The sequence below is a fragment of the Lentilactobacillus parabuchneri DSM 5707 = NBRC 107865 genome (assembly GCF_001435315.1).
Classification (GTDB): domain Bacteria; phylum Bacillota; class Bacilli; order Lactobacillales; family Lactobacillaceae; genus Lentilactobacillus; species Lentilactobacillus parabuchneri.
Genome location: NZ_AZGK01000009.1, coordinates 1 through 57,671, shown reverse-complemented (window position 1 = coordinate 57,671; position 57,671 = coordinate 1). Strand labels below are relative to the sequence as shown.

The following is a 57,671-nucleotide window of genomic DNA, read 5'->3' as shown; positions in this document are numbered from 1 at the left end:
TTTTTGATACTCCGCTGATTAGAAACATCAAAGGTTCGCATCGAATCAACATCGGTATCAAAGAAATCAATTCGAACGGGATCTTGATGGTTCAACGGAAAAATATCCAAAATTGAGCCCCGAATTGAAAAATCTCCGGGAGCCGCCACCATTTTTTGAAAGCTGTACCCCATTTGATGTAACTGAAGTTTTAAATTTTCCAGATCGTAAGTGCCGTCCATCTTGAGTGTGAGTCGAGCTTGTTTGAACTGTTCCTTGGCCGGTAACAACCGACGCACGCCGGAAACCGACGTCACGATCACTGCCGGCTCACCACTGACTAATTTATCAAGCGCCAGCACTCGTTGTGCCTTATATTCTGGTGAACTGGTCGCAAGTTCGGCTGCGCCCATCTCCTCGACAGGAAATTCAAACAACTGGTCATCTGGCAGCAAATTTGATAAATCGTTCACCAGCTGGTCAGCATGAAACAGCGAATCAACTACGACAACGGTTGGCCGATCAGTTGACTGGATCAGGTTATCAATCAGCAAGGTCCGAGCCGACCCACCAATTCCCGTGACCAACTGGCGGCTGCCTGGTTTTAACCCTGAAATAAGGTCCGAATACTGTGGAATTGTTGTTAGTAGTTGATCTAATTGCAAATTAATCGTCCTTTCACTAATTATAACGATTTTCCAAGTCTGGAATTGAGGTGCCGTCAATCCAGTCATCTAAGGCGTTAACCGCATGGTCAGCGGCCTGCTTAAAGACGGGCAGCTGATCTTTGCCGAAACGTCCCAAAACGTAATTGACGACGGTATTGCCGTGATCAGGATGGTCAATGCCAACCCGAATCCGATCGAAATTTTCAGTCCCGACGCTGGCAATGATGCTCTTAATTCCGTTGTGGCCGCCGGCAGACCCCTTATCCTTAATCCGAATCTTGCCAACTGGCAAATCCATATCATCATGCACGATGATAATATCTTTAACTGCAATATCAAAGTAATCCATCAGGGGCCGGACTGCTAATCCGGAATCATTCATAAACGTCGTGGGTTCGACCACCATCACTTTTTCACCGTTAACAAAGCCGGATCCGTATTTGGCATTCATCTTCCGAGTTTTAATCACAATGTCGTGGCTCTTGGCAAATTGTTCAACGACTATAAATCCTGTGTTGTGCCTCGTACCTTCGTATTGGGGGCCAATATTTCCTAAACCGACAATCATTTTCATTCGTCGTTCATCCTCACGTTTCTTCCAACACAAAATGGCTGAACATAAGCTGTTCAGCTGTTGGAAATTTAATTTAACATACAAATTATATCATACTGTGCGGCAATCAGCCTTTTAGCTAGGTAGTAAAAATAAAAGTGGATTTTATGTGAAGTAGGTCTCGTGATCATGCTATAATGATACCGGTTCCAAAAGGAATACATTCTAATTTGGAGATGATAGTTTTGACTTTAGACCGTCAAAAAGTTGCTTTAATCGGTGACGGTGCTGTTGGTTCATCGTATGCGTTTGCAATGATGCAACAAGGGCTCGCCGAAGAATTTGTGATCGTTGATGTTGTTAAAGAACAGACCGTGGGTGACGCATTAGACCTCGAGGATGCTCAAGTATTTACTTCACCAAAGCACGTTTACTCCGGTGACTACAAAGACTGTTCAGATGCTGACCTGGCAATTATTACCGCCGGTGCACCTCAAAAGCCTGGTGAGACTCGTTTGGATCTTGTTAACAAGAACCTAAAGATCATGCAGTCAATTATCACACCCCTCGTCGATTCCGGCTTCAAGGGAGTCATCGTTGTTGCTGCCAACCCTGTTGATATTTTGACTTATGCAGCTCAAAAGTTCTCAGGATTCCCGAAGAATCGTGTATTTGGAAGTGGTACTTCTTTGGATACATCACGACTTCAAGTTGCGTTAGGTAAGAAACTTAACGTTAGTTCACAGTCAGTTAGCGCCTACATTTTGGGTGAACACGGTGATTCAGAATTTGCCGCATATTCAGCTGCCCAAATCGGTGGCCGCCCACTCTTGGATGTTGCCAAGGAAGCTGGCCTGTCAACTGATGATTTAGCAACAATCGAAGACCAAGTTCGTCACAAAGCATACGAAATTATCAATCGTAAGGGCGCAACCTTCTATGGTGTTGCCACTTGTTTGATGAGAATTTCACGTGCGATCTTACGTGATGAAAATGCTGTTCTGCCAGTTGGCGCACCAATGGACGGCGAATATGGGTTGCATGATGTTTACATTGGCTCTCCTGCCATTATCAATGCATCCGGTATTCAACAAGTCATTGAAGTGCCACTGAGCGCAGATGAAGCAGCACAAATGAAATCCTCAGCTGAAACATTGCAGAAGACAACTGCTGATGGTATGGCTCAACTTTAATCATCTATTGATCAATTGGAAACCGTGGTGAATGCTGCCCCGGTTTTCTTTTTGGCAATTATTCTAATTTTTTTATAAAATAATGAGAATAATCAATTATTGCAGTTCTTTTATAAATTTTGCTATGGTATCATAGATGTATAGAGCTTAAGTTGGAGGAATTAAACATGCTATTAAAAACATTGGTGAAGCCTAAAGAACGATTAGTGACCGTCAAAGAAGACGCTACTTTAGAAGAGGCTTTACAAACACTTGAAGATTCTGGTTATCGTTGTGTCCCAATTCTTGACGAAACTGGCAAGATATTCCGCGGAAACATTTATAAAATGCATATTTATCGCCACAAATCACGGGGTGGCGACATGTCATTACCCGTTACGACCTTATTGAAAAACGCCACCAAGTTTATCAACGTCAACTCCGCGTTTTTCCAAGTATTTTTCTCAATCAAAGATTTACCCTACATTGCCGTTTTAGACGAACGGAATAACTTTTACGGGATTCTGACCCATACCCGGTTGCTGGATATGCTATCTCAATCGTGGAATGTTAATATCGGCAGTTATGTATTAACCGTGGTTTCCAGCGGTGAACGTGGTGATTTGGAAGAAATTGCCAAAATTATTACCAAGTATACAAGCATTGCCAGTGTCATTTCGTTAGACGCGCAAGAAGGCGAACTGGTTCACCGAATTATGTTTACCCTCCCAGCTGAAGTTGATCAAGATCGATTGAATCGAATTATTGCCGCACTGGAACGGAAAGAATTCAGAGTTCCAGAAGTTGAGAATTTAAAAGAAGAAAACAAGTAGTGAGAACCGACACCCTGTGCCGCCAAAAAAGTCCAGTTATGCGCAAATGCGCACGGCTGGACTTTTTAATTGTTGCTAATTTAATTATCTTCAAATACTGAGTTCGCTATTAAGAAAAAAGGCAGGCTCCAGACGTCCCCGCCTGAAACCAACCTGTCACATATTACTTATTGAACCCCCAAAACCACGGGCTTTTATCGCATGTTGCACTATTTATGTATTGTGATCAGTCACTAGCCTTTGGTTAATCCCAAGCTTATCTTGATTGCCTTGTCCACCTTGCTCATCGTTGACGGATCAAGGTGGGTCACTTTATCCTTCAAACGTTGTTTATCAATCGTCCTAATTTGCTCAAGGAGGATAACCGAATCTCGCTCAATGCCATTTCCCGCGGTAATCCCAACGTGGGTCGGCATCTTAGGCTTTGAAATTCGGGCAGTGATTGCAGCAACAATGACGGTCGGACTGTAATGATTGCCAATGTCATTTTGGACAATCAAGACAGGCCGCATGCCGCCCTGCTCAGAACCTACGACTGGTGATAGATCAGCATAAAAAATGTCTCCACGTTTAAAAATAACGTCAGTCACTCTCATACCTCCCATCATCGCAACTTACATTTACTGTAAATTTCGTAATCTTTGACGATACTGAGTTAAATGAATGTCAGCGTCCTCTTCACAACAGGAAAAATCCTTACTAATTTCTTGATTCAAGCTCCCCATTTCGCGATAACCCTTCATTAAGCCATCGATAACTTTTGGATCATCAAAAAAATAGTTGATTGCAATCTCAACTGCCGCACTTTCGGATATTCCCACTGTCGAGCTGAATTGTGCCAAGCGATCCGCAATTCGGTCGTTGATCATAACTGAAAAATGCTTCGAATTAGCTGCTTTTTCCATTTGTATTTTCCCCTATATGCTCCAGATTACTGTACTGTCTAATATAACATGAAATCAGTAAAAAATCATACATATTTTCGCCGTAATCGCGAACTGAACCCACAAATGACCTCATAACTAATGGTGTTGAGGTAATCAGCCACATCGTCAGCCGAAATTGATGCTGACCCGGACTTGCCAATAATCGTCACCTGAGTGCCATACTCATATTGCTTGGGGAGGCGAATCATGAGTTGGTCCATACAAACGCGGCCAACAATTGGACAAAAGTTGCCATCGACCAACACAGAAAAGCCCTGCATCGCACGGGGGATTCCGTCAGCATAGCCAACCGGAATCGTCCCAATCCATTGATCGGAGTCTGCGGTATACGTCGCACCGTAACCAATTGAGCGACCCTTTTTGACTAATTTTGAAAAGGTGAGTTCTGTCGTTAACGACAACGCCGGTTGAAGTGCATATGGCAGCTTCGTAATTTCTCGACCCGAGGGGTTCAGGCCGTATGCAGAGATGCCGTAACGAATCATATTACCGTCACACACTTGATGCCATAAACTCGTTGCAGAATTAGCCACATGAACGTACCGGGGCCGCTTGTCGACAACTGACATGAAGTCTTTGAAATTTTGATACTGGAACTTGAAATAGTCGTCATCCGGACTATCAGCGGTTGCAAAATGGGTGAAGATTCCCTCAAACAATAAGACATCCGAATTGGCCTTAAGTAGTGAAAGTGCTTCTTTAAGCTCGTCAGGTGTCTGAAATCCGATCCGACCCATTCCGGTATCCAAAGCCAAATGAATCTTCAAAACGGACTGATGATCGGCAGCTTTTAAAAGATGGGCGGCCTTTTCAATCCAATCCGTTGAACCGACCGTCAGTGAGATGTTATTTTGAGCGGCAATTACGGCTACTTCAGGGTCGGTAATCCCCAACACTAAGATCGGCTGAGTCAGCCCCGCATGTCGCAGTTCCAAAGCTTCATCCAAAATGGCCACACAAAATCCGGTCGCACCGGCTTTTTCAGCAGTTCGGGCAACTTGAACAGCCCCATGACCATACCCGTCGGCTTTAACCACCTGAAATAATTCGGTTCCGTTCTCCAAACGGTCTTTGGCATTTTTGATATTTGAATACAGTGCGTTTAAATCAATCACCAATTGTGCATTTCGTAAATTTCCGACTGTCATGAACTAACCCCGATTCTCTAGAATAACTTGGGTAACAACAATGTCATCGGTATGTGAAATCGATACAAATGCGTTGCCGTCAAATGGCTGTTTGGAAAAATATGGTTTGCCATTTTCGTTGTTAACAATACATAAATCATGAAATCTAACCTGTGACCCCAAACCTGAACCATAGGCTTTGGAATATGCTTCCTTTGCCGAAAAGCGCCCGGAAATGTATTCAAAACGACGTTTATCAGACAACTGGGCAAGCTGGGTCATTTCATCATCAGTCAGGATACGTTTGGTAAAGTGTTCGTTGCGCTCAACTGCAGCAACAACTCTTCTGATATCCGTTACATCAATCCCAATTCCTGCAATCATTTATAATCCCTCGCAAACCAAAAAGATAGGACAATCGTACCACAAAATAAAAAGGATTGTCTCAACGAGAGACAATCCTAAATAATTATTAACTATTTTTGATGGTAAAACGTCGCTTCTTGTTATTGCTGCCTGAGCGCTTATCACTATGCTTACGATCATTTGATCCTTCATAATGACCACGGTTATGGCTTGAATTCCGATCGCCATTACGACGATTCTTAGAACCCTTGTAATGACCACCATGACCGCCACCGCGACGATCGTTTCGATGGCCACCACCATGATGACGTGATAATGGGCGTTCTGGCGTAATCTTAACCTTCACATTGTCACGGGTAATATCGTTCAACAATGCGGCAACCAAATCGGTTGCTTCGTACTCTTCAAGCAGCTTGTCAGCCATCTTTTCGTACTTATCAGTATTTGTCTTCTTAATTAAGTCGGCAATATCTGATTCAGCTGAATTCAATTGACCCACAAAGGCTTCTTGAATCGTTGGTGGCTTCAAAGGCAGCATCCGCACCTTGGTTAATTTTTCGATTTCTCGAAGGTAATCCATTTCGTTTGGCGTTGCAAAGGTGATTGAAACACCATGCTTACCGGCACGGCCGGTACGACCTACACGATGGACATAACCATCAGGATCTTGAGGAATATCGTAGTTGTAAACATGGGTCACACCGGAAATATCAATTCCACGGGCAGCCACATCGGTTGCAACCAAGATATCAATCTTGCCAGCTTTGAATTCCTGCATGATTTGAGTTCGACGAGCTTGCGTCAAATCGCCGTGAAGCCCAGCTGCTTTGTAGCCACGTGCTTCCAGACCCTTGGAAACTTCATCAACCCGGCGCTTAGTCCGACAGAAGACGATTGTGACTTCAGGATCTTGAACATCGAAGAACCGAGTCATCGTATCGAACTTCTCGTATTCTTTGACACGAACGTAGTACTGATCGATTAAATCAGTGGTCAGTTCCTTAGCTTTAATGGTGACTTGTTGAGGATCGTTCATAAACTGAACCCCAACCCGCTTGATTTGAGCAGGCATGGTAGCTGAGAACAGCAAAGTCTGACGTTCTTTAGGCGTTTGCTTAATGATATCTTCAATATCATCAAGGAAGCCCATGTTTAACATTTCATCTGCTTCATCTAAAACTAATGTCTTAACGTGCTCTAACTTTAAAGTATGACGTCTAATATGATCAAGAATTCGGCCGGGAGTTCCAACCACAATCTGTGGGTGGCCCTTCAAAGCGTTGATTTGACGGCGAATATCTGCACCACCATAAACAACTTGGACTTTAGCCTTTTCATCTTTTCCTAATCGATAGATTTCTTCTTGTGTCTGGATGGCCAGCTCTCTGGTTGGTGAAATAATCAGAGCTTGAACATTTGGGTTGTCAAAATCAATCTTCTGTAAGATTGGTAAACCAAATGCGGCGGTCTTTCCAGTTCCGGTTTGAGCTTGACCGATAACATCCTGACCCTTAAGGACCATTGGGATGGTTTCAGCCTGGATTGGCGTTGCTTCTTCAAAACCACTGTTGGAAATAGCTGTTAGTAAGTGGTCTGATAATCCTAATTCACTAAACTTCAAATATGTTTCCTCCTAAATTTGAAACAATCAAGGTTCCGCGACCAACTGGGGAAAAATCCGTTTCCCGGAATGCGTTGGCCACTTGACCTACAATCATTTATTACAAAATAACCTTTTTAGTTTACACCGTCATTTAACATTAAGCAAGTCAAACGGGCAAACTTGTCACTTCGTCGGTTTAGCAACCAACTTGGCGACAACATTTTCAAGATGCAAGCCATGACTTGCCTTGAGCATCACTTCATCGTCCGGCGTTAAGTCGGACTCGAGGTCTTGGCTCAGCTGATCCAGCTGATCCGCACGGTAATAATGCAGATTCTCTGGGGCAAAAACCGGCTTTAACTTAGTATACAACGCACGCATATCGTCGCCAATCAAATAAATCACCGAAATCAGTGCCGGATCGATACTATCCGCCAAAGAGGCGTGCATTTCCTCCGAGTGGTCGCCAAGCTCCAGCATGTCGCCCAACACAGCAATTCGCCGACCATTTGTCTCAGTGGCCTTGAACGCCCTTAAAACCTCTTTAGCAGCCGTTGGATTGGAATTATAGACGTCGCTTAAAATCCGTTCGCCCTTTTTGCCTGTCAGCCACTCCGTTCGATTCTTAGTCAAATCAAATTTCGCTAGCTTTTGCTGCATAATGGTTGGATGAATTTGAAAGATTCGGCCAACCGAAATCGCTGCCAAGGCATTATTCACGTTATAATCCCCCATCATTGGGATCGTAAAGGAAATCTCCGGCCACAGATTGACATGAAACTCGGTCGCGTATTGCCCGTCCTGTGAATCAAGTGCATAAACATCATTTTGGGGATTTCTGCCAAAGGTTGATTGTGCAACATCGACCGTCTCCGCACGTTGCCGTAGCAGCGGCTCATCGCCATCGTACACAAAATACCCATCGGCCTTTAATCCATGGGTGATTTCCATTTTAGCATCGGCAATTTTATCGCGCGTCCCAAAAAACTCAATGTGCGCTTCGCCAATCATGGTGATGATCGCAACGTCGGGCTGCGCTAATTTGGATAAGAAATCAAGTTGTCCGGGACGATCCATCCCCATCTCAACAACCAAAAATTCCGTATTGGATTCCATTTGCAGAATTGTATACGGGACGCCAATTTCATTATTAAAATTATCATGGGTTTTCGTGACGTGAAATGTACTTGAAAGAATGGCAGCCACCATATCTTTAGTGGTTGTTTTTCCGTTGCTGCCGGTCACGGCAATCACTCGCGGATTAATTTTATCCAGATAATACTGGCTGAGTTCTTGAAAGGCCGCTAAGGGGTCATCAACCACCAAGGCCGGAATTTTCAGCGGTAGCCGGTCAACGTGTTCCTTTGACCAAAGCGTGGCGACCGCCCCACCAAGTATTGCATTGTCGATGTAGTCATGGCCATCGTGTTCACCTGCCAGAGGGATAAATAATTGTCCCGCCTGCATCTTGCGGGTATCGAAACAAACCCCCGTGACTGGTCGATTCAGTAACTGATCATTGAAATTATCTATGTTGGCATTAATTGCCTTTGCAATCTCGCCAATCGTCATTTTCATTTATTTGCGCTCCAATTATAAAATAGTGTTCTTCAATTATAACAAAAAAACAAACGGCTAAACACCCGCCGTTTGTTCCTGCCATTTTAAATCCCATTTTGATGTTTGCAGATTATAACTTAAATCACCCGCATAGACGGTATTTTCGTCAACAGTATCAGTTCGAAGAATAATCGAAACTTTATCCGGATCCTTCAAAATTCGAAGGGGAATATGATAGGTTCGAGTCCGCTCCCGTAAGGCACCAAATGAAATGAAGAGCCCATCGTTAGACTTGGTAATCAGATCAAGCAAAATTTCCCGGTCGATATCTTTAATTGAAAAGGGCCGCAGAAAAACCCGGAGTGTATTGTGGGTTTCTCGTAAATTACGTTTGATCGCAATTTCTAAAACGTGATTAAAATCAGAAAAGCGTCGGTAGTACGACCGAATTGTGCCGTTGTCTTGGCTAAGGTAGATATAGTGGTTGTTTAATTTCGACGAAAATGGTCGGCCCATCGGTGTTCCCATGTGCGCCAAATAAAGAAGCTCCGCAATTTCAAACGGAGAAAGATTGTTAACGGAATCTTCCGAGTCAAAATCAATGAATTTCTTTTTTTGGTCCGGATTCTTGAGTAAATAGGTGCGAATCTCTCCGGTTCCGGCAATTAAGTTAAACTTAGAATGAGAATTATACCCATTGGCAGCTTGTTGATCATTGTTTAATAAAATGATGTTTTGTGGCAATTCATCCAAGCCGTTAATAAAATCAGCCGCAGTGATCCCCGATGAGAGAATCATGTTGGAAATCGGATTCGTATTTATGAAAATCAAATTGCCCTTCATTGTTTTATTACCCCATATTTATATCTAAATTTATTGTACTACCCCAGACAATATATGTCTTAAAATTAAATCAGAAATGTATTAGTTTGCCCTTTTACCAATTCATTGGTAACATTATTGTTAACGTAACGATAGTGTGAGGTTATTAATATGACGAATGTCTTATTTGTCTGTCTTGGCAACATCTGCCGGTCTCCAATGGCGGAAGTCATGTTCAAAAAGATGGTTCAAGACGACAATTTACAAAATAAAATTCACGTTTCTTCTGCTGCCATCAGTGTCGAAGAACAGGGAAATCCACCCCACCCCGGGGCGATTGCCGAGTTGGCCAAGCATGGTCTTTCCGTCGGCAACAAAACGTCTCAGCCAATCACCAAAGCGGAATTTGACCAATCGGATTACATCATCGGCATGGATAATCAAAACATCTATTATCTCAACCAGATGGCCCCGTTTGCGGATCGACGAAAGATTTTTCTTTGCTATAATATTATTCCTGGCAAGGAAGGAACTGATATTCCGGATCCTTGGTTTGATCACAAATTCGATCGAACATACCGGCAACTGTCGGAAACCCTGCCAAAATGGTTGGATAAAATTAAAGCACAACTAGACTAACTGTTGACGGGCCCCAATAAGGCTCGTTTTATTTTGGGTGAGGCTTGATTGAGTAAATAACTTTTTTGAAGTTTCCCCCGAATCATTAACCGACCGGCACCAGTCGCGTCACAGGTGATCAACGTCACAATTGAGCGCTTGGTTTGGCGGACAACATCCACTCGAGTCGCGGCAATAAATTCACGCCGGTAGACTTGATATTGATAAACGTGCTTGAGATCACTGAGGTAGACTTTGTCCCCAACCCGGGTTTTAAAGTATAACGGGCCAAATAAGACGTGACGGTTCACCATGTGATGGCCGGCAAGTGGATAGTTTCCTTTCCCCATTCGTTGATCCGGGCGCATGGTTCCAGCTGCCAGTGCCAAGGTTGAGTTGGCAACGCCTAAGCCGATTGGTAGGTGAATGCCGGCGTTTGGGACAAGAATTTCACCAATGACTTCAATTTTGTCAGTATTCATTCTCGCCCGCGCGGCAGTTTGAAAGTCCAACGATTTTACTTTTTTGAAATTATAGCTGACATTTTGTTTATGGCGCTTGCTGTCCGCTTTTTGCCGCTTCTCAGTCTGGGTCACTGTTTGGCGGGTGACTTTTGGATCATACGATTTAATAATCGTATTTTTAATTGGTCGGTTAAAAATCATCCCGAGTGCTACAATGACCAGCAACGCAAAAATCACGTTGATCACGATTTTTTTCAGGAGTCCTGTTTTCATAAATACCTCCACCGTAATTGAATGAATCATCTAATTTTGAAATCTATAAAGGAGGAACCTCATTGTCAACCAAACAAGTTGGTCCTAATTCCTGGCGGCGCAATTTAGCCGTTCTTTGGTTTGGAACCTTCATGGCAGGAATTGGTTTTAGTGAAATCATGCCATTTCTGTCACTTTACGTCGATTCGCTGGGACGCTTTTCCCACGATGAATTAAGCCTATACAGTGGCCTGGCGTTTGCAGCCAGCTACTTGGTAACCGCCATCGCCTCTCCTCTTTGGGGAAAATTAGCAGACCGGACCGGACGAAAACTCATGTTAATCAGGGCCTCAGCCGGAATGGCGGTGGTCTTCATTTTAATGGGGCTTGTCACCAACGTCTGGCAGCTCATTGGACTGCGCCTACTGCAAGGTGTCTTCTCAGGATATATTAGTAATGCCAACGCCCTGATTGCCACCCAGGTTCCAAAACGCCGCAGTGGACAGGCATTGGGAACACTGGTTACCGGAAACGTTTCGGGCGCGCTGCTTGGACCTCTGCTAGGTGGCACGTTGGCCTCGTTATTCAGTTATCGGGTCACGTTTTTCATCACCGGTATTTTATTTATTGGCGTCTTTTTGATCACGGCATTCTTGGTTCATGAAGATTTCAAGCCCGTCGCCAAATCGAAAATGCTCGATACCAAAGGGGTCATCACCGAGTTGGGAAATGCGAAATTAGTCTTTGGTATGTTCATCACCACGATGATCATTCAAGCCGCTAATAACTCTATCGTCCCAATTTTAGCATTATATGTCCGTCAAATCATGCATAACAGCCCGACGACGACGTTTTATAGCGGAATCGTCGCTGCGGTACCCGGAATTGCAACATTGGCTGCTGCCCCCGCTCTCGGCCGTTTAGGAGACCGGATAGGTGCCGACCGCATTTTAATCATTGGCTTTGTGTTTGCAATCCTGGTCTACGTGCCAATGGCGTTTGTGACAAACGTCTGGGAACTGATTGGGTTGCGCTTTCTGATCGGAATTGCCAACGCATCAATGCTTCCCGCCGTCCAATCGATTCTGGCGAAAAATACGCCACCCCACGTAACTGGACGGGTGTTTAGCTGGAATCAATCCTTCCAAGCGATGGGAAATGTCGCCGGCCCAATGATTGGCTCCGTGGTCGCGACATCGTTTGACTACGCTGGTGTCTTCATTTCAACCGCCGTTCTTGTGGTCATCAATTTGACTCTAGTCTTCAATCACACCCGCAGTATGAGAAAGGCCCGCCGGATGAATATAGACTAATAAAATCACTTTTATATCGTACCATTTAACGTTAAGCAAGAGTTGGACAATCAAACAGATTTGTCCAGCTCTTGCTTTTTAAAATAAAAAAAGCGCGGAACAATTAAGTTCCCCGCTCTTTTGAAAATAGTTATTTGTCTGTAAGTCCGTATTTCTTGTTGAAACGATCTACGGCACCATCTGCTTGAGTAAACTTTTGCTTACCAGTGTAGAATGGATGTGAATCAGATGAAATTTCAACACGAATCAATGGGTATGTGTTGCCATCGTCCATCTTGATTGTTTCGTCTGAGGTCTTAGTTGATCCTGAGATAAACTTGAACCCGGTAGATGAATCTTGAAATACAACTTGTTGATATGCTGGATGAATTCCTTTTTTCATTATATATCGCTCCTTTGCCCTGAATCAATCTGATGACCCAGAGATTATCGATTAGTCAACTTTGTTAGTGTACCATAAATTAATTAGTCAATCAATCATCAATTGACTCTTTCTTCAACTTCTAATGTGACGTCTGCGCCAACGCCTCGAAGCTTGTCGACGATGTTGCCGTAGCCCCGAAGAATGTTATCCGCGTGACAAATTTCAGTCGTCCCATCTGCCATCAAACCGGCAATAACCAGCGAAGCGCCGGCTCGGATTTCCCCTGCCTGAACTTTGGCGCCGGTCAGTTTAGGGGAGTGATCAACGACAATAATGCCTTCATCAGTATCCTCTGACTTAATTTTGCCGCCGAGTTTATTTAATTCGGTAATATGCTTAATGCGTTTTGGATAAATCGTATCGATAATGACGCTTCTGCCATCGGCCTTAAATAATAGAGGTGTCAGAGGCTGCTGAAGATCTGTCGCAAAGCCGGGATACGGCATTACTTTGATTCGAATTGGTTTAAGATGATGCGATGGCCCAACGTAAATACTATCTTCATAAACGGTTAGGTCACAGCCCATTTCCTCTAATTTGGCAACAAACGCTTCCAGATGTTCTGGAATGATGTTGGTAATTAAAATGCCATCGCCAACTGCGGCAGCAAGTGAGAGATAAGTTCCGGCTTCGATTCTATCGGGAATAATAGTATGGGTATTTCGAGCCTGAAGGGTTGGGACGCCTTCGATACGGATAACGTCAGTTCCGGCTCCTCTGATATTTGCGCCCATGTTGTTCAAGAAAGTGGCAATATCAATGATTTCCGGTTCCTTGGCAGCATTGCCAATCACAGTCGTCCCCGGTGCTTTAACGGACGCCAGAATGGTGTTGATGGTCGCACCAACTGAAACGATATCTAAAAAGATTTGCGCCCCATGAAGACCGTCCGGCCCCGTTTTGATGGTCACCGTTCCGTCGTGCTCACTGACTTCGGCACCCAAAGCTTTAAAGGCCTTGATATGTTGATCAATTGGCCGCGGCCCGATATTATCACCACCGGGAAAGCTCACAGTTGCCCGTTGAAATCGACCCAAAAGTGCGCCCATAAAATAATAGGATGCCCGCAAACTCTTAATTGCTTTGCTGGGCAATGGCGCTTCAACAATATTGGTTGGATCAATCGTTAGGACATCGCCCTTAAACTCAGACGAAACGTTCATGGACTTTAAAATTAGCATTAAATTGTGAACATCTAAAATGTCTGGGACAGAGTCGAATCTAACGGGTGTATCCGCCAAAATTGCTGCGGGAATCAGGGCAACTGTGCTATTTTTAGCACCGCCGATCGAGATCTCTCCGGATAGCCGTTTGCCTCCATCTATGATTAATTTACTCATCGAAACTTTCCTCACTTTGTGTATTCGCACATTTTTCATGTCAAGAAATATATTATCCAAAATAGCTGCAAAATACAAGACCTCTGCTTGAATTATACAATTTGTAACAATTAAAACAATTGTTAAGTACAACCAATCGGGCCACCGCATGCAAGAAAGCTTCACATGGCAGTCAACACCAACGATTGTTACAAGAAGAGTGTAGAACAAATATCGGCTCGTCTTATGGCATCAAAAAAGGCGGGGCCGAGTCAAAAGTCGACACTTTTGCCCCAACCTCGCCTTGCGATTTTTGGTTAGTTATTTTTTTCAAGATATAAATCATTGGCTGCAGCGACAAAGTCTTTGAACAACCCTTCTGGTCGGTTAGGACGAGAAATGAACTCTGGGTGATACTGTGAACCAACGAAGAAACGGTTCTTCGGAATTTCAACCACTTCAACCAAGTGATTGTCTGGAGATGTTCCTGAGATAACCATCCCATTTTTCTCCATAGCGTCACGGTACGCATTGTTAAATTCATAACGGTGACGGTGACGTTCTGAAATCACGTCAGCATTATCGTAGGCTTTTGCAGCAACAGTACCCGGCTTCAACTTGCATGGATAAGCACCCAATCGTTGCGTGCCTCCCATATCATGAACATCTTCCTGGTCAGCCATCAGATCGATCACGTTGTGCTTGGTCCGTGGGTTCATTTCAGTTGAATTAGCATCTGGGTGACCTAGGACGTCACGAGCAAATTCGACACACGCCATCTGCATGCCAAGGCAGACGCCCAAATATGGAACATCCTTTTCACGGGCATACTTGATGGCCGTAATCATCCCTTCAATACCACGATCGCCAAATCCGCCTGGCACAATAATGCCATCAGCCGGCGCAAGCAATTCGGAAACGTTATCCGGGGTAATTTTTTCTGAATCAAGCATTTCCAAGTCGATATCGGCATCTACCACGTAGCCGGCATGTTTGAGCGCCTCGGCAACGGAAATATAGGCGTCTTGTAAGCCAACGTACTTTCCAACCAACGTAATGTGGATGGTCCGCTTTAAATGTTGAACGTGATGTTCCAATTGCTTCCACTCGTTCATATCGGCGACTGGCTTTGTAATGCCAAAGTGGTCGAGGATTTGTTGATCCATTCCCTGCTTTTGTAAATTCAATGGAATCGTGTACAGGGTTGGCACGTCAAGAGATTCAACAACCGCCTGTGGCTTAACGTCACAGAACAATGAGATTTTCTTACGCATTGAGTCGGTAATTGGCTTTTCAGAACGAACAACCAACAAGTTTGGTTGAATTCCCAATCCCCGCAGCTCTTTAACACTGTGTTGGGTTGGCTTGGTCTTCATTTCGCCGGCAGCTCGGAGGTAAGGAATCAAGGTCGTATGGATGTAAAAGACGTTCTCATCGCCGACTTCGGTCTTCATTTGCCGAATTGCTTCCAAAAATGGCAGTGATTCAATATCACCAACAGTTCCACCAATTTCGGTAATCACGATTTCGGCATCGGAAACTTTGGCGGCTCTCATAATCTTTTCCTTGATCATTCCCGTAATGTGAGGAATTACTTGAACAGTGGCGCCAAGATAATCACCATGACGTTCTTTTCGTAAAACTTCATCGTAAATCTTACCAGTGGTGACATTGGAGTATTTATTCAGGTTATTATCAATAAACCGTTCATAATGGCCAAGATCCAGATCGGTTTCAGTGCCATCATTTGTGACAAAAACCTCTCCGTGTTGGTAGGGATTCATCGTGCCTGGGTCGACGTTGATATATGGATCAAACTTTTGGATCGTGACGTTTAACCCACGATTTTTCAATAGTCGGCCTAGTGATGCTGCAACGATTCCTTTTCCTAAGGAAGAAACAACGCCACCAGTTACAAAAATATATTTGGTCATTATATAATCCTCTCCTCTTGATAGTTAGCCGGGGAATTCACAAATAAAAAAATCCCTATCCAAAAAGTGAATAGGGAACAATTTAATCATCGTTCAGATGTCCTTGAAACTCAAGGAGCCCAAAAAATATAATACATACTTTTTAATTATTAGTCAAGAACTAATGGTCGTCTTTTGAATTGAAGTCATCGTCATCATCGTCTAATGAATCGTCATCATTCAACTCGTTCAACTGACCTTCAATTCCGTCCGGTAAGTCATCGTCATCGGTATCATCGGAATCGATGTCTTGAAGATCCTTGTTATATTTACCCAGATCTTCTGCTTCATCATCTGAGTCTTCATCATCTTCAGGTTCGTCTTCAAAATCATCGTCGTCTTGATCTTCTGGATCATCATCATCGTAATCAATGACATCGTCATCGTCAGAAGCATCGGCAAGAAAGGCATTAACCTTACGGCGCTTTTTGCGCTTTGGCCGATCTTCGTCTTCTTCTGTATGGACAGTTGCTTCATCAATGGATTCATAAGGGTACCAAGTTCGTAAGCCCCAAAGATTGTCACCAAGAGAAATAAAGCTGCCATCAATGTTCAAATCAGTATAAAATTGCGACAAACGGTCACGAATTTCTTTGTTACTATCGCCTAAATACTCCTGGACCGCATTGGCTAAATCAGCAAATGGCATGGTGTCCCCACGTTTTGCCAAGATTGCGTGTGCGACCTCGATCATCGATAGTTCATTTTTGTTTTGGCCTTTAAAGACTTCTAATTCCAAACTGGTACACGTCCTTTCAACAGTCTAACAACAGTCTAAAAATCACTATACTCGATTAAATTGTAAATTGCAATCGAATATTGTATTTACCGAGTAATTGATCGCCTGCGTAAAGTAAATAATCGACGCCGACATTGCCGCGCAACGGTGAACTCAAAATCTCCGTATCAAGCGCTGACGTCACGGTTTGAACGTCCATCATCCCATAAGGTGTCCGATAACGGGCAGCAATCCGCTTACCGTCGCTAAAAATCAACTGCAGCCGATTTTCTCCCGAACGTGTGAGCTTAATGTTGCCGTCATCAGAAATTTTAATGGTAACCGGTACCGGTCCCTCATCAGCATCTTCGTTATAACGAATGTAAATGCTGGTTCCAACTCGCACCAGCTGGCCGACGACATCAAAGACAAAATTTGAACGTTGTCCTTCTTGCAAAATGTTGGTTTCCAAGTGAATTTGTACCGGAACCCCCGTTGCTAAATTATCCATAATACACCTTCTTTATAATCTGTTCTAACTAATTTATTATATATCCAACGACCCGTTTTTGCACTAAAGTCATCTCGTTGAAATGATGCAACTTTTCTTATTTATGATTGGCCGTCTGTTATAATTAATTTGATTGTTTATTTTAAGAAATGGAGAATGAAAATGTCATTTACAAACGTGCCGATAACGGTCATCAATCAACTCTATTCTAAAAGTAACAAATTAGATGCCTTCGCAGACACCAATGCCCTGCTCGAAATATGTGATCGCAACCTTCAACCGTTCGTTCATTTTTGGACAACTGAGGAAGCAACGCTCATTTTAGGGATCAACGATCGTCACCTGCCAAAACTCCCTGATGGCCTTAGAAGTCTCATTAGCAATCACTATGATTATTTTTTAAGAAACTCAGGTGGACTGGCCGTCGTGAGTGATCCAGGGATTTTGAATATCTCCTTATTCATCCCCCAGCCGGATACAGCCTATTCCATCGACCAAGCATACGAGATTATCAAGGGCTTAATCAGCATGTCCTTTCCACAGCTCGACATTCAAAGCTATGAGGTCACGAATTCCTATTGTCCGGGCAAATACGATTTGTCGGTCAATGGCCAAAAGATTGCCGGGATTGCCCAACGGCGGACCACAAACGCGCTGGTGTTAATGTTATACCTGAGCGTTAATGGCGATCAGGACGGTCGCAGCGAAACAGTTGCTGAATTCTATAACGAGGCGGATGCCTATAGTCAATCCCGCTGGACCTTCCCAAAAGTTGACAAAACGTCGATGACAACGGTTCAACAACTGGGATTCTCCGATATTACCCGATCAGACGTTGAACACAAGTTTTTAGAAAGCATCAATCAACAAAATATCGACGTTGACGTGACTTCGGGATCGGATTTATTAATCTCGCAGGAATTCACAGCGGAACGACAAAAGCAGTTACGAAAAATTCAATTGAGAAACGCTCAATTACCAATTGTCTAAGGAGGCAATTTTTTGGATTACGCACATCAACAATTAAAACGTGAAAAGGTCTTTCGAGATCCGGTTCATAACTATGTCTATGTTAAATATCAAGTGATTTTGGATTTAATCAACACCTCGGAATTTCAACGTCTGCGTCGCGTTCACCAGTTGGGGACCACTTCGCTGATTTTTCACGGTGCGGAACATTCCCGGTTCTCTCATTCGGTTGGGGTATACGAAATTGCCCGGCGGATCATCGAGTCTTTTCAGAAAAACTTCCCTTCCAAGCATCCTGGCGATGGCCTGTGGGACGATTCCGAAAAAATGGTGGCATTGTGCGCGGCACTCTTGCACGACGTTGGCCATGGAGCGTACTCACACACCTTTGAGCACATCTTTGGCACCAATCATGAACAGATTACCCAAGCGATCATAACTTCGCCCACAACGGAAATTAACCAGGTTTTACGAAGGGTCAGTCCCGACTTTCCGGAAAAGGTTGCCAGTGTGATTAATAAGACTTATCCCAACAAGCAAGTGGTTGAGATGATTTCCAGTCAATTAGACGCCGACCGGATGGATTATCTGTTGCGAGACGCTTATAACACTGGCGTTAAGTACGGCACCTTTGACTTGTCGCGAATTTTAGAGGTCATGCGCCCTTATCAAGACGGCATTTGCTTTGAAATGAACGGCATGCACGCCGTTGAAGACTACATCGTCAGTCGCTTTCAAATGTATCAGCAGGTTTATTTTCACCCAGTCTCACGGTCGATGGAAGTGATTTTAAACCGCTTGTTGAAGCGGGCCAAGCTGATCTTCAGTTCGGAAGTTCAATCCGATCAGCAGACGCCTTACCTGCTGTTGCCCTTCTTCAAAGGTGATTTCAATTTAGATGATTATCTCCAATTGGACGATGGGGTCTTAAACACCTACTTTATCCACTGGAAACGCTACCCTGACGACATCCTCAGTAATTTAGCCAGCCGGTTTATTGACCGTAAACCCTTAAAATCAGTTAAATATGACAAAACAACGGTTGACCTACTCCCCAGATTGCGTGAGATAATCGAACAGTCAGGATTTAACCCGGATTACTACACGGCAACGGACAACAGTTTTGATCTGCCCTACGATGCCTATCAGGCTGATAAAAAACAGATCCATTTGATGCAGGAAGACGGCACCCTGGTCTCCCTTTCATCGGTCAGCCCACTGGTTCGGGCCATTTCCGACAAGCAAACCGGTGATAACCGTTTCTTTTTCCCACGAGAAATTCTCAAACCGGATGAAAATGTCGACTTGTTTCAACCGGAATATGACGAATTTAACCGCCATATTCGCAATGACAAACTCATTAAATAATCAAGGAGAGTAACCCCTATGGACATCAAATTAATTGCCATCGACATTGATGGAACGCTTCTGAACGAAAAAAACGAATTAGCTCAGGCAACCATTGACGCCATTCAACTGGCAAAACAAAAGGGCGTCAAAGTTGTCTTGTGTACCGGCCGCCCGTTAAGCGGCGTTCAACCATATTTAGATAAGCTTGAAATCACCGGTAAGTCGGAATTTGCAATTACCTTCAATGGTGCCATGGCCCAAAGCCTGGACGGCAACGTCATGGTCAACCACACCATTACTTACGATGATTTTTTAGAGACAGAAATGCTGAGTCGAAAGCTCAACGTGCATTACCAAATTGAAACAACCGACAGCATTTATACCACGAATCGGGACACCAATCCTTACGGTATTGCTGAAAGTTTCTTGGTCCGATTACCGATTAAGTTCAGATCTCCGGAAGAAATTCCCAGGGATCTGGTCATGTCAAAGGCGATGTTCGTTGATTTTCCTGATCAGATTACCAAGGCAAAGGCGTTAATTCCAGCGAGCCTCAAGGAAAAAATGTACGTTGTTCAAACTGAACCGTTTTTCATCGAGATGATGAACAAACAAGCCAGCAAGGGTAAGACTTTGGGCGAACTTGCTGCTCAATTGAACTTAACAGAAGACAACGTCATGGCAATCGGCGACCAAGGCAACGACTTAACCATGGTGAAATACGCAGGATTAGGCGTCGCCATGGGAAACGCCATTGACGAGGTTAAACAAGCGGCTCAATTTGTGACCAAGCCCAACTCCGAAGATGGGGTTGCGTTTGCCATTAATAAGTACGTTAACTAGATCGCTTGTCGTCCGTTTAAGCCAGATAATGGCATGGCTGAGTTAAAAGCTGAGACTTTTCCAGCTTCATCGCAAACAAAAAGAAGAGGTCAAACGCAAAATGAAAATTTGCGTTTGACCTCTTCTTTAACTATTCAAAACGTTAAATACTGGTTAAAATGACACCCAACGCGATCAGGAAGCCCCCGGTTGCCAAACAAAACTTGGCGTACCGGTTCACTCTGATCGGTTGGTTCTTAATTGACGCCACTTCCCGGGCTTTAGGATGCTTCGGGTCGTTTTCAGCTTCCAGATCACTTTTCTTTCGGATATGAAAGCGCCAGCCAGTGAATAAATGACCAGCTCCAACAATAAAAATTGATCCAAGCACAATCAGAAACAGGCCAACTAAAAAGTCAATGTTTCCAATTAACATTTTTGGCAATCGAAACAAAATCGCCAAAATATTGATGATCGCAAGCGCAATAATTGAAGACCAGATCGGTGACTTTTTAATCAACTCAATCATTAATTCTCGGCACCACGAAATCGATTATTGAATAACGGGCTAACCGGCTTATTTTCATTAATCCGCTTAATCGCGTCACCAATCAATGGCCCAACGGAAACCTGTTCAATCTTGTCAACTTGCTTTTCTTTGGTTAATTGGATCGTATCGGTCACTACCAACTGTTTAATCGGTGACTTTTGAATTCGATCAATTGCAGGCCCGGAAAGAACCGGGTGCGTGCAGCAGGCATAAACTTCGCTTGCGCCGGCATCCATCAGTGCTTGAGCACCCAAGGTAATTGTTCCGGCCGTATCAATCATATCATCGATCATCAGACAGCGTTTGCCTTTCACATCACCGATGATATTCATGATTTCAGCAACGTTTGCGCGCGGACGGCGTTTATCAATGATGGCAATCGGTGCCTTTAAGAATTCGGCCAAAGCGCGTGCTCTGGAAACACCACCGTGATCAGGTGAAACAACGACGTCATTACTGCCAAATCCCTGCTTAATAAAGTGGTCAGCAAGTAACGGGGCGCCCATCAAATGATCAACAGGAATATCGAAGAATCCTTGGATTTGAGCGGCATGAAGATCCAGTGCAACCAACCGATCGACGCCGTCTGTTTGTAACATATTCGCCACCAACTTAGCGGTAATTGGCTCGCGGGAACGGGCTTTTCGATCTTGACGGGCATAACCGTAATACGGAATGACCACATTAATTGTTCCGGCACTGGCTCTTCTCAAAGCATCAACCATAATGAGCAGCTCCATCAAGTTATCATTAACCGGAGCGGATGTCGACTGGATAATAAATATATTATCACCGCGGATACTTTCGTCAATGTTTATTCGAATTTCACCATCGCTGAAACGATCAACCGACGTTTTACCCAAAGGTACACCAACAGTTTGAGCAATTTTTTCAGCCAAGGGCCGATTAGAATTCAGCGCGAAAATCTTTAGTTTCGAATCAAAATATTGCTGAGCCATATGATCCTCCAATATGTTTTTTGTTAACTCTTTATCCCAATGACTTAATTATACAATGTTTTAATTAAAAATCAGAGTTAATCTTTCTGATACGGCAACTTTTTAAAATAGCCGGCTTTGTTTGTCTGACGTGCGCGGGCGATGGCCATATCGTACTGATTAACCGTCTTGTTAATGGTGGATCCAGCAGCAATAAATGAATGGTCGGCAACTTCAAGTGGCGCAATTAAATTGGAGTTGCTGCCGATAAATGAATCGTCGCCAACCGTGACGTCATGCTTATGAGCACCGTCGTAATTGGCGAAAATAACCCCACAGCCAACGTTGATGTTTTTGCCAAGCTTGGCGTTACCAACGTATGTCAAATGGCCAACCTTGGTGCCTTCGCCAATTGAAGCCTTTTTAATTTCAACAAAGTTACCCAAATGAACGTGTTTGCCAATCCGTGCCTCGGGCCGCAAATGACTGTTGGGACCGATATCCGAGTGGTCCATCATTTCGGACGATTCAATTAACGAAGACGTCACTTTCACGTGATCGTGCAGAATTGAGTCGCGAATTTCAGAGTTGGCGCCAATATAACAATTGCTGCCGATAACCGTGTTGCCTTTGAGCTGGACGCCGGGTTCAATAATGGTGTCAGCGCCAATCTTAACACCGGCATCGATGTAGGTCCGTTCCGGGTCAATCATTGAGATTCCATCCATCATGTGTTGGCGGTTAATCCGGGTCCGCATAATTTTAGTTGCCCGAGCCAACGCAATTCGATCGTTGACACCCATAGATTCATCGAAATCATCCATCTTGTATGCGGCAATCGTTTCGCCCTCCGATTTCAAAATTTCGATGACGTCAGTCAAATAATACTCACCCTGGGCATTATCATTGGTCAACTGATGTAAAGCATCAAACAACGCCTTGTTGTCGAAAACATAGACACCGGTGTTAATTTCATCGATTGCCTGTTCTTCACGGGTGGCATCTTTTTGTTCAACGATTTTTTCAACAATTCCCAAGTCATTGCGGACAATCCGGCCATAACCGGTTGGATCAGGCGCTTTGGAAGTTAAAATCGTGGCTTTTGCCTTTTTATTTTGGTGGTAGGTAAACAGGTCATTAAAGGTTTTGGTTGTCAACAATGGTGTATCGCCACTGACAACCATCGTCATCCCATCTAAGTTGCCCAATAATTTTTCGGCCTGTAAAACAGCGTGTCCGGTCCCCAACTGCTTTTCTTGGACGGCATACTGTGTTCGGTTCCCCAGATTTTGACGGACGGCGTCAGCCCCAAAGCCGACAATCGTCACAACATTATCCATATTGGCCTTCTCAACTGCCGTTAAAACGTGATCAACCATTGTTTTGCCGCATAGGCGGTGCAGCACCTTATAAAGTTTTGACTTCATTCGGGTGCCTTTGCCGGCGGCTAGTATGATTGTGTTTTTTGTTGCCATTATTTATGTCTCCCCAATGCTTTTCTAATTAAAAATTTTATCAAGGTAATTTCCTGGTTGGGAAACTACAGTATTGTTTTCAGCGTCCACTCTCATGAGTGAGGTATAGTCACCAATCGTTCGACCGTTTGGCGCAGTGCTTTCAGCAACCACACCGACACCAATCAAATTAGCATCAAATTCGTCGACCATTGAAATCATGCCCCCAACGGTTCCGCCGCCACGCATATAATCGTCAACGATTAACACGTTTGAATCAGGCTTCAGACTGCGTTTGGACAACGACATTTTTTCGATTCGAGTCGAAGAACCAGATACATAGTTGACGTTGACCGTTGATCCTTCGGTGATTTCAGTATCGTGTCGAACAATCACAAACGGCACGTTCAAGAAGTCCGCAACGCTTTGCGCAATTGGAACACCCTTGGTCGCAATCGTCATGACGGCGTCGACGTTTTGGTTTAAATATTGGGTCGCAAAAATTCGGCCAATTTGTCGCAACGTGGCCGGACTGCCCAATAAATCAGACATATAAACGTAGCCCCCCGGAAGATAACGGGCATCTGAAGACATCTCAGCAATCAGCTGATTGACGACTTCTTGCGCCTCTTCTTTTAAGATATACGGCAAAAACCTGGTACCGCCAGCAGCACCAGGAATTGTTTCAAGTAGACCAGTTCCACGATTTTGAAATGTTCGTTTTAATATTGTTAAATCTTCGCTGATTGAAGACTTGGCCGACTCATAGCGATCCGCAAAAAAGGTCAAAGGGACCAGCGTATGCGGCCGTTCAAGTAAGTAACGCGTCATATCGATCAGTCGATCACTTCTTCTTACTTTCAAAAATTCCACCTCGAGTTTATGTAATATCTATTTGATTTTATCATAAATAGTTCGGCTTTAGGGAATTAACATACAAAATTAGTCCAAATTTTAACGACTCTTATTACTAATCGAATTATACAGTAATGCCGAAGCGTAAATAACTGCTTCAATTGTGGCAATGAAAAAGGTTACCGGCCAGTTGGTAACATATCCCAGATAAAGGCCAAACCAAACACCAAAAAGAGCAAAGGCGATTGCCAATAACATCATTTGAATCACGGTATGGGCGAAATATTTCGAACTGGCAGCCGGCAATGTCAGCAGCACAAAAATCAAGAGTGAACCGACAATCTGCGCGGCAACACTGACACTAAATGCCAGTAAGACTAAGAAAATAATTGAAATCAAGGCACTGTGAATGTGATTTGTTTTGGCACCGACAGCGTCGAACGAGTCGTCCTTCAAGTTTCTAAAAATGACGAATAAGACGATTAACACGAGTACGGACAGCGAAGCCATTTGGACAACTTCTTGATGGCTGATCCCAATGACGCTTCCAAATAAAATATTGGTGGCGTAACTGGAATTCTTGTTGGAAAGTGACAAAAATAAAATTCCCAGCCCAATAAATAACCCAGAAATGGCACTAATCACTGACTCACGACGAGATTCAACGGCGCCGCTGAGTTCACCCACCAAAATTGAACTGACGGTCGTAAACGCCAGCATCCCGTTCAAAGGCGTCCAGCCGATAAAAATACCAAAAGCCGCGCCCGCAAAGCCGATTTCAGAAAGTGTGTGCGTCATAAAGGGCATATTTCGTGCAACCACGAAGACGCCCATGATGCCACTGACAATTGCAATCAACGTCCCCGCCAAATAGGCGTTTTGCATAAATTCAAGACTAAACATATTCGCCCTCCTTTGAATCATTATGCAGCTCATCAATTGGGCCTTGCGTGTATCCTTGTTTGGTCAACCAAAGGAAGTGATCCGGATACTCGTGAATGACTTGCATATCATGAGAAACAAAGATCACGGTCAACCCAAGCTCCTTGTTTAGTCGAAGGACGACATCCAACAGTTCCCGCTTGGTATTTGGATCCAAACTGGCCGTTGATTCATCGAGAATTAACAGGTCAGGATCGTTAATGAGTGCTTGTGCCAGATAAGCCTTTTGCTTTTCACCACCGGATGCCAATCCAAGCGGCCGTTTTGCAATGTGGTCCAGGTTCACCTGCTTGATCACAGATTGAACCTTTGCCTTTTCTTTTCGAGACAACCAGGGCAGCTTAATTCCGGTAAAGTTCAGCGAGATAAAATCTTCAATTGATAATGGGTATTCAACATCCACGTTTCGAAATTGAGGGACGTAGCCAATTTTGAGACCTGGCTTGATGTTGATTTTACCGGCTGATGGCCTTAACTGCTCTAAGATAAGTCGGACAAGGGTCGTTTTTCCTACCCCGTTTTCGCCGATAATCCCTAAAAACTCACCGCGGTGGACCTTGAAGCTCAAATCTGAGAGCACTAGATGATTCGGAAAGCTTAACGATAATTGTTCTACTGAAATTAATGTTTCATTCAAATGAAACGACCTCCGCAACTTTGTAAAAAGTAATTATTACTATTTTAGTTTAGATGAAAACAAATTTTTGTCAATCGCTGTCAGCACATAAAAAGGGTTGCTTGAACAAAACTTAAGTTTTGCTGGCAACCCTATGTTGTTAATGATATCCGTTTGTCGGTTAAATAACCGGATCCGTCTCGCATTCCGGCTGGGCAATATAAGCTTCGTTGCAAAATCCGGAAATGCTGTTGTAAACCCGATGAGCACGCGATTCTGTGCGACAAATCCCAAAAACAGTTGGCCCACTTCCGCTCATTTCAGAACCATCCGCGCCGTACTCAATCAATCGCCGCTTGAGCGTGGCAATCTGTGGATGACTGGCAGCCGTGATAACTTCTAATGAATTGCCAATATTTTCGGTGATTTGATCGTAGTTTGCTGATTCAATCCCCATTAATAAGGCGTCAATATTTGGATGCGTGATCTCGGTATGAGCTAGTCGTTTCAAAATTTTGGGTGTCGATACACTCACATTGGGCTTGGCAAGAACAAACCACATCTTCGGTAATTTGTTAAGCGGGGTCACCACTTCTCCCCGGCCACTAACAAGCGCGGTTCTGCTATACACACAGTAAGGAACATCGGAATCCACGTGCAGACCCAAACGGGCGAGTTCGGCCAACGATAGGTTGGTTTCAAAAATGCAATTAAGGGCCCGCAACACGGCGGCTGCATCAGATGAGCCGCCACCGAGCCCAGCAGCAACCGGAATGTTTTTTTCGATGACAATATCCAAACCGGACTTGATATTCATTTGTTGTAAAAACAGGTGGGCAGCTTGATACGCCAGATTACGTTTATCATTCGGCAAAAAGCCACTATCGGAGCGGATGGTAATCGACCGGGAATTTTGAGTGGCCACCTGGACGTGATCACTTAATCCAATCGAAGTCATGACCATCCGCCACTCAATTGTCCCGTCAGCATGAATAAAGGGGACATCCAGCCCTAAGTTTAACTTAGCCGGTGCCCGCATAATCATTTTCAATTCGCCTCGCCCCCTCCACTCATTCACTAATAACAAAATTATACTAAATTATTAATAAAATGTCAGTGAATAAGTTGGATTTGGGTAAAACAAAAAGGCCTCGCGGGCCCAAATTGATTATCCAACAAGATGGCATTAGACTGCCTGGATATGATCAAAGTCAACTTCAATATTTTTGGTTAAAATATCAGTATAACTGTATGATACGCGCTCGAAGTTGGCCTTCCCCGGGTCTAATTCGACAACAAAAACAGCCGGGAACGTTTCCCTCAAAATTCCCGTTCGTTTAGTCGTCTTTCTTCTCCCGATTTGAGAAGTTACGAGTACATGCTGGCCGATATGATCGTCCATCTTATGCTTAATCACAGATAAAGTCACTGGCATCCTATTCACCTCACGATGGCTAATTATACCACATGAGTAATAGAAAAGCAATTTTTACCACAAATCAGGTCATCTGACAACAATAGAACGATGAGAATTAGATTAGATTTGTCGAAGTATGAAAGGCATTTGCCATCGCGACAAACTGCTCCACGGTGAGACTTTCCGGCCGATCACTTGGATCAATTGCGACCTGGTTTAAAACTTCCTTAATCGCTGCTTTCCTTTCAGGCGTTTTACCAAAAACACCCTGTAAATTATTCCAAAGTGTCTTCCGCTGATGCATGAAGCATCCCCTGACAAAACTAATAAATATTTTCGAGTCGAAAGGCGTGACTTTCCGGTCAGTTTTCGGTGACAGCTTCACAATCGCTGAATCAACTTTGGGTTGCGGGATAAAGGCCGTCTTTGGGACAATAAACGAAATTTCGACATCGTTTAATTCTTGGACAATCACAGACAAAGACCCATACGGCTTTGTTGAAGGCACGGCCGTCAGTCGTTCGGCGACCTCTTTTTGCATCATGACAACAATCGCGTCAAAGGTCACCTGACCGGCAATCAGATTCATCACAATCGGCGTCGTAATGTAATATGGGAGATTGGCAACAACTTTCAGGGATTTATTAGCATCAAATTCCTGTGAAATAATTTCAGGTAAATTTGCTTTTAAAATATCCTGATTGATAATTTTTATGTTATCGTACGGTGCCAAAGTTTCGCTTAAAACCGGCAACAAGTTGGCATCAATTTCAAACCCCAAAACTTTGTTGGCTGCTTTAGCCAGCTGCTCCGTCAAGCCGCCAATTCCAGGCCCAATCTCAATCACGTTATCATCCTTGGGAATCTGAGCCGCTTCAACAATGTTGTCTAAGACATCTAAATCAGTCAAGAAATTTTGACCGAGGCTCTTCTTAGCTGACAGATGATACTGGTTCAAAATCGCTTGGGTCCGCGTTGGACTGGCAATTTGTGGGTATTCAGTCATTTGAATCCTCCTTATCAATCTGCTTAACAGCAGCCAAAAACTGGTCACGGGTAATGCCAAACATTCGCAGCCGGTGTTGCAGCTGCTTGCCATTGACGTAGCCGATTCGTAACAGCTCGCCAAGTTGTTCCCGCCGTTTTTTGGCGCTTGGATTGCCCATTAGGCCTTCATGCATCAGTTCTTCTCTAGAAATCAACTCGGCGGCCGAATCATCTTCCGTGTAAACTTTGCTGAGCGCCTCACGAATTGACTCGATACTGGCATGCTCTACGCCAAGTGACCCGTCAGATCGGTTGGGAACCCCCTGCTTCTTGGTAATAAATGCGTGCTTTGCATTGGGAACTTCAGCTGAAATTGTTTTGCGAATTTTTTCGCCGGAAAAATCCGGATCGGTAAACACAATGATTCCCCGAGTTTCGGCAACCTTTTTAATCAGATCCAAAGTTTCATCTGGAATCGCTGATCCCCTCGTCTCGATCGTATCGGCATCAACTGCTCTTTGAATTCGTTTCGTGTCGTCTTTTCCTTCAACGACAATCACTTCTTTAATTTTTTTCATTTATCCTCAATTCCAAATAATCTCAGTGCGTTGTGATAGGTGTGATCAGCAATGACGTCCGGATTAACATCACAAATTCTGGCAATCGCTTCAACCGTGTACAGCGTGTACGCCGGCTCATTTTGTTTACCGCGCATGGGCTCCGGTGCCAAATATGGTGCATCCGTTTCGACCAGCATCTCATCAAACGGAGTGTTTCTGACGGCGTCGTGAACCTCGTGGGTCTTCTTGAAGCTGGCAACACCGCTATAAGAAACCAGCATCCCCAAATCCAGAAACTTTTTAAGCCATTCAACATCCCCATTAAAACTGTGCATCACGCCACGAATATCCGAAACGTCCATTTCTTTAAGAATGGCGTAGGTATCTTCAAACGCATCCCGGTTATGAATCGAAATCGGCAGGTGCAATTGCTTGGCAATATCAATTTGACGCTTGAAGACGCGTTTTTGGACTTCTCTTGGAGACGTTGTTTGGTGATAATCGAGCCCGATTTCACCTAACGCAACGACTTTAGGACTCTGGAGCTGTTCAATCAGCAGTTTCTCCTCAGCCTCATGATAGTGAATCGAGTCTTCCGGGTGCCAACCAATAATCGAATACATGTCGTCATATTGTGCCGCCAGTTCGAGTGATAAATCATTGAGCTTTTGGTTAGAACCCACGTTGGCAATCTTAACGACGCCCAAATTTTGAGCGTGTTGAAAGTACTGATCTGCTTGTGGATACAATTGTGAATCATTTAAATGCGTATGTGAATCAAAAATTTTCATTTCTTACTCCATGTTCATCGATAAAAATAGGGATTGTGACAAAACTTGCGTCTTGTTTCCAATCCCTAGTTTTCACTCCGATTAGCTTGCCACAACTACTTGATTTATTCCAGTGTGACCCCATTTTCGAGGTGCGAGCCGACTGTAACCAATTCAACGTTGCCATCTTTATGTTCAACTGATAGCAGCATCCCTTGGCTAACCTGGCCACGCATTTTTCTTGGCTTCAAATTCGAAACAATGATCACTTTTTTGCCAATTAATTTTTGATAATCCGGATACCACTGGGCAATCCCGGATAAAATCTGGCGATCGCCGTCATCTCCGGCATCAAGTCTAAATTGAAGCAGTTTATCTGCACCTTCAACCCGGTTGACGTCTTTAATTTCAGCAACCTTCAGTTCGATTTTTTCAAATGCTTCAAATCGAACTTCCTTCTTAGTCAAATTCAAATTGGTTGTTTCCGGATCAAAATCGGCTTCCGCAGCCTCCTTCATCGCAGCCCGACCTTTGGCTTTATCTGTCTTTGTCATTTGCTGCTTGATGAAGTCGACTTCATCATCAACTTCAACCCGTGGGAAGATTGGCGTCCCTTTAGCCACACATTTTGCGCCGGCAGGCACGTCTTCAAATCGAAGGTTCTTCAAGTTAATGTCTTCTTTAATCCCAAGCTGGGTAAAGATTTCTTTCGGTGCGTGGGTCATGACCGGACTGATCAGCTCGGCAATCACACGTAAGCCGGCAGCCAAATGGGCCATCACAGAATCAAGTTTTTCTTTATCATCAGGATTTTTGGCCAAATTCCAAGGTTCGGTTTGGTCAATATATTTATTGGTTTGCGCAACCAATTTCCAAGCTTCTGCCAATGCGTCTGAAAAATGCAGCTCGTCCATTAACTGTTGGTAATTGGTAATCACGGCCGAAGCAGTGTCTTCAAGCTCATGATCTGCTTCATTAACGCCTGATTTGAAGGTTGGAATAATCCCATCTTCATACTTATTAATCATCGAAACGGTCCGATTTAACAAATTCCCCAGATCGTTGGCCAAGTCGAAGTTCAAGCGGTCAATAAAGTCTTCCGGCGTAAACAAGCCGTCATTGGCATACGGCATTGCCCGCAACAGGTAGTACCTGAGTGCGTCCAGCCCGTATCGGTCAACCAACGTTTCTGGATAAATCACATTGCCCTTTGACTTGGACATCTTGCCGTCTTTCATCAACAACCAGCCATGACCATAAACCGTCTTGGGTAGTGGTAACCCAAGTGCGTGCAAAATGATTGGCCAATAAATCGTGTGGAAACGGACAATTTCTTTTCCAACCATTTGAACATCGGCTGGCCAATACTTTTTGAAATTGGTATTGTCTTTTCCGTCATAACCTAACGCGGTGATATAGTTGGTCAACGCGTCAATCCACACATAAACCACGTGTTTGGGATCTGATTTAACCGGCACTCCCCAAGTAAAGGTTGTCCGGGAAACTGCCAAATCTTCCAAGCCGGGTTCAATAAAGTTTTTGATCATTTCGTTCATTCGAGTTGCAGGCTGAATAAAGTCCGGATGCTCTTGGTAATATGTCCGCAACCAGTCAGCGTACTTACTCATTTTGAAGAAATAAGACTGTTCGTGGACCAATTGAACTTCGTGGCCACTAGGCGCCTTGCCGCCAATCACCTTACCGTCATCATCACGGTAAACTTCGGCGAGTTGACTTTCCGTAAAGTACTCCTCATCGGAAACCGAATACCAACCTGTGTATTCACCAAGGTAAATGTCGCCTTGATCCAACAGTTGTTGAAAAATATCGGCAACTGCTTTTTCATGGTAATCATCCGTTGTTCGAATAAACTTCGTGTTGGAAATTTCCAACTTTTTCCAAAGCTGTTTGATGGACCCTGCCATCTTGTCAACGTAATCTTTGGGAGACATGCCCAGCTGTTCTGCTTTTTGTTCGATCTTTAACCCATGTTCATCAGTTCCAGTCAGGAAAAACACGTCGTAGCCCATTGCGCGTTTGTACCGGGCTTCGGCATCACACGCGATGGTGGTGTATGAATTTCCAATATGTAATTTTCCTGATGGATAATAGATAGGAGTTGTGATATAAAATGTTGGCTTACTTTCTGCCATGAAAGTACCTCTTTTCACATTTAATTAATCTTTAATTTAATACAATCAAGTATAGCAAATATTTTTTAGAATGGCGATGAGATTTGCACGTCGCCAAACTTTGCATAGTAATAACGACCTCACTGAACGAGCAGTCTATTGATCACACCATTAACGGTTAAAACAAATTCATCTGAAGCGGCCCGAGCCCACCAAAGGTTAATCCGAGCATCTCCTTGAGCTGCAGGGCATTATCTGCCGCGTCACCGCCGGAATTATTGTTGAAAATAACGCAAACTTCATCTACCTGGTCGTTGAGCGTTTGAACCGTTTGCTTAAATTCGCTAAGTTCGGCTTCGGAATACCGATATAACGTTCGCCTGCTTCGCCACTCACTGGATTGATCGGTCCATCCCGAAACGTTTCGCCCGTGAAGTCTCAGCAATGCCAATTTTGAACTGGTCACGACAGGCTCAAATGGCACGCCGCGATTGGTGGTGTGCGGCTCGTCCACCGCCACCAGTGTGATTCCCAGTTCTTTTAAATAGCCGGCAACATCCCTGGTAATCTCATCCCCATACCAAGTTGAATTGCGAAATTCCACGGCGATTGGATACCCTTGCATTAACAGACTGATGCGGCGGAGATATTCAATGGTCGCGACGCTTCTGGCAAAGTATGGCGGAAACTGAAATAAGACCGCCTTTAACTGGTGAGTTGCCATTAGCGGGGCAATCGCGCGTTTGTAGTCGTTAAAGACAACCAGCCGCTCTTCGTTGCCCACCGGCTCTGAACTACCCTGATCATGCATCGTCATCACTCGGTTGGCTTTCAAAATGAACTGAAAATTCTTCGGAACCTGATGCAACCAATTTTCGATCACCGTTGACTTGGGAATTGCATAAAACGGCGTATCCAATTCCACCACCGGAAAGTGAGCACTATATTCTGTGAGTCTGACTTTGCGTTTTGCGCCATCAATTAAAGCCGGATGATCGGAAAACGTTGTGAGTCCAATTGTAATCAATCATCCCGCCTCCTCGTTTTAAGCATGAACCTGCAGATCCTTGAAAAAGTCGACCGCATTTTCTTTGATCATTGTAAATGGAAAATTAAAGGTCAATTGTTCTTCGTTTACGGCTAAAACCTTTGCGTTCGCTGAACGATAATCGATCAGGCCGGCAAATGGGTAGACCCGCATTGACGTCCCAACGATAACGAGCAGGTCAGCCCTTGATACTGCCTCAACACTCTTAGAGATTGCGTCCGGATCCAACCCTTCACCGTATAAGACGATGTCAGGACGCAAAATTCCGCCGCAGTTTTCGTGATACATGCTCTTCAGGTAATCCTTGTAGTCGACCTTCTTGCCGCATTTTTGACAATAGACCGTGTATAAGTTGCCGTGAAATTCAATTAGATTTTGAGTCCCGGCCTTTCGATACAAACTGTCAATATTTTGCGTGACAACAACCGCATCCTTTTGATGGGTAAATGCCGCTTGTTTTTCGTGAATAACGTTTGGTTTGGCGTCCGGATAATACATATTTGATTTTTCATATTGCCAAAAAACTTCTGGCTCGTCACGCAAACAGTCCGAACTCAAATAATACTCGGCCGGTTTATCCGACTGGTCATTTGTGTACAGGCCATTTTTGGAACGATAATCAGGAATCCCAGATGCCGTTGACACCCCGGCCCCGGTTAAAAACACAATGTTGTTTGCCTGATCAAATTCAGCTTGAATCTTAGGATCAATCATCATCTGTCTCCTTTCATGAACTATTTTCGGATAATATATGGCATTTTCAAGTCTTCAAACAACTCGCGAACCGTTTGATCATAAACCTTTTTGAAAAATTCAGGATCGTCTTGATTCCCCTTTGGATTCGCCAAAACAAACGAATTCTGGTCATCAACCCGGTTAAAGCCAACGTATCCTTTGGTATTGCTTTTAACTTCAACAAGATCCGAGTGGTAAATTTCAAATAATTGCTTGACTTTAAGCCCCAACTGACGTTCCGATAAGACACTTGTCACCGTGGTGAACTCTGTGTTGTGAAGCGCCGGCAATTCCCAGTCCTTGAGCTGCTCATCAAAGGCCTTGAAGAGTTTGACAACATTTCTGCGCAAGCTGAAAGGAGAATCCGTTGGCTTTTCAGAAATCACCTGGTACAGCTTTTGAGCGGCGGCAAATGAAACCGGAAAGTCCTTGGCAAATTTGTCGGCAACTTGATCGACACCGTCGCCATAAAAGACGAGTGCGTCAAGCAGAGTTGTCAATCTTAACATCATTTGATCGTCTAACGGATCCGGTTCAGGCTTGATGGTTGCGTATACACCTTTGAGGTACATGTCCTCAATTTCCTGATTGATCAAGTGGTGCTTGCGCTGTTCGGATACGACCACAAAATGCGAGACAATATCGTAGAGTTCGGTCCCCATCATTTTGAGCTGTTCATCTAAATTGTCATCACCGGTTGTGAGTGAATAAAAGACCTGTGGAAAGCCCCGCAGCACCATCAATAAATGAAGCAGCTCATGAGAAGCCGTGTAGTTCGGTGCACTCAAATCAGCAATTTGGACAATAATATTCTTTCCATCCTGGACTGTTTGAGCTTGATCGTGACGGACATATCCGGATTGCAGCTTGCCGATAAAGGTCACCGCAATGTTTCCGGGGAAAAAGTTATTGACCGCGTCAATTAAGCCGTGGACGTCCTTGTTAAGCTCGATATCAATGTTGTTATCCATGTTGTTCTCCTATCTGCGTATCGTCTTTAAAATTTGTTTAACTGCCCGAGAATCGGGGTTCTTGAGTTGTCTTAGCTGATTAATCACTTGCGGCAATTCAAAATCCTGGGCCCCATTTGATAAAGCTAAAGATTTTAACTGCAGGTTCATGTGACCTTTTTGAATTCCCTCTGTTACCAACGCTTTTAGAGCCGCCAAGTTTTGGGCCAGCCCCACCGCGGCAATCAACGCCATTTCTTCTTGGGTGTTATGAATCGCTGCAATTTGCTTATTGATCGCCACCAGCGGTAAAACCTTGTTAGCGCCGCCTACAAAGCCGATTGGAACTGGCAGGTCCATTTGTCCAATCAAGTCTTTATCGCTCATCTGCCACGTGCTGAGGCCCTTATACGCCCCTGTCCGCGCAGCATATGAATGGACCGCACTTTCAACCGCCCGCCAATCGTTACCAAAGGCAATTGTCGCGGCATCGACACCGTTCATAATTCCCTTATTGTGAGTCGCCGCGCGTCGGAAGTCCAGTTGAGCCACTTGGCTGGCATCAACGATCCGCTGGCCGACCACTTGTCCGCTCATCGATTGGGTTGCTAACTGTGCAAGTGGCACTTTACCCGAAACATGGACCACTGCTTCATCCGCGTAATTTGTCAAAATCGCCATGGTGATTTCGGCGTTCATTTGGTTTCTGAGCCAGTTAGAAAGTGCCTCCAACATCGTATTGATCATGTTGGCGCCCATCGCCTCACCCGTATCAACCATCAAGTCGATGGACGTAAAGGTTGAATCCAACTGGCGGACCGAGAGGCGTTTTGCACCGCCGCCATAGCTTAAAATGCTTGGATGGCTGTCATTTGCAATTTCGATCATCTCCGCTTGGTGGTCAGCCACAAACGCGCGAAGTTGAGAAAAAGCGCCATTTTTGATGATTATTTGGCCGCCGGTCAGTTGACTGGCAACTTCTGCTTGAATCCCGCCACCGGCCGCTAACAGCCGACTGCCATTACTGGCCGCTGCGATGACCGACGGCTCTTCAGTCACCATCGGCACCAGGTGCGAATGGCCGTTAACCACCACGCCAACCGCAACGCCCTGTGGCAGGCCAAAGTCGGTCACATAATTTTCAATGACCTGACCGGACGGCTGTGAAAACTGCTGCTTGATTAAATCCAATTGGTCCGGTGTCAACCCGGCTTCTTCAGCGATCAAGTCTAATCTTTTCTGGAATGGTTTCTTATAAAAGTGGTTCCACTTACTGTCCATATTATCACCATCGGTTTTGAATGCACAAAAAGCTGGTTATCTGCCAGCCTTTATGATGTCCCATATTCTTTTTGGATATATTCGGTAATGATGCCTTCACGAACCCCGCTCTCTGAAAACAGCACCTTTTTTGCTTCAATTTTATCCATCAACACAATCAGTGGCAGAAGGCCGCCGACGATGATGTCGGCACGATCGTGTTCAAGTCCTTGAATCTTGCGACGTCGGTTGACGTTTCCCTTGAGCAAATTCAAATAAGTCCGATTCACTTGTTCAGCGGTCAAATGATAGCCGTGGATGGCATCAATTCGGACCATGTTTTGACGGCGCCGGTTAATTCTTGCCAAGGTTCGGTTCGCACCCCCAAGCAGGACAAGGGGCTGATGAGTAGCCCGGGCCAACCAGTCAATCTTTGAATAAATTTTACGAATGTTAAATTGCGCGTTAAATAAATTGGCTCCAGTGATATTGTCGTTCAAATGGTAGCGCTCGGTAATATTAACCGCCCCAATTGGAATACTGGTCAAATTGGCACTTTCGCCATTGCTCACCCGAATGAGTTCACAACTGGCACCGCCAATATCTAAAATGAGACAATTTTTGATTCCCAAACGATTGATAACGCCCAGATAATCGTAATAGGCTTCTTGGCTTCCGGTCAGCACTTTCAGGGAAATTCCAATTCTGCTTTTAACGGCCTGCAGAAATTGAGCTTGATTTTTAGCCTGCCGAACAGCTGCAGTCGCAATCCCAATCACCCGTTTGTCCTGATACTGGGAATAAATCTGCTTAAAGTCAGCTAATGATTCAATGGTCCGTTCCATGGCGGCGGGCTGTAAAATCTTGCCGCGCCCCATCCCTTCAGACAACCGACTGTCACTTTTAATCCGTTTAATCTCGCGGTAAGATCCGTCTGCTGAAATCTGATTGATTGCCATTCTGACTGAATTGGAACCAATATCCAAAATTACAAGGTTTTCCATCCCTGCCACCCTTTCTGGACATATTAGTCAAAATAGTTAATGCCAATGGCGTCCCGAACTTCTTTAAGAGTTTGATTAGCCACTTTATTAGCCGATTCACTGCCCTTTTTAAGAATGTCGTAAACTCCCTGTTCGTCTTCAGCGTATTGGTTGCGACGTTCCCGAATCGGCTTTAATTCAGCTTGAAGGACGTCGTTTAAGTAACGTTTAATCTTGACGTCGCCCAAACCACCGTGACCGTATTGTTCCTTTAGTTCTTGGACCTTCTGCTTATCCGGATCAAAAATGTCCAAATAAGTGAAGACAGTGTTGCCCTCGACTTGCCCAGGATCTTCGACGTGAATATGGTTGGGGTCCGTATACATCGACATGACTTTCTTTTGAATCGTGTCTTCGTCGTCTGACAGATAAATAGCATTGCCCAGCGATTTGCTCATCTTGGCGTTCCCATCAAGTCCAGGAATTCTTCCCATTCCCTTTGGTGGGAAATAGCCTTCGGGTTCAACCAAAATATCATCGTGATACACGGAATTAAATGTCCGCACGATTTCTCGGGTCTGTTCCAGCATTGGTTCCTGGTCATCCCCCACCGGAACGGTTGTTGCTTTAAAGGCGGTGATATCAGCAGCTTGGCTGATCGGATACATCGCAAAACCAACTGGAACGCTTTGGCCAAAGGCTTTTTGCTTAATTTCGTTCTTAACGGTTGGATTACGGTTCAACCGGGAAACTGTCACCAAATTCGAATAGTGCTGGGTTAATTCTGGCAGCGCCGGAATCTGCGACTGCACCAAAATGGTCGACTTTTCGGGATCAATGCCAACAGCCAAGTAATCCAAAGCAACTTGAATCAGGCTGTGGCGAATTTTTTCGGGATCACGGGCATTATCAGTCAGTGCCTGCATGTCGGCAATCATGATAAATGTTTCGTAGTCACCGGAGTTTTGTAATGCCACCCGGTTTTTTAATGAACCAACGTAATGGCCGATATGCAGCTTGCCGGTTGGTCTGTCACCTGTCAAAATAATCTTCTTTGTCATCATATCCATCCTTTCAAAAAACGCCCTATTGCTTTAACAATAGGACGCTTATACGTGGTACCACCTAAATTGCGACTACTATTTAGCCACCGCTCTAGACGATATGGGCGTCACCCTTTTAATAAATCCAATTCGTCTCGTCGTGGCCGTTTTCAGCTAATCGACCTCTCTGTTACTGACGATTCTACTCACTTTTTAATAACAATTTAATTTTACTGATAAACCACTTAAAAGTAAACCCCGTTTAATCGGAATTTAAAGAAGTTTGTTCGTTAATATCCGGCTGATAAATTAACCTGATTGATGGCAATAGTACCAGTCTGAATGAACGTGGTCAGGTTCTTGTAGAAAATGTTAAAGGCTGCCTGCCCATATTCACGAAAACCTCCGGAAATATGTGGCGTGATGATGACATTATCCATCTCCCATAACGGCGACGTTGCCTCAAGCGGCTCATTTTCAAAGACGTCCAATGCGGCACCAGCCAGTTGATGGGTATCCAGTGCGTCAATCAGCGCCTTGGTATCCACCGAGGGACCACGACCGACGTTAATAAAGACCGGCTGATTTTCCATCTGGTCAAAGAATGCCGGATTAAAGAAGTGCCGGGTCTCAGCGGTCAACGGCATAATGTTGACCACAAAGTCCGCCTTGGCGGCTTCAACTGTACCGGATTTGTCAGTCACAACCCGGTCAAAATGAGCAGCGGGACGGCCATGGCGACTAACGCCGATCGTCGTGACCCCGAAGGCTTTGAGCTTTTCAGCAATCCCCTGGCCAATATGTCCAGTCCCAAAAATGACAACCGTGCGATTCGTCAATGTGTAGATCTGGTTGCGAATTTGATCGCCAATCCAATTATGTTCACGGCGAGCAGCATGACTGGCCTCGATGCCACGGGCAAATGATAGGATGTAGGCAAGCACCATTTCACTGATCGGCTCAGCATGAATGCCACTCACGTTTGCAAGTGAAATCTGTTTTGCCTTAAATTCAGCCAACGGCAAATAATCCACACCAGCAGAGTTGGACTGAACAAACTTGAGCTTGTTGGATTGTGCCAGAACAGATTCGGCAGGCTTGCCCCAGCCGTAGATGACGTCGATGTTTTTGGCGTTACCGCCTAATTTGTCGCCGTCAATGACTTCAACATCGCCTAAAGCAGCCAATTTGGCACGGTTTTGAGCACTCAGTTCAAACAGATTTAAAATTTTCATAAGTCCATCCCTTTCGTTTCTTACATGAAAAAGTATACGCTCCAAACAGACGCAAAAAAAGAAAAGTCGTTTGGTGAAAAACAAACCGACTGATGAATTGACAACGGCCCTCAATCCAACTAAAATTGTCGAAGCATTCTTAATTGAGCGATGAACCGGAATCCGAATGGAGGAACCCTTTTGGAAAACAACGAAAAGAAAACAGAACAGATGCGGGTCGACCAAGTCGTCAAGCGGATTGACAAAAAGATCATCAGCACTGACGAAGAGCTTAACCGGGCCCACGCAGAAACCAAAAAGGTTCAACAAACCTATTCAGACAACACGTCAGTCAACTATTTTGAAGTTGATGATCGAATTGAAACGAGTGCCGAACTCCAGCAGCAACGGGGGTTGGTTTCCCGACTAACCGAAAACGAAAGTATTTTGAAGAACCAACTTTCGACACTGAAAGATTTAAAAAAGTCCCCTTACTTCGGTCGAATTGATATTCAAGACCAAGGGGATACCGAACCCGAAAAGTTATATATCGGGATCGCGTCATTTGAAAATGAAGACGGTGAATTTTTAGTTTATGATTGGCGGGCGCCAATTTCCAGTGTTTACTACAATGGCACTCTTGGCGAGGTTAGTTACCAAACCCCAATCGGTGAACAAAAAACAACGCTCAAGAAAAAACGTCAGTTCCAAATTGTCGATGGCCAAATACGAAACATGTTTGACACCAACGAGACTGTTGGTGATGAAATGCTCCAAAGCGCGCTGGGTGAACAGACCGATCAATATATGCAAAATATTGTGGCCACCATTCAACACGAACAAAATGACATCATTCGAGATACCACCAGTAACTTATTGGTGGTCCAAGGAGTTGCCGGTTCCGGTAAAACGTCGGCGATTTTACAGCGAATTGCCTTTTTACTTTATCACAGCCGAGATACGCTGGAAGCCGACCAAATCATTTTATTTTCACCCAATAAGCTTTTCAGTCACTATATCTCCGAAGTCCTGCCAAGTTTAGGTGAGCGTAACATGCGGCAAGTGACGTTCGATGAATTTATCGACAACCGCTTGAAGGGATTAAATGTCCAAAGTTTGTTTGAGCGTTACGAAACTGATGGCACCTTGACGGAGCAACAGCGCTATGTGCGTGCTTTCAAGGAATCCGCCAAGTTTATGGATGAACTGCAGGAATATTGTGACAACCTCTCTTCGTCGCAAATTTTCTTCAGTGACATTATCTTTAACGACACGCCTTTCTTCACCAAAAAAGAAATCAGTCGGATCTTTGATAGTTTCCCGAAAGCAGCCAAGATTTACGACCGCTTCCTGCAGACTAAAAACGCCTTAATTAAGCAATTAAAACGCCGAATTGACGATGAAACAAAAGCGACTTGGGTCAACGACGAAATCGACCAGTTAAGTAACGAAAAGTATCATGACCTGCTGTCCGGAAAAGCGCTTGGTGAATTCCAAAATGAAGACGATGAACGCTTTTATATCGCCAGAAAAATTGTTGCAAGCCGCCTGCGCGTTGTCTACGACGCCATCTTTAACGACAACTTCTTTGATGCCTACCTGCAGTACGCCGATTTCTTAAAAACGGTCGACTTACCGCAAAATATTAAACAACCCCAGTGGCAGCAAACCATCGACGAATTTAGCCAGTCAATTGAGTTTCATTCAATCAAGCTCGATGATTGTGCTCCACTGCTTTACATGCGCGATTACATGTGTAACAGCGGCCAAAATAACACCATGAAGTATTTATTTGTCGATGAAATGCAGGATTATTCCGTCGCTCAGCTGAAATATCTGCGATACGCATTTCCTCAAACCAAGTGGACCCTGCTGGGTGATAGTGAACAAGCCTTATTTAAGGATGTTGAACAGCCCGAAGAAATTTTAAACAAGTTAAATTCGGCCTTTCACGTCCGCCGTTCACGCTTGATCAGCTTGATGCGGTCCTATCGATCGACTTTGCCAATTACAGATTTTGCCAAATCCATCCTGCCAAACGGCGACGATATTCAGGCATTTAACCGTCCCGGAGACATCCCTGAACTGATCCTGGCTACGGACTTTACCGATGGCATTAAACAATTGGAACGGGTCATTACCAAACAGCGAAAACACTATCAGACGGTTGCTGTCTTGACCAAGAACATGACTGAGGCAGAGCAGGTATATAAGCAGCTGCACGCCAAAGGTGACGTGACCCTGCTAAAAGATGCTGACAGGACACTTCCAAGTGGCTTATTGGTCTTGCCGATCTATTTGGCCAAGGGATTGGAATTTGATTCGGTCATCGCTTGGGACACTTCCGAGAAAAACTACCCGGATGAAAACCTACTGGGAACTTTATACACGATCATTACACGAGCGATGCATCACCTCACTTTGATCAGTCTGGGTGACGTCACACCAATTATTGCCAATAGCACATTAAGCAACAGCAAAATTAAAATTGAAAAAAAGATTCAAAAGTAATTACCAATTTAAACAATCAGTCATAAAAGTCCACTTCCGGGTTTTAAGAGGAAGTGGACTTTTATGATGTTTAAAACTGATTGATTCACTGAACTGAATTGTCGGAAAACAACCGCCAGAATTAGACAAGGTATTGAATATCGCTGGCAAATGTCGGGTAGACCAGAATTTCTTGATTGAAATCACTGATTTTCATGTGCTGGTTGATCATTAACGTAAAGATATTAATTAAATAATCGGCGTGATTGCTTAAGATCGTCGCCCCAACGACGGTTTCATTGTTCCGGTCAATCACGACTTTGGCTTTGGCGACCGGCTCATTTAGCCGATGGTAACTGTACCATTTGTGCATATCATTGGTAATCAGTAAGTATTGGTCGTTATCAGCAGCGATACTGGCCGGTACGCCAACTTGAGCCAGTGATGGTTGGCCAAAGACCATCGTGGGAATCGCCTTGAAGGCAATTGGAGCCGGGGCGCCGCCAAAATACTTGGCCAAATACCCCGCTTCGTATCCAGCAACCGGCGTTAACTTGGGCTGCTCGGTGCTGACCACATCCCCCATTGCAAAAATGGTTGGGTTGGTGGTTTGCAAATGTTCATTGACAACGACACCATGGTGGTCAACATTGACGCCAACGTTTTCCAAGCCAAGAGTATCGACGTTCGGCGTCCGACCCGCCGTCGCAAAGACCATATCCGTTGGCAGCTGGAATTGATCACCTTCAAGGACAAATTGGGCGCCAACCTGCGTTATTTGGGAAACTTCCGTATTGAAATGAAAATCAATTCCGATTTCGCTGAGATGGTCGATGGCTTGTTGGCCCAGCTGTTGGTCAAATTGCTTCAGTGGCCGATCATTATGGTGGATCAAATGGACCTTGGCGCCTGCAGCCCGAGCAATTCCTGCCAATTCAAAGCCGATATAGCCACCGCCGATAAAAGTGACGTCACTTGGCATCTCATCTAAATTCAAAAAATCGGTACTGGTTTTGAAATACTGGTGACCGGCTATATCAGGAATTGATGGTCGTTGTCCGGTTGCGATCACAAATTTATCTGCTGACAGCTGCTCGTTTCCGGCCTCAACCAGCCCTTCCGCGTTAAAGTGGGCGTGCTCGTGATAAGTGTCGACACCGTCAGCGGTTAGTGAATTCTGAGTCGCACTTGAAATTGGGTTTGTATACTGACGCTTTTTGCGCATCAAGTCCGGCCAATTAACCGAAACCCGGCCGGAAATCCCATTTCCCTGCATGTCATCGACCAATTGGGTGATTTCTAATCCCGAGAGCAATATCTTTTTGGGATCACATCCACGATTCGGACACGTCCCACCAAATAAATTATCTTCGACGACAGCGACAGTTTTGTTTTGCCGGCGTAAGGAATGTGCCAGCGATGCGCCGGCAACCCCACCACCTAGGATGACCACGTCGTATTGTTTTGTCATGAATAATTCCTCCTCAAATAATCCCAAGAAACCCGTTATCACCGGCTGTTTCAAGCTGGCAATGATTTAAAACGATATTTCATAAATCCATTGTAGTCTACTTGACAATTATTTCCACATACTGTTAATTGACAAGTCCCTTAGGAATTTGTATCTTAGAGGTTGTAGTTAAAATTTTGTTAAATTGAGGTGTACCATGGTTCATGCACTTTGGCGCCAATTTCCGCGTATTAATTTAAAATTAATCGCTTTGGAACCTTATTTGCTTAACGCAGTAAATCTTTCCAATCAGCCCATTCATCATAAGATTGTTGACTTATTAAAATCAGGCGGCAAGTTCCTTCGCCCCGGGTTCTTTTACATATACTCCGAGTTTGGCGAACCCGTCGACCCGGCAGTCGTTAAAGCCGGTGCCGCGGCAGTCGAATTACTTCACGTCGCGACACTCATTCATGACGATGTGATTGATGAATCTCCCTTGCGCCGCGGAGTCGCCACCATTCATACCCAATATGGCCAAAAAAACGCCATTTACGCCGGTGATTACCTGTTTACGTGTTACTTTAACCAGGTCCTCAAATCAACGCAGGATCCGGCTGATATGAAGCGACACATCGACGCCATGCAGGTTATCCTGACAGGCGAATTGGACCAAATGAAGTACAACTTTAATCAACAGTTGACGTCTGCCGATTATTTCCATGAAATTACCGGAAAAACCGCCGAGTTGTTTAAACTTTGTTTCCAGCAGAGTGCGATTGTGACGCATGCGGCACCAGAAATCGTTGAACTGGGCGGCGAAATTGGGATTACAATTGGCCAGGCTTACCAAATTTTAGACGATATTTTAGATTACAGTGGCGATACAATGCAAACTAAAAAACCCGTCTTAGAGGATTTGAAGTCCGGGGTCTATACCCTGCCGCTGATTTTTGCCAACCAATTGGTACCAGACTCATTGAAGCCACTGCTGGACAAAAAAGATCAATTAACGGATACAGACATTCAAGCCATCAAAACGATTGTCATTCAATCCGGCGGCCTAAAAAAAGCCATTGAGGTTGCCGATGAGTTAACGGATAAGGCACTTGGGCTAATTGCCAAGCTGCCGGAACAAAAGTCCAAGCAGGATCTGGAAAAATTGACACGCATGTTGTTGACGCGCAAACAGTAAGTGAGCGGTTATTAAAAATAAGAGGAGCGGTGACAAAACAACTGTTTTGTCGTCGCTCCTCTTATTTTTTATCGGTAAAAGTATCCGATCAGCCGAATTTTAGATCACGCTCTTCCGCGATCCAAATCGTACAATTGTCTAAATCTGGCTTCGGTTTGATAGAGCTCCTGGGGTGTCCCCTGCATATCAAATTCGCCATTTTCCATAAATCTGACCTGATCGACGTGGGTAATTCCCGCCAAGTGGTGGGTTACCCAGATAATCGTCTTATCATGCAGTAACTCAAAGACCTTATCCAACAACTTCTTTTCGGTAATTGGATCCAGACTGACGGTTGGCTCATCCAAAATGATGATCGGTGCATCCTGCAGCAAAATTCTGGCAAGTGATAAGCGTTGTCGCTCACCACCCGAGAATCGTTTACCGGCTTCTTGCACTTCCGTATCGTACTTATCCGGCAATGACTCGATTAAATCTTTCAGTCCAACGGCCGCCAAGGCATCTTTAACTTGCTGATCAGATGCGTTCGTGTTGCCCAATCGAACGTTATTCATAACCGTCGTATCAAATAAATAAGGCTGCTGGTCCAAAATCCCAAACAGTGAGGATCGAACTGATTGCAAGTTCAAAATATTTTGACCGTTAATCAACACTTCCCCATCGGTTGGGGTCAAATCGCCAACCACTAATTTTAAGAAGGTACTCTTTCCAGTCCCACTTGGCCCCAGTAAGGCAATTTTTTCACCGGGATGAATATCCATTGAAATGTGTTTAACCACGTTTCGATTGCCATCTTGATATTTGAAAGTGAGTTGGTTGATTTTCAGCTCTTTAAAAGAACCGGCCAATTTCTGTTGATCGATTGGCTTGTCGTCACTGATATCCAAAGCATTAACCCGTTCAATTGAGCGTCGGTAAACCGGCCATTCGCTGGCACCCTGGCTCATATTAACAAACGGCGAAACTGCCGGGAAGATTGCCAAGGCAAAGGCAGCGACCCAGTTCGCCATCGATTTGGTAGCTGTAAATTGATAAGCCGACCAAACCAGCAGCGTAATCGTGGTCAATAAGATAATAAATTGAACAAAGAATTCACGCCACCATTGGAAATAGTGATCCTGTTTTCGTAAAGCGGCAATCTCTTTAATCGGCTTTTTCTGCAGGTTCATAAAATCAGTGTAACGGCCTGAAATCAACCAGTCACCCAATCCCATAACTTCATCGGTCAAATTGGTATAAAATTCGTGTTGAATCTGATGCTGTTTGAACTCACGAACCCCGTTAGTGGCAACCGACATCAATGGCATAATGATCGTGATAATCCCCAATAATAACAATAGCAGCAAGCCGACCGCCCAGTTGAGCGACCCGACGCCAATCACGACGAAAATGTATAACAGCCACCCAATCACCATTGGAAAGACGGTTCTCAAGTAGAGGTTTTCGATGTGGTCAATATCATCAGCCAAGATACTTAAAATATCCCCGGTCTGATGGGCCCGCTGAATGGCCGAGGCCTTTTTTTCGACTGTTTGATACAGCTTTTTTCTAAAATCAGAGACAATTCTTAACACCCAGTTATGACTGGTCAATCGTTCAACATACCGAAAGACTGGCCGGGCAATCCCAAAGGCCCGGGCCAGGACAACCGGGACGTAAATATAAATAATGCTTGATGGCCGCCGAGCCGCCTCACTAATCAGAAAGCCGGAGTTAAACATCAACGCACCGCCTGAAAAGAAGGTCATAAAGCCCAAAAACAAAACCAGAATCAACAAACCTTTGTATTTTCTCAGGTAAGGCATGACCCAGGTATCGTTTGCGAACGTTTTGCGGAAATTTTTCATAGATCAGCCGCCTCCATTTCAGAACGAAGTTTGACGTAATCACCATTGCGTTTGGCCAATTCGTCGGGTGTTCCCTGTTCAACCACGCGCCCGTGATCCATGACGAGCACATAATCCATCTCACCAATCCAGTGAAGTCTGTGGGTGGCGAAGAAAACCAAATGGTCTTCAAAAACCGGCAGGATATCCTTTTTCAAGCTGGCTTCGGTTTCAATATCCAAATGGGCAGTCGGCTCGTCAAATAGCAAGACTTTTCTGCTTGGATCCAAAAACGCTCTGGCAAGGGCAATTCGTTGTGCCTGACCCCCACTGACGGTCCTGGCACCTTCACCAATCATGGTGTTCAAGCCATCCGGAAGCGTCTTAATCCAATCGCTTAATCCGGCCTTCTCAGCGGCATTTTCAATTGCCTCCGTGGTCGCATCCGCCACATAAAAGGAAATGTTATCAGCCAATGTTGCGTGGAACAAATACGGATTTTGTGGAATGTACAAAAAGTTTTTCTGCCAAGCAGCCTGGTTCAAATGTGGTAACGACTTGCCGTTTAAAATAATTTGATCATTCTTGTCTGGTGATAAGAAGCCGCCAATTAAGTTGATCAACGTCGATTTACCAGAACCGGATGCGCCAATAATACCAATCTTTTGCATCCCTTTAATATCGACATTGATGTCTTTTAACGTCGCCTCTTCAGTATCTGGATAGGTTAAGGCAACCTGATCCAGCTTAAGTGTCGATTCGTTATCCCATTTGAATGCCGGCATGATTTCGCGTTCACTCATTTCGGGTTCGTTCAAAACGTCCAAGACAGCCGTCATGGCATTCTTCCCGTTCAAAGTGGCGTGGTAATCGTTTGCAAAATTTCTGATTGGCAAAAAGTATTCAGGCGCCAAAACCAGAATCGTCAAGGCTGGCAACAATAAGACTTTGCCGTCCATCAAATCAAAACCAAGGAAGACGGCAACCACGGCAATTGACAACGTAGTGAAGAAGTCCAGGGCAAAGGTGGACGTCAGCGCAATTTTTAAGGTGGACATAGTTTCTTTTCGATAAGATTCACTGACGTCATAAACGTTATCCGCGTATCGTTTGGACAACCCTAACTGTTTAAGGGTTGGCAACCCCCGCAAGGTGTCAACAAAGTGATTGGATAATCGCTGATAGCCTTCATACTGACGGTCGGCTTTGCTCTGCGCTGCGAGGCCAAGAATAATCATAAACAAAATGATAATTGGAAAAATAGCAAATAAGAAAATTGCCTGTTCCCAGCGCAGGAAAAGAACGTAAAGTAAAATCAGCCACGGTGTAATCGACATATCCAATATTTTGATGACCACCAGCATTAAATAAGTCTGGACCTGATCGATTCCTTCCAGAGCCATCGTGACAATGTTTCCGGTTCCCCGTTTATCAATCTCTGCAGGACCCAGTCGAAAAATCTTCGCCATCAGGTCTTCACGCATATCGCCACTGGTCTTTTCGACAAATGGAAACAGCACCCGATTCTCAGTCACCGTCAGTAAATGACGGGCTAAAAAGGCGATGGTGAACACAATCGTTGGTGCAACAATCGTGTTAATCGACTGCAAATTCCATAAATTAACAATGGCAATCGAAAGCGCCCGTGCCTGAGCAATTATTGCGACTGCTTGAATGAATACTAATACTGCCAAAATCGCAGCGTATTTTTTCATCCCGGGCAGATCGAACAATCTTTTATCAATCAAACTTTTCACTCCCCCATCTGAAAAATTAACTTACAAACTCTAGTATAAAGAATTATTGCGCACAATGAAATATCAGAAAGCAAAGTATTTGGATGTTTTAGGTGTTTTTTAAATAGGAAAGGGGCTGTGATAAAATTAACGTTTTGCCAACGGCCCCCTTGCTTTTTTTATTTTATATAGCCGGAACGTGTGCCAAAAGGCCGCTTCCTAGGCATAACTACGAATAACTTTCCGAGCTTTCAGCTCAAAAAGTCATTCTAGGTTATGCTACGCCGGCCATGAAATGCCAAGCCTCTTTGGCGGAAGCAAACCCGCCTTTTGGCACACTCCGTTTTTTAAAATAGTAAAAGCGGCAATGAACGATCCGTCCATTGTCGCTTTTGCGTTTACCACTTTAAGGATAACTTAAAGCGTTGAAATATTATTCAACTGCTTGTTTTGGCGATTTGATCCGCTTGTAAAATACCCAGTAACTCCAAATGAAGTAAATCAGAACAATTGGCAGGATCGTAAACGTCAAAATTGTCATCAGGTGCAGTGTATATGGTGAACTTGATGCATTTTTAATTAAAATTGAGTTGGCACTGTTGGTCGCAATCATCACTCTTGGGAATAAACCGTTGAAGATCAAGACAACGATACTGATCAGTGATAAACCACTGGCAATAAATGATGCCCAGTCATGACTGGATTGTGTGCCCCACCATGCAGCTAATGTGAAGATAACCAGGGCAATTAAGATTGACCAGGTTGAAACTGGCTTGCGTGTGAAGAAATCAGTGGTTAAGTAAAGCAAAATCACAAAGACAACTTCACCGGCAAGTAAGACAGGGTAAAGGATTTTACTCCATTTTTCAGCCCGTTCTCTTAATTCACCACTCGTCTTTAATCTTAAGAAGTTCAAACCGTGGATGAAGCAAAGCAGTGAAACTGCGACGCCACCGACGATTGAGAACCAGTTAACGTAAGTGGTAAACGTCCCATAAATGTCGCCGTTCTTGTCAATTGGAACGCCTTCAATCATACTGGTGAACATCATCCCAAATAAGAAAGCAGCACAGAAGCTACCAATGGTTGATGCCCACTCCCAGAAGTTCCGCCATTTTTCCGTCTGCATGTTCGCACGGAATTCAAACGAAACGCCTCTGAAGATTAAAGCAACCAAAATCAAGAACAAAACGATGTAGTAGCCTGAAAATAGTGATGCGTACCACATTGGGAATGATGCAAACATGGCACCACCGGCAGTGATTAACCAAACTTCATTTCCATCCCAGTGCGGTCCGATGGTTTGGATAACGGTATCACGTTCTGCCCGGTTCTTGGCAAAGAATCGAACCGACATCCCGATACCAAAGTCAAATCCTTCCAGGAAGAAGAAGCCACTAAATAACACACCAATTAACAGAAACCAGATAAATTGATAACTAGTCATTATGAGCCGCCCCCATTTCATATGGATCTACCTTTTTAGCATCATCCTGGGGTTCAGTTGAATATCCATCAGTCAAGACTGAGTCGGGACCTTGCTTGAGAACACGGTGACTCAAGATAACCATGACTGCTCCTAATGAAGCAAATATCAAGAAGTAAACGATATTGGTGAACATCAAACTTGCCACGGTAGACGTTGGCGAAACCGCATCGGCGATTGTCAACAAGCCGTAAACAACCCATGGATAACGACCGAATTCAGTGACGAACCAGCCGCAGGTATTAACGATAAATGGAAGCCATACCATCAGTCCCATCAAATATAGGAACCAGCGTTGTCTCATAATGGTCTGAGACTTCTTACGGTTGAACCACAGGCCAATGATGGCAACTAAGCCAAACAATCCTGCAGAAATTGCCATAATTCTGAAGCTCCAGAACAATGTCTTGGTTGGAACATAGTAATTCTTGGTTTGATCGTTCTTGTTGTACTTAGCCTTTAATTCTTTATTGACCGTCTTTTGACCCTTAAACGTTCCGTTTAAACTGTGATGGCCCAAAATGTTTAAGGCGTATGGAATTTCAATCGACCAAGTCTTCTTAGGACCGTTGAATCCGGCAGCTAATGCCCAATCACCTTTGTCCGTTGAATTCTTGTAGAGACCTTCCATTGCGGCAAACTTCATAGGTTGGTTATTAATCAGGTAACGAGTTTGTGTATCACCTGACCAAACGGAACCTAAGCAGGCACAAAGACCAATAATCAATGAAACCTTCATGGATTTACGATAGAAGTTCTCATGATCCTTCTTAAGTAAACGCCATGCAGAACATCCTGCAACAACAAATGCGGCCGTTAAGAATGCACCGAAGATAACGTGTGGGAATTCATTCCACAGTTGACGGTTCATGATAACAGCAGAGAAGCTGGTCATTTCAACCTTGTGTTGAGCTGCGTTCATCGCGTAACCAACGGGGTTTTGCATAAAACTGTTGGCTGCTAAGATCCATAAAGCGGATAAAGTTGAGCCAAATGCTGTCAGCCAAATGAATAAACAGTGAATGGTTTTGTTAAACCGCTCCCATGTAAACATCCAAAGACCGATAAAAGTTGATTCAAGGAAGAAGGCGGCCAAAGCTTCAATTGCAAGTGGCGCTCCGAAAATGTCCCCCATGAATCGTGAATAATCTGACCAGTTCATACCAAACTGGAACTCTTGAATAATACCTGTAACAACACCTACAGCAAAACTAAATAGGAAAATCTTCCCCCAGAATTTTGCCATATTTTTGTATGTTTCATCCTTGTTAACAACGTAGACCGTTTCCATAATTGCGACAATAAAAGCTAAACCAATAGAAAACGGTACGAAGAAGAAATGAAACACCGTGGTCATCGCAAACTGAAACCGCGACAAACCAAGCATCGTAATGCCAATATTTAACATTGTTGTATCCCCCCTTACTAAATATTAATGAGTTATCCTCATATACCCCTATTGTATATAGAAATAGGCCAACATTCAAATTAAAATGCTAAATAATTATCTAAAAATATGCATAATCTGGTACGCCAAGGGACACAAATGAATAAAAAAACTGTAACCGTCTTCAATTCAGCGTTTCTCACATCTAAAAATAAAAAATATTCACTTGTGAAATTATTGCAATGGCTTTCATTAGACAATTGACCACCACCCATTTATAATAATGGTGATAAGATTAGTTTATGCTATTATTGTATTTTGTTTATTAAATCAATCTTATTTTTCAGCTATTTTTAAAGGGGGAAATATCCATGACAAAGAATATCGTCGTTGTTGGTGCCGGTTTTGCCGGTGTTTACGCCACCAAACGGCTTGCTAAACATTTTAAGAGTAACACTGACGTTCAGATTACGTTGATTGATCGTCACTCGTACTTCACTTACCTGACCCGGTTGCATGAAGTTGCCACAGAACGTGTTGCGCCAAGCAGTGTAGAATGCGACTTGCAACGGATTTTTCACAAGCAAAAGAATGTCCAAATTGTGACGGACAACATTTCCGAAGTTGATAAGGAAAATAAAAAGGTCATTGGTGAAAATGGTACCTACCCATTTGATAGCCTGCTGATCAGTATGGGTGGTGAACCCAACGACTTTGGCACTCCCGGTGTTAAAGAAAATGGCTTCACACTTTGGTCAATGGAAGATGCGCTGCAGCTTAAAGAGCACATCCGAGAAATTATTGCCCGAGGCGCTGTTGAACGAGACCCAGAGAAACGAAAGGCAATGTTAACATTGGTTGTCTGTGGATCCGGGTTTACCGGTGCTGAAACGATTGGTGAATTAATCGACTACCGAAAAGTTTTGGCAAAAGATTACAAGCTTGATCCGAGTGAAATTAAAATTATTTTGGTTGAAGCTGCACCAACGATTATCAACATGCTTGACCGAACCAACGCCGCTCATGCTGAAGCTTACATCAAGAAAAACAACATCGAAATCCGCAAGTCATCAATGATTACCTCGGTTAACCCGGACAGTGTTGACATTAAGGATCAAGACTCCATTGCAACCAACACGTTGATTTGGACCGCTGGTGTTAAAACTAATCACACTGCCGACAGTTTCGGAATTGATGCTGGCCGTGGTGGTCGTTTGGTTACCAACCAATACCTTCAAGCTAAAGGCTTTGAAGACAAGAGTATTTATGTTGCCGGAGATGACGCCAACGCCACTGAACAGGGTGCTGAACGTGCCGTTCCACAAACTGCTCAGGAAGCTGAAAATGAAGCAATTGTATCAGCCGAAAACATTGCAGCTGACATTGAAGGCAATCAGAACTACACCGAATTCAAAGACAAGAATATGGGCTTCACGGTATCATTTGGTGCCTACTATGGCATTGCCCAAGTCTTTGGCGGCAAACGTGTTCGTGGCTGGCTGGCAACCATCATGAAGCACGGAACCAACCTGCTTTACTTCTGGCGAATTCGTTCCGGCTACTTCATGATGATGTACCTGCTTGACGAATTCTTTAGAGTTGAAAATAACCGGACCGTCTTTGGTGGCAACACCGCTCGTCGAAGCAACGTTTTATGGAGCGTGCCGTTACGATTATTCCTTGGAATCGTCTTAATGGTGGATGCCTTTTCGATCAATACCATTATTCCGGTTGGCATGGGCTTAACCGTACTTGAAGGCATCATCGGGTGCTTAATCTTCTTCGGTTGGTTCACATGGCTGGCCGACCTGGCATTGGTCATCATCTTCTTGATGGGCATTCCAACTTGGGCTCACGCATGGATTATCTTCGCAGCCATTGCATTAATGAATGGTTCAGGTCGTTCATTTGGGATCGATTACTGGTTTGTTCCATGGTTGCAAAAGACTTGGGGCAAAGCACGTTATGGGACACCAAAAGCTGTCTATGAACCAAAAAAATAAGTCATTAGCGATTAATAGATAAAAAACGGACAACCATGGCAAATGTGATTTGCTTTGGTTGTCCGTTTTTTCATGTCTTTTAGATATCGTCATTCAGCAAAATTGGGCTGGGCATCGGCGATTTCTACGATGTAGCGGCCATAATTTGGCACATCGACGATTTGAATATTGGTGCCAAAAATCTGCTCTAACAGTTGTTGGTCATAGCAATCAGCTGGACGCCCCTGCTTGACCAGTTGGCCATCTTTTACCAACCATAATTGATCACTGATTCGAAACGCCTGATTGATATCATGAAGCACCATAATAATTGTCATCTGCTGTTGTTCGTGGAGCCGCTTTAAAATTGTCATTAATTCGGCTTGGTAGTGAATATCCAAGTAGGTCGTCGGTTCATCCAGCAATAAATATTGTGGCTCCTGTGCCAACGCAGACGCTAACCAAACACGCTGTCGCTGACCACCCGACAATGATGAAATCGGTCGTTGCGCCAACTCGGCCAAATTGGTTGCTGTAATGTAGTCAGCAACTTCAGAATCATCAATCGTTGCCAACAAATTGTGGTGTGCCAGTCGTCCGGTTTTAACAATGTCAATCACTTTCATATCGTCAAAAATATCATTTTGCTGGCTGACAACGGCAACTTTGGTGGCCAAGGTTTTTCGTGAAAAATTTGAAATTGGCTGATCGTTTAATAAGACCTTACCGGAAGTCGGCTGGATTAATCCCGCCAGCAGTTTCAGCAAGGTTGACTTGCCTGCGCCGTTGGGACCAATAATCGATAAAATTTGGTCTTCCGGAACGGTTGCCGTTATTTGATTTAGAAGCATTTTTTGTTGTGGATAATGATAGCTAACTTGATTTAATTCCATTAAAATTCTTCCTTTGCAGCATCATAATCAAAAATGGCCCCCCAATGACGGTCATAATAACGGCTGCGGACAGTTCACTCGGCAAGACGATAATTCGCCCAATCGTGTCAATCACTAACAGCAGCCAAGCGCCCATGAGCATCGAAAGCGGAATAATTGTCTGATAATCCCGCCCCACCAGGTAGCGGACGATGTTGGGCACAACAATTCCCATGAACGGAATTGTCCCAACCACCGATGAAACGCTGGATGACAAAAAGACGACCACACATAATAATCCGATCCGCATCATGGAGGCCGAAACGCCTTTAGTCTGGAGCTGTTCGGTAGATAGTTTCAAATAATTTGCCCACGGCGAAAGAAACACCGCGACAAACATGCCGCTGACGCCGAGAAACAGCAAGACTTCTGTCTGCGACCAAGTAATGCCATTAAACGAACCCGTTGTCTGAACACCCATTCCGTTTGAAAACAGCTGCTCAAATCCTGTAAAAGTCAGCATCATTGCAACACCGATAATTATCAGGCGGTAGGGACTGCTTAACGCCGATTTACTGGTCAACAAAGCCAAGGCAACCAAGCCGCCAATCAACGCGAAAACGAACTTGTTTCCCGGAAAGGTCGGCACCAACATTGCGCCAATTAAAATAAAGAAATCAGCGGCACTGGTCACACCCAAAATACTGGGGTCCGCCAATACGTTTCGAAAAGCTGCCTGACTCACAGCCCCTGCCACCGCCAGCATGCCACCACAAAGCATGGCAGCGAAGATCCGCGGAAGCCGAATACTGGTTAAAATGCTGAGCTGATTGGGATTGCCGCCAGAAAAGGCACTGATGATTTGTTGAAGCGAAATGAAGCTGGCTCCCACCATCAACGAGATGACAATCGTAATGATGAGTAACGTCAAGACAATCGGATACCATAGTTTTTCAGCACGACTCACTTCTGACCACTCCCCTGCTGAGGGTATAGCCAGTTAGACACAATTTTGAGTGCCTGGGGTGCGCGCATATTCGCAGTGGCATCAAAGTTGGGTTCCTCTAGATTATAAACTCGGTGATTTTTGACAGCCGGAACCGTCTTCCACATTGGATCCGATTTGAACTCCGAATCAAATTGCGGAATCACCATATTTGGTAATGCATGAGCCAACCGCAAGATGACCTGTGGCCGGGCTTTTTTGATCGCTTCATCATTTGGTTGAATAAATTCCTGAGTCTTTGACGCAAAAACATTGTTCCCACCGGCGATTTCGACCAAGTCACCCACGTATGAGCGATTTGTGGCAATCATGTAAGACGCGCCGGGAAGACCCATTAAAATCAACACCCGTGGCTTGACCCGGTGTTTTTGAGCAACTGCTTTAACTTGATTTTCAAACTGATCGATTTCCCGGACAGCCGCCTTGGCCTGTCGGGTTCGATGATACTGCGTCCCCATACTTGAAATAGTCCGTTTAAGCGACGCAACGCTGGTCAGATTCAGAAAATGCGGTTGTATATGACGTTGTTTAAACGCTTTGCCAAACTGATCTTTTAATGTCGTGACTGAATAAACCGCAGTCGGTTTGAGCGCTGCGATTTTTTCAACACTTGGGTTCATCGGATTTCCGACCCGAGTAGCGTGGGCATAACGAGCAGGAATCTTATTTTGAGTGGTTGGAACGCCAACAAGTGGCAAATCCAACTTGTCGGCTATTTGAACCACCGCAAACGTTGTGGCGACGATCTTTGGCTTCTTGGGCTTATTGGCAGCACCGCTTTGACTGATAAAAATACCACAAAGCGCGCCAACCACCAAGACAGCTGCGAGCACAACAAAGGCAATCTTACGAGATCCTTTCATTTCCGAAGTGCCCCCTAATGTCTAAAGTAAATCCACAAACCTGCAGAAACACCAGCAATCAACGTCACACCGCCAACAATCCAAGGAATCCCGCTCTTCTTGGTTGTCACTGGCTTGGCAGCAGTTTTCTTGGCTGGTTTGGAAGTCGTTGACTCATTCTTAGCAGGCTGCGTTGAGGAACTACTGGAAGCTTTTTTGGGTTCTTTCTTAGCAGCCTTCTTGCTGGTTGCTTTTTTCGACTGATGCTTCTTGGTTGCTTTCGGTGACTGACTGGATGTTTTATTGGCTTTGTTTTTTGGTTGACTGGAAGTGCTTGAATTTGCGGCTTTTTGAGCCGTTGTTGCGGTTGTGTGACTCGAATTGGTCGTCACACTTCGATGGGCACTGCCGAGGCTTGGCAAGCCCGCTGTGCTGAATTTAAATGAGATTAAATGACGGGCCTTATAAACTTTGGGAACGTCAATTGCCAACTTGGCATTAATCCGTTTACTAAGACTCTTTGCATAAAATGAATAATACAAATGCGAATTACCGGCACTATCCTTTGCTTTACGAACGTTGAGCGGTGCGCGGCCGTTTACCCACATCACTTTAACGGGGTACGATGACAAGCTCTTAGCAGTCTTAATTTGCATTGTGACATAGTACATGTGATCTTTAACGACGACTTGCGCTGGTTTGACGAAGTACCCGTCCGCCATCGAGGTTTGATTCGTCCCATATTTTAGTGGGTGATAAGAAATCGACTGGGCATTTGCATTGGGTGAAGCAACGGCAAATAGTCCCAATGTCATCACCAACCCAAGTAACAACTTGAATTTACTTGAGAATTTCATGGCTATTCCCCCAAACAAAAGACAATCCACCGGCTAAAACGAAGCCGAGAAATGATAGGCCGTTTTCACTTGCGTCACTCGTCTGTGGCAATTTTTCTTGTGAAGGTTGTGCAGAACTCGACCCATTGATGACGGCAGCTGAAGCGACCGCGTGTTTATGTGCTTTAGCGGGTGCGCTCTGGCTAAATTTAAAACGAATCGGCCAAGTTGTGCTGATGTTAGCGTATGGCACAACGACGTGAATAGACCCTTTAATCACATGCTTTAAGGTCTTAAGTGAGGCGATATTAAATGAATAGGTCATAGTGTAGTTACTGCCTGATTTACCATACGTAACGGTTGACGCTTTGACTTTTTTACCATTAATGGTCACTGGACGAACAGCCTTGGATCCTAGTTTAAGGCTCTTCTTGTAGGCAACTTTAAGTTGAACATTATAGTGCTTGGCAACTTTCTTAATAACCGCTTTTCGTGTGTAGTACTTGTTGGCCATCGATTTTGAATTTGAATCGCCTTTTAACACAACATAGGTCCGTGTCGTGGTTGGTACACTTGATTTCTTGGTTGTGGTCGTAGTTGTGGTCGTCTTAGTTGTTGTCGGCGTTGCCGGTTGTGTTGTTGTGCTGGTTGTACTTGATGAAGTCGCACTGGAACTATCAGCTTCGGGTGTTGTGTCAGTGGTTGTACTTGTATCCTCGGGTAAATCAGCCTGTTTAGTGGCGTTTGCCCAGTTAAATGAAAAGTCAGCTGATTCCTGCATTGTGTTGATCAGTGGAATATTGTACAGCGTAAAACTAACTGGAATGATGTTGCTTGGGTTGGTCAAGTTGAATGTCAACGTCCCGTTATTCCCCGAGGTAATCGTTGGACCAACTGATTGCCCACCCATTGATATGGACGCAATATAGTTGGCACCGTTGGTCGTCAAAACTGTCTTGTAATTTCCCTTAGAAACAGTGACATTGGCAGTTTGATCAAAGAAATGGTTGGCCATGGAAGTAGCGCTACTCCCACTCTTTAACAGTGTGACCGGGACGGTATAAATCCCATCACTCAAATTTGCAGAGTCGGCCCTGGTAGTGTTAGCGAACGCCCCTCCTGCTATTGTAAAAATAATTGCAACAAAAACTAATTGAATGAAATGCATTAATCGCTTTTTCATACGATAATCCCCCCTAGAGTAAGTAAAATAATGTACATAGTAAGTTTACCATTTTTAAGCGCCTTCATTCCCAAAATCTGGTGAAACTATCCAGAAACACTATTACTTTTTTGAGGTATATTCACTTCCAAATGAATTATATGAATTTAAAGACAATAAAAGCGTGTGGGCAAAAATTGTAATCGGCTTTCAAATTGCAAAGCAAACAGCCAACCATCTTAGGCTTGGATGATTGGCTCATTGGCTTTGACAGCCGGGAACTATACTTTAGCATACGATTCAACTAGGTACATTGAGGCTAAAAAAGTCGGACCAAAACATTCAGTTTTGACCCGACCCAATCATTTGTTTTTATGAGCTGGTTTAACCCTTTTAAGTAAGCCGTTTCCGGGATTTGAACCCGGGACCTTTTCCTTACCATGGAAATGCTCTACCTTCTGAGCTAAAACGGCAAAATAAATCAATCCGGAAAATGCGACAACAAACTGATATTATCAAAAAAAGCTCCGATAGTAAATACTATCGAAGCTTTCAAAATTGCGTGGCAACGTCCTACCCTCGCA

General features: G+C 44.3%; 54 protein-coding genes and 1 tRNA gene (1 of these 55 running past the window's edge). 10 read left to right on the top strand and 45 right to left on the bottom strand.

Going from position 1 to position 57,671, the window contains the following annotated elements; translation table 11 throughout:
• Both mfd and pth read right to left on the bottom strand, forming a co-directional pair.
• Nucleotides 1–644 carry the start of a transcription-repair coupling factor gene (mfd, locus tag FC51_RS08865; RefSeq protein WP_171031875.1) on the bottom strand. Its footprint begins 2,893 nt before the window's first position, so the window shows 644 of its 3,537 coding nt (coding positions 1–644); its start codon is at nt 642–644; the stop codon falls past the left edge of the window.
• Between the two features lie 16 nt (nt 645–660).
• Nucleotides 661–1,221: an aminoacyl-tRNA hydrolase gene (pth, locus tag FC51_RS08860; RefSeq protein WP_057908923.1), complete on the bottom strand. Its 561-nt coding sequence runs from the start codon at nt 1,219–1,221 to the stop codon at nt 661–663.
• A gap of 215 nt (nt 1,222–1,436) precedes the next feature.
• Between pth and FC51_RS08855 the strand changes: the two genes are divergently transcribed.
• The gene (locus tag FC51_RS08855; protein ID WP_057908975.1) at nt 1,437–2,393 is read left to right on the top strand and encodes an L-lactate dehydrogenase; all 957 of its coding nucleotides are present in this window, start codon (nt 1,437–1,439) and stop codon (nt 2,391–2,393) included.
• 167 nt (nt 2,394–2,560) lie between these two features.
• Entirely contained in the window at nt 2,561–3,205 is a 645-nt protein-coding gene (gene cbpA / locus FC51_RS08850) for a cyclic di-AMP binding protein CbpA (protein ID WP_057908924.1), read from the top strand.
• A gap of 233 nt (nt 3,206–3,438) precedes the next feature.
• On the opposite strand, the gene FC51_RS08845 is transcribed toward cbpA, so the two are convergent.
• From FC51_RS08845 to FC51_RS08815, 7 genes are all read right to left on the bottom strand, one after another.
• Nucleotides 3,439–3,813 carry a type II toxin-antitoxin system PemK/MazF family toxin gene (locus FC51_RS08845; RefSeq protein WP_057908925.1) on the bottom strand — a complete coding sequence of 125 codons (375 nt, stop codon included), beginning with the start codon at nt 3,811–3,813 and terminating at the stop codon, nt 3,439–3,441.
• Between the two features lie 12 nt (nt 3,814–3,825).
• Nucleotides 3,826–4,110: a hypothetical protein gene (locus FC51_RS08840; RefSeq protein WP_057908926.1), complete on the bottom strand. Its 285-nt coding sequence runs from the start codon at nt 4,108–4,110 to the stop codon at nt 3,826–3,828.
• A gap of 65 nt (nt 4,111–4,175) precedes the next feature.
• Nucleotides 4,176–5,300, bottom strand: coding sequence for an alanine racemase (gene alr, locus FC51_RS08835; protein ID WP_057908927.1), 1,125 nt, complete (start codon nt 5,298–5,300; stop codon nt 4,176–4,178).
• Nucleotides 5,301–5,303: 3 nt separating this feature from the next.
• Nucleotides 5,304–5,663 (bottom strand): holo-ACP synthase, encoded by a 360-nt coding sequence (gene acpS, locus FC51_RS08830; protein WP_057908928.1) that lies wholly within the window; start codon nt 5,661–5,663, stop codon nt 5,304–5,306.
• 88 nt (nt 5,664–5,751) lie between these two features.
• On the bottom strand, nt 5,752–7,266 hold the full coding sequence (gene cshA / locus FC51_RS08825) for a degradosome RNA helicase CshA (protein ID WP_057908929.1): 1,515 nt from the start codon (nt 7,264–7,266) through the stop codon (nt 5,752–5,754).
• A 165-nt stretch (nt 7,267–7,431) separates the two neighbouring features.
• The gene (locus FC51_RS08820) at nt 7,432–8,826 is read right to left on the bottom strand and encodes a UDP-N-acetylmuramoyl-tripeptide--D-alanyl-D-alanine ligase (protein ID WP_057908930.1); all 1,395 of its coding nucleotides are present in this window, start codon (nt 8,824–8,826) and stop codon (nt 7,432–7,434) included.
• 57 nt (nt 8,827–8,883) lie between these two features.
• Entirely contained in the window at nt 8,884–9,651 is a 768-nt protein-coding gene (locus FC51_RS08815) for a hypothetical protein (RefSeq protein ID WP_057908931.1), read from the bottom strand.
• A gap of 150 nt (nt 9,652–9,801) precedes the next feature.
• On the opposite strand from FC51_RS08815, the gene FC51_RS08810 reads away from it, so the two are divergent.
• Nucleotides 9,802–10,269 (top strand): low molecular weight protein-tyrosine-phosphatase, encoded by a 468-nt coding sequence (locus tag FC51_RS08810; protein ID WP_057908932.1) that lies wholly within the window; start codon nt 9,802–9,804, stop codon nt 10,267–10,269.
• Here the strand turns inward: FC51_RS08810 and FC51_RS08805 are convergent.
• Entirely contained in the window at nt 10,266–10,985 is a 720-nt protein-coding gene (locus FC51_RS08805) for a class A sortase (RefSeq protein ID WP_057908933.1), read from the bottom strand. The genes FC51_RS08810 and FC51_RS08805 overlap by 4 nt on opposite strands.
• Before the next feature lie 62 nt (nt 10,986–11,047).
• On the opposite strand from FC51_RS08805, the gene FC51_RS08800 reads away from it, so the two are divergent.
• The gene (locus tag FC51_RS08800) at nt 11,048–12,277 is read left to right on the top strand and encodes a multidrug efflux MFS transporter (RefSeq protein WP_057908934.1); all 1,230 of its coding nucleotides are present in this window, start codon (nt 11,048–11,050) and stop codon (nt 12,275–12,277) included.
• A 130-nt stretch (nt 12,278–12,407) separates the two neighbouring features.
• On the opposite strand, the gene FC51_RS08795 is transcribed toward FC51_RS08800, so the two are convergent.
• The 5 genes from FC51_RS08795 to FC51_RS08775 all read right to left on the bottom strand — a co-directional run bounded on the left by FC51_RS08795 (nt 12,408) and on the right by FC51_RS08775 (nt 17,222).
• A complete protein-coding gene (locus FC51_RS08795) occupies nt 12,408–12,659 on the bottom strand; it encodes a type B 50S ribosomal protein L31 (RefSeq protein ID WP_057908935.1) in 252 nt (83 codons plus the stop codon).
• 98 nt (nt 12,660–12,757) lie between these two features.
• A complete protein-coding gene (locus FC51_RS08790) occupies nt 12,758–14,041 on the bottom strand; it encodes a UDP-N-acetylglucosamine 1-carboxyvinyltransferase (RefSeq protein ID WP_057908936.1) in 1,284 nt (427 codons plus the stop codon).
• A gap of 296 nt (nt 14,042–14,337) precedes the next feature.
• Nucleotides 14,338–15,954 carry a CTP synthase gene (locus FC51_RS08785; protein ID WP_057908937.1) on the bottom strand — a complete coding sequence of 539 codons (1,617 nt, stop codon included), beginning with the start codon at nt 15,952–15,954 and terminating at the stop codon, nt 14,338–14,340.
• 160 nt (nt 15,955–16,114) lie between these two features.
• The gene (rpoE, locus tag FC51_RS08780) at nt 16,115–16,732 is read right to left on the bottom strand and encodes a DNA-directed RNA polymerase subunit delta (protein WP_057908938.1); all 618 of its coding nucleotides are present in this window, start codon (nt 16,730–16,732) and stop codon (nt 16,115–16,117) included.
• A gap of 55 nt (nt 16,733–16,787) precedes the next feature.
• Nucleotides 16,788–17,222 (bottom strand): YwiB family protein, encoded by a 435-nt coding sequence (locus FC51_RS08775; RefSeq protein ID WP_057908939.1) that lies wholly within the window; start codon nt 17,220–17,222, stop codon nt 16,788–16,790.
• Between the two features lie 162 nt (nt 17,223–17,384).
• Between FC51_RS08775 and FC51_RS08770 the strand changes: the two genes are divergently transcribed.
• From FC51_RS08770 to yidA, 3 genes are read left to right on the top strand one after another with little or no spacing between them, the layout of a single operon-like run.
• On the top strand, nt 17,385–18,212 hold the full coding sequence (locus tag FC51_RS08770) for a lipoate--protein ligase family protein (protein ID WP_057908940.1): 828 nt from the start codon (nt 17,385–17,387) through the stop codon (nt 18,210–18,212).
• A 12-nt stretch (nt 18,213–18,224) separates the two neighbouring features.
• Nucleotides 18,225–19,559, top strand: coding sequence for an HD domain-containing protein (locus tag FC51_RS08765; protein ID WP_057908941.1), 1,335 nt, complete (start codon nt 18,225–18,227; stop codon nt 19,557–19,559).
• Between the two features lie 18 nt (nt 19,560–19,577).
• A complete protein-coding gene (yidA, locus tag FC51_RS08760) occupies nt 19,578–20,384 on the top strand; it encodes a sugar-phosphatase (RefSeq protein ID WP_057908942.1) in 807 nt (268 codons plus the stop codon).
• 142 nt (nt 20,385–20,526) lie between these two features.
• On the opposite strand, the gene FC51_RS08755 is transcribed toward yidA, so the two are convergent.
• The 19 genes from FC51_RS08755 to FC51_RS08665 all read right to left on the bottom strand — a co-directional run bounded on the left by FC51_RS08755 (nt 20,527) and on the right by FC51_RS08665 (nt 38,838).
• Nucleotides 20,527–20,892, bottom strand: coding sequence for a DUF3899 domain-containing protein (locus FC51_RS08755; protein WP_057908943.1), 366 nt, complete (start codon nt 20,890–20,892; stop codon nt 20,527–20,529).
• Entirely contained in the window at nt 20,892–21,872 is a 981-nt protein-coding gene (locus FC51_RS08750) for a ribose-phosphate diphosphokinase (RefSeq protein WP_057908944.1), read from the bottom strand. Before FC51_RS08750 ends, FC51_RS08755 begins: the two co-directional genes overlap by 1 nt.
• 77 nt (nt 21,873–21,949) lie before the next feature.
• Nucleotides 21,950–23,326 carry a bifunctional UDP-N-acetylglucosamine diphosphorylase/glucosamine-1-phosphate N-acetyltransferase GlmU gene (gene glmU, locus FC51_RS08745; RefSeq protein ID WP_057908945.1) on the bottom strand — a complete coding sequence of 459 codons (1,377 nt, stop codon included), beginning with the start codon at nt 23,324–23,326 and terminating at the stop codon, nt 21,950–21,952.
• A 24-nt stretch (nt 23,327–23,350) separates the two neighbouring features.
• Nucleotides 23,351–24,169: a pur operon repressor gene (gene purR / locus FC51_RS08740; RefSeq protein WP_075141224.1), complete on the bottom strand. Its 819-nt coding sequence runs from the start codon at nt 24,167–24,169 to the stop codon at nt 23,351–23,353.
• 90 nt (nt 24,170–24,259) lie between these two features.
• Complete coding sequence (locus FC51_RS08735; RefSeq protein ID WP_057908946.1) at nt 24,260–25,063, bottom strand: metal ABC transporter permease; 804 nt, start codon at nt 25,061–25,063, stop codon at nt 24,260–24,262.
• The gene (locus FC51_RS08730; protein WP_057908947.1) at nt 25,056–25,739 is read right to left on the bottom strand and encodes a metal ABC transporter ATP-binding protein; all 684 of its coding nucleotides are present in this window, start codon (nt 25,737–25,739) and stop codon (nt 25,056–25,058) included. Before FC51_RS08730 ends, FC51_RS08735 begins: the two co-directional genes overlap by 8 nt.
• 160 nt (nt 25,740–25,899) lie before the next feature.
• Nucleotides 25,900–26,769 (bottom strand): 4-(cytidine 5'-diphospho)-2-C-methyl-D-erythritol kinase, encoded by an 870-nt coding sequence (gene ispE, locus FC51_RS08725; RefSeq protein WP_057908948.1) that lies wholly within the window; start codon nt 26,767–26,769, stop codon nt 25,900–25,902.
• Between the two features lie 135 nt (nt 26,770–26,904).
• Entirely contained in the window at nt 26,905–27,153 is a 249-nt protein-coding gene (locus FC51_RS08720; protein ID WP_057908949.1) for a Veg family protein, read from the bottom strand.
• Nucleotides 27,154–27,250: 97 nt separating this feature from the next.
• On the bottom strand, nt 27,251–28,141 hold the full coding sequence (gene rsmA / locus FC51_RS08715) for a 16S rRNA (adenine(1518)-N(6)/adenine(1519)-N(6))-dimethyltransferase RsmA (protein WP_057911269.1): 891 nt from the start codon (nt 28,139–28,141) through the stop codon (nt 27,251–27,253).
• Nucleotides 28,134–28,700 carry a ribonuclease M5 gene (gene rnmV, locus FC51_RS08710; RefSeq protein WP_057908951.1) on the bottom strand — a complete coding sequence of 189 codons (567 nt, stop codon included), beginning with the start codon at nt 28,698–28,700 and terminating at the stop codon, nt 28,134–28,136. Before rnmV ends, rsmA begins: the two co-directional genes overlap by 8 nt.
• The gene (locus tag FC51_RS08705; RefSeq protein ID WP_057908952.1) at nt 28,697–29,473 is read right to left on the bottom strand and encodes a TatD family hydrolase; all 777 of its coding nucleotides are present in this window, start codon (nt 29,471–29,473) and stop codon (nt 28,697–28,699) included. The genes rnmV and FC51_RS08705 overlap by 4 nt, the downstream gene beginning before the upstream one ends.
• Nucleotides 29,474–29,577: 104 nt before the next feature.
• Complete coding sequence (gene metG, locus FC51_RS08700) at nt 29,578–31,605, bottom strand: methionine--tRNA ligase (protein ID WP_057908953.1); 2,028 nt, start codon at nt 31,603–31,605, stop codon at nt 29,578–29,580.
• 157 nt (nt 31,606–31,762) lie between these two features.
• On the bottom strand, nt 31,763–32,611 hold the full coding sequence (locus FC51_RS08695; protein WP_057908954.1) for a DUF72 domain-containing protein: 849 nt from the start codon (nt 32,609–32,611) through the stop codon (nt 31,763–31,765).
• Between the two features lie 18 nt (nt 32,612–32,629).
• A complete protein-coding gene (locus FC51_RS08690) occupies nt 32,630–33,346 on the bottom strand; it encodes an NAD-dependent protein deacylase (protein WP_057908955.1) in 717 nt (238 codons plus the stop codon).
• Nucleotides 33,347–33,366: 20 nt separating this feature from the next.
• Nucleotides 33,367–34,338 (bottom strand): hypothetical protein, encoded by a 972-nt coding sequence (locus FC51_RS08685; RefSeq protein WP_057908956.1) that lies wholly within the window; start codon nt 34,336–34,338, stop codon nt 33,367–33,369.
• A gap of 9 nt (nt 34,339–34,347) precedes the next feature.
• Nucleotides 34,348–35,598 (bottom strand): hydroxymethylglutaryl-CoA reductase, degradative, encoded by a 1,251-nt coding sequence (locus FC51_RS08680; RefSeq protein ID WP_057908957.1) that lies wholly within the window; start codon nt 35,596–35,598, stop codon nt 34,348–34,350.
• A gap of 50 nt (nt 35,599–35,648) precedes the next feature.
• Nucleotides 35,649–36,581: a Ppx/GppA family phosphatase gene (locus FC51_RS08675; RefSeq protein ID WP_057908958.1), complete on the bottom strand. Its 933-nt coding sequence runs from the start codon at nt 36,579–36,581 to the stop codon at nt 35,649–35,651.
• 23 nt (nt 36,582–36,604) lie between these two features.
• Nucleotides 36,605–37,621: a tryptophan--tRNA ligase gene (gene trpS, locus FC51_RS08670; protein ID WP_057908959.1), complete on the bottom strand. Its 1,017-nt coding sequence runs from the start codon at nt 37,619–37,621 to the stop codon at nt 36,605–36,607.
• A gap of 272 nt (nt 37,622–37,893) precedes the next feature.
• The gene (locus FC51_RS08665) at nt 37,894–38,838 is read right to left on the bottom strand and encodes a phosphoglycerate dehydrogenase (protein ID WP_057908960.1); all 945 of its coding nucleotides are present in this window, start codon (nt 38,836–38,838) and stop codon (nt 37,894–37,896) included.
• Nucleotides 38,839–39,018: 180 nt separating this feature from the next.
• Here FC51_RS08665 and helD point away from each other — a divergent pair, with 180 nt between their 5' ends.
• Nucleotides 39,019–41,328, top strand: coding sequence for an RNA polymerase recycling motor HelD (helD, locus tag FC51_RS08660; protein WP_057908961.1), 2,310 nt, complete (start codon nt 39,019–39,021; stop codon nt 41,326–41,328).
• A 121-nt stretch (nt 41,329–41,449) separates the two neighbouring features.
• Here the strand turns inward: helD and FC51_RS08655 are convergent, their stop codons facing one another.
• On the bottom strand, nt 41,450–42,778 hold the full coding sequence (locus FC51_RS08655; RefSeq protein WP_057908962.1) for a dihydrolipoyl dehydrogenase family protein: 1,329 nt from the start codon (nt 42,776–42,778) through the stop codon (nt 41,450–41,452).
• A gap of 196 nt (nt 42,779–42,974) precedes the next feature.
• Between FC51_RS08655 and FC51_RS08650 the strand changes: the two genes are divergently transcribed.
• Nucleotides 42,975–43,952 (top strand): polyprenyl synthetase family protein, encoded by a 978-nt coding sequence (locus FC51_RS08650; protein WP_057908963.1) that lies wholly within the window; start codon nt 42,975–42,977, stop codon nt 43,950–43,952.
• Between the two features lie 104 nt (nt 43,953–44,056).
• Here the strand turns inward: FC51_RS08650 and cydC are convergent, their stop codons facing one another.
• From cydC to FC51_RS08630, 4 genes are all read right to left on the bottom strand, one after another.
• Nucleotides 44,057–45,799, bottom strand: coding sequence for a thiol reductant ABC exporter subunit CydC (gene cydC / locus FC51_RS08645; RefSeq protein WP_057908964.1), 1,743 nt, complete (start codon nt 45,797–45,799; stop codon nt 44,057–44,059).
• A complete protein-coding gene (gene cydD, locus FC51_RS08640; protein WP_057908965.1) occupies nt 45,796–47,526 on the bottom strand; it encodes a thiol reductant ABC exporter subunit CydD in 1,731 nt (576 codons plus the stop codon). Before cydD ends, cydC begins: the two co-directional genes overlap by 4 nt.
• A 421-nt stretch (nt 47,527–47,947) precedes the next feature.
• Entirely contained in the window at nt 47,948–48,961 is a 1,014-nt protein-coding gene (cydB, locus tag FC51_RS08635; protein ID WP_057908966.1) for a cytochrome d ubiquinol oxidase subunit II, read from the bottom strand.
• Complete coding sequence (locus FC51_RS08630; protein WP_057908967.1) at nt 48,954–50,408, bottom strand: cytochrome ubiquinol oxidase subunit I; 1,455 nt, start codon at nt 50,406–50,408, stop codon at nt 48,954–48,956. Before FC51_RS08630 ends, cydB begins: the two co-directional genes overlap by 8 nt.
• A 350-nt stretch (nt 50,409–50,758) precedes the next feature.
• Here FC51_RS08630 and FC51_RS08625 point away from each other — a divergent pair, with 350 nt between their 5' ends.
• Entirely contained in the window at nt 50,759–52,390 is a 1,632-nt protein-coding gene (locus FC51_RS08625; RefSeq protein ID WP_057908968.1) for an NAD(P)/FAD-dependent oxidoreductase, read from the top strand.
• 89 nt (nt 52,391–52,479) lie between these two features.
• Here the strand turns inward: FC51_RS08625 and FC51_RS08620 are convergent, their stop codons facing one another.
• From FC51_RS08620 to FC51_RS08595, 6 genes are all read right to left on the bottom strand, one after another.
• Complete coding sequence (locus tag FC51_RS08620; RefSeq protein ID WP_057908969.1) at nt 52,480–53,262, bottom strand: ABC transporter ATP-binding protein; 783 nt, start codon at nt 53,260–53,262, stop codon at nt 52,480–52,482.
• On the bottom strand, nt 53,243–54,208 hold the full coding sequence (locus FC51_RS08615; protein ID WP_057908970.1) for a FecCD family ABC transporter permease: 966 nt from the start codon (nt 54,206–54,208) through the stop codon (nt 53,243–53,245). Before FC51_RS08615 ends, FC51_RS08620 begins: the two co-directional genes overlap by 20 nt.
• Nucleotides 54,205–55,110: a heme ABC transporter substrate-binding protein IsdE gene (gene isdE, locus FC51_RS08610; RefSeq protein ID WP_057908971.1), complete on the bottom strand. Its 906-nt coding sequence runs from the start codon at nt 55,108–55,110 to the stop codon at nt 54,205–54,207. Before isdE ends, FC51_RS08615 begins: the two co-directional genes overlap by 4 nt.
• Nucleotides 55,111–55,124: 14 nt before the next feature.
• Complete coding sequence (locus tag FC51_RS08605; protein WP_057908972.1) at nt 55,125–55,946, bottom strand: NEAT domain-containing protein; 822 nt, start codon at nt 55,944–55,946, stop codon at nt 55,125–55,127.
• A complete protein-coding gene (locus FC51_RS08600) occupies nt 55,930–57,108 on the bottom strand; it encodes an NEAT domain-containing protein (RefSeq protein ID WP_057911268.1) in 1,179 nt (392 codons plus the stop codon). The genes FC51_RS08605 and FC51_RS08600 overlap by 17 nt, the downstream gene beginning before the upstream one ends.
• 379 nt (nt 57,109–57,487) lie before the next feature.
• A tRNA-Thr gene (locus tag FC51_RS08595) sits at nt 57,488–57,560 on the bottom strand.
• Between the last annotated feature and the right edge of the window lie 111 nt (nt 57,561–57,671).

Excerpts from the sequence above, each read along its gene's own strand:
- FC51_RS08690 (WP_057908955.1), bottom strand. The coding sequence starts at position 33,346 with ATGATTGATCCTAAGATTCAAGCTGAATTTGATCAGGCAAACAACATT.
- FC51_RS08750 (WP_057908944.1), bottom strand. The coding sequence starts at position 21,872 with ATGGCTCAGCAATATTTTGATTCGAAACTAAAGATTTTCGCGCTGAAT.
- FC51_RS08815 (WP_057908931.1), bottom strand. The coding sequence starts at position 9,651 with ATGAAGGGCAATTTGATTTTCATAAATACGAATCCGATTTCCAACATG.
- pth (WP_057908923.1), bottom strand. The coding sequence starts at position 1,221 with ATGAAAATGATTGTCGGTTTAGGAAATATTGGCCCCCAATACGAAGGT.
- cydB (WP_057908966.1), bottom strand. The coding sequence starts at position 48,961 with ATGACTAGTTATCAATTTATCTGGTTTCTGTTAATTGGTGTGTTATTT.
- FC51_RS08785 (WP_057908937.1), bottom strand. The coding sequence starts at position 15,954 with ATGACCAAATATATTTTTGTAACTGGTGGCGTTGTTTCTTCCTTAGGA.
- FC51_RS08855 (WP_057908975.1), top strand. The coding sequence starts at position 1,437 with ATGATAGTTTTGACTTTAGACCGTCAAAAAGTTGCTTTAATCGGTGAC.
- yidA (WP_057908942.1), top strand. The coding sequence starts at position 19,578 with ATGGACATCAAATTAATTGCCATCGACATTGATGGAACGCTTCTGAAC.
- metG (WP_057908953.1), bottom strand. The coding sequence starts at position 31,605 with ATGGCAGAAAGTAAGCCAACATTTTATATCACAACTCCTATCTATTAT.
- FC51_RS08630 (WP_057908967.1), bottom strand. The coding sequence starts at position 50,408 with ATGTTAAATATTGGCATTACGATGCTTGGTTTGTCGCGGTTTCAGTTT.
- FC51_RS08810 (WP_057908932.1), top strand. The coding sequence starts at position 9,802 with ATGACGAATGTCTTATTTGTCTGTCTTGGCAACATCTGCCGGTCTCCA.
- FC51_RS08790 (WP_057908936.1), bottom strand. The coding sequence starts at position 14,041 with ATGAGTAAATTAATCATAGATGGAGGCAAACGGCTATCCGGAGAGATC.
- cbpA (WP_057908924.1), top strand. The coding sequence starts at position 2,561 with ATGCTATTAAAAACATTGGTGAAGCCTAAAGAACGATTAGTGACCGTC.
- FC51_RS08655 (WP_057908962.1), bottom strand. The coding sequence starts at position 42,778 with ATGACAAAACAATACGACGTGGTCATCCTAGGTGGTGGGGTTGCCGGC.
- FC51_RS08770 (WP_057908940.1), top strand. The coding sequence starts at position 17,385 with ATGTCATTTACAAACGTGCCGATAACGGTCATCAATCAACTCTATTCT.
- trpS (WP_057908959.1), bottom strand. The coding sequence starts at position 37,621 with ATGACAAAGAAGATTATTTTGACAGGTGACAGACCAACCGGCAAGCTG.
- alr (WP_057908927.1), bottom strand. The coding sequence starts at position 5,300 with ATGACAGTCGGAAATTTACGAAATGCACAATTGGTGATTGATTTAAAC.
- FC51_RS08845 (WP_057908925.1), bottom strand. The coding sequence starts at position 3,813 with ATGATGGGAGGTATGAGAGTGACTGACGTTATTTTTAAACGTGGAGAC.
- FC51_RS08620 (WP_057908969.1), bottom strand. The coding sequence starts at position 53,262 with ATGGAATTAAATCAAGTTAGCTATCATTATCCACAACAAAAAATGCTT.
- FC51_RS08605 (WP_057908972.1), bottom strand. The coding sequence starts at position 55,946 with ATGAAATTCTCAAGTAAATTCAAGTTGTTACTTGGGTTGGTGATGACA.
- FC51_RS08820 (WP_057908930.1), bottom strand. The coding sequence starts at position 8,826 with ATGAAAATGACGATTGGCGAGATTGCAAAGGCAATTAATGCCAACATA.
- acpS (WP_057908928.1), bottom strand. The coding sequence starts at position 5,663 with ATGATTGCAGGAATTGGGATTGATGTAACGGATATCAGAAGAGTTGTT.
- FC51_RS08665 (WP_057908960.1), bottom strand. The coding sequence starts at position 38,838 with ATGAAAATTTTAAATCTGTTTGAACTGAGTGCTCAAAACCGTGCCAAA.
- FC51_RS08680 (WP_057908957.1), bottom strand. The coding sequence starts at position 35,598 with ATGGACAGTAAGTGGAACCACTTTTATAAGAAACCATTCCAGAAAAGA.
- cydC (WP_057908964.1), bottom strand. The coding sequence starts at position 45,799 with ATGAAAAATTTCCGCAAAACGTTCGCAAACGATACCTGGGTCATGCCT.
- FC51_RS08775 (WP_057908939.1), bottom strand. The coding sequence starts at position 17,222 with ATGGATAATTTAGCAACGGGGGTTCCGGTACAAATTCACTTGGAAACC.
- isdE (WP_057908971.1), bottom strand. The coding sequence starts at position 55,110 with ATGAAAGGATCTCGTAAGATTGCCTTTGTTGTGCTCGCAGCTGTCTTG.
- FC51_RS08650 (WP_057908963.1), top strand. The coding sequence starts at position 42,975 with ATGGTTCATGCACTTTGGCGCCAATTTCCGCGTATTAATTTAAAATTA.
- FC51_RS08685 (WP_057908956.1), bottom strand. The coding sequence starts at position 34,338 with ATGGATAACAACATTGATATCGAGCTTAACAAGGACGTCCACGGCTTA.
- FC51_RS08720 (WP_057908949.1), bottom strand. The coding sequence starts at position 27,153 with ATGCCAGTGACTTTATCTGTGATTAAGCATAAGATGGACGATCATATC.
- glmU (WP_057908945.1), bottom strand. The coding sequence starts at position 23,326 with ATGGCAACAAAAAACACAATCATACTAGCCGCCGGCAAAGGCACCCGA.
- FC51_RS08840 (WP_057908926.1), bottom strand. The coding sequence starts at position 4,110 with ATGGAAAAAGCAGCTAATTCGAAGCATTTTTCAGTTATGATCAACGAC.
- FC51_RS08625 (WP_057908968.1), top strand. The coding sequence starts at position 50,759 with ATGACAAAGAATATCGTCGTTGTTGGTGCCGGTTTTGCCGGTGTTTAC.
- FC51_RS08600 (WP_057911268.1), bottom strand. The coding sequence starts at position 57,108 with ATGAAAAAGCGATTAATGCATTTCATTCAATTAGTTTTTGTTGCAATT.
- rsmA (WP_057911269.1), bottom strand. The coding sequence starts at position 28,141 with ATGACTGAATACCCACAAATTGCCAGTCCAACGCGGACCCAAGCGATT.
- FC51_RS08795 (WP_057908935.1), bottom strand. The coding sequence starts at position 12,659 with ATGAAAAAAGGAATTCATCCAGCATATCAACAAGTTGTATTTCAAGAT.
- rnmV (WP_057908951.1), bottom strand. The coding sequence starts at position 28,700 with ATGAAAAAAATTAAAGAAGTGATTGTCGTTGAAGGAAAAGACGACACG.
- FC51_RS08675 (WP_057908958.1), bottom strand. The coding sequence starts at position 36,581 with ATGGAAAACCTTGTAATTTTGGATATTGGTTCCAATTCAGTCAGAATG.
- FC51_RS08705 (WP_057908952.1), bottom strand. The coding sequence starts at position 29,473 with ATGAAAATTTTTGATTCACATACGCATTTAAATGATTCACAATTGTAT.
- FC51_RS08755 (WP_057908943.1), bottom strand. The coding sequence starts at position 20,892 with ATGATTGAGTTGATTAAAAAGTCACCGATCTGGTCTTCAATTATTGCG.
- FC51_RS08735 (WP_057908946.1), bottom strand. The coding sequence starts at position 25,063 with ATGTTTAGTCTTGAATTTATGCAAAACGCCTATTTGGCGGGGACGTTG.
- FC51_RS08805 (WP_057908933.1), bottom strand. The coding sequence starts at position 10,985 with ATGAAAACAGGACTCCTGAAAAAAATCGTGATCAACGTGATTTTTGCG.